Source organism: Allobosea sp., from assembly GCF_017308075.1.
Taxonomy (GTDB): Bacteria; Pseudomonadota; Alphaproteobacteria; order Rhizobiales; family Beijerinckiaceae; genus Allobosea.
On the sequence record NZ_JAFKFX010000046.1, the window covers coordinates 1 to 52,787 of the forward strand.

Here is a 52,787-nt window from a genome sequence, read left to right on the forward strand (position 1 = left end):
GCAGTTCGCACCAGCGACGGCCCGAACCAGCCGAGATACTCGCCGGCGCTCACCGGCATGACGCCGATATCGGCCATGGTCAGGATGTTGAGCCCCACGGCGACGCGCGCCAGCGTGTCCGCGCCGACCTGCGTGAAGACATCCCCGGCCTTGGTGAAGCGCTTCAGGCGGATGGTCGACGCATCTGTGGAATAGAGCGCGAGACCGACGAGATAGCCAGAGGCCGAGACCGCGTCGCCGAAGACGTAGGTGCCGGTGTTGAGGTTCGGGGCCGATGCCGGCGTGCCGGGACAGCCGATGCGCTGCGTCGAGGACAGCAGTTCAAGCGCGGCGCCGGTGACGGACGCCGCCTGTGCGACACGACCGAGCGAGCCACGCTCGGCCGGGGCGCCGACCTCGAATTGCATCTCCAGACGCGCATTCGTGACCAGCGTGCCGGTGAACGACGTCTGATCGCCGGAACCCGGCGTCGCGCTGAGGACCGGCGTCGCAGCGACAGAGCCGGTAGCGTTGGTCGAGCCGAGATAGCGCGCAGATGCATCGCCGGGCAAAATGGCCAGGCAGAGCCCCGCCTGAAGCGGAAAGTAGCCGAGCGCCTTGGCGTCAAGGTCGAACTCGCCGGCCGCCACCGGCACCGGCAGATCAGGTCCGACCTGCGTGAAGGTGTTGCCGACAATGCTGCCCTGTTTGATCCGGACCAGCCCGCCGCCGTTGAGCCCGACGCCGCGGAACCGGCTCAGAGGCCCGTCCTTGCCGATCGGATCCGGGAAGGCGAAGACCGTATGGCTCATCGCAGCCGCGGCCACTGGCGTCGCGGGGTTGCCGACAGGCTGAAAGGTTGCGGTTTCATCGATCGAGGTGATCAAGCCCACATCGATCGTGTGAAAGCGGTCTGTAAGCGACGGCGAGCCCGCCCGTGCAGTCACGACTTCGCTCTCAACCGCTCCCAAGCCCACATCGATCGTGTGAAAGCGGTCTGCAAGCGACGGTGCGCCCGCCCGTGCAGTCACGACTTCGCCCGCAACCGCTCCAAGGACGCCTCCGTCCTCGGCCGGCAGCGCGCCGATGCGGGTCCAACTGCCTGCGCCGCTTGCGCCGGTCTTGAGGTAGACGCCGTTGGACGAGGGGTTGGCCTCGCCATACACACGAGTCTCCACGCCCGCCGGCCAGTTGAGCGTAAGCTCGGAGACGAACGCGACCGGCGGCGCGACCGCGGCCATGAGCAATTGGCGCGCGCTTGCGATTGGCATTCGGCCGGTAGCGCGAGATGGGCCGAGCTCGTAGTTCACAACGAGCTCGATCGCTGACGAAACCGCGGGCAGATTTGTGGAGCGGACGGGATCGGCCATTATTCACCCCTGAGAAAGAGCGTGGAGAGATTGATCAGCCCGCCGGTGCGGTTCTCGACGATGAAGGAGCCGTTGCGGGCTGCGAGATTGAGGACGCCATCGGCGCCGGTCATGCCGCCTAGCGCCGAGGTCGAGAAGTTGACCGTGCCGGTCTTGATGAGATCGGCGATCGCCGGCGAGGAGGCGCAGCGCATCCAGCAGATGCCGCGCGGCGTGCCGGCGACATCGCCGAAATAGACCAGGAATCCGGGTACGGCGGCGCCGAGACTGATCTCGATGGCCGTGTCGTCGGCCAGGGCGACGAGCTGGCGGCGCTGCAGGACGAAGTTTGCCAGTCCCCCAAGATCGGCTGATTTCGGCACATTGCTGCCGCCCTGAAAGACGTCGATCTTGTCTGCGCCCGCAAGCGCCGCCGCGGCTGCAAGGTCGCTGGTGTTGAGGATCGCCATCGCTATCCCGCTCCTCTGATGTTTCTGGCGCCGGCGCCGCGCAGGTTGCCGGCGCCGGCACCGCGGGCGGCCTGGCCGCCGGTGACGGCGACGGGGCCGAACGGCGCCGAGACGTTGCACTCAAAATCCTCGGTGGTGACGCGGTAGTCCCAGGCGCCGAAGACCGTCGCGTGCCGGATCGAGCGTGTGCCGGACGCCTCGCAGAGCCGACTGCCGGCGAGCGTGGCCGCTTCGGTGCCGGCCCAGGGCGCACCGGCCGGCATCTGCCAGAAGCTGATGCGGTAGGTCAGGTCGTCGTCGCCGGCGGTCGCGGTCAGCTGGATCGCGTCAGGGACCGCCTCTGCCGTCAGCGAGACCGGCGGCGCGAGCGCATCCTCATCATCGCCAACGGTCACGGTGATCACCGCGGTCCAGTCGCTCGGAATGCCGGCGCTGGAGATCGAGCGGGCCTGGAGATGGACCACGTCACCGGCTGCATACCCACCGAAGGCGACTGTGCCGGCGCCGGCTAGGCCGCTCGCGGGGCCACTCCATCCTGGCGCGCCGTTGAGGAGATGCTGCACCTCGAAGCGCACGACCGCGATCGCGCTTTCGGCCGCCCGCAGTTGCACCACGATCCGGCCGGGTGTGCCGGTCGTATCGCCGCCGGCACTGACGGCGATGACGATCGGCGCGGGGGGCGGATTGGTGCTCCCGGGCACCTCGGCGCCGACGCGGCCGTCCCAGGCCGGCGGCACCTCGAGATCGGTGAGCTCGTCGATAATCGGCGCTGCCGGCAGCAGCGTCAGCCTTGTCCGCATGCGGCCGGCATTCTCGACCGAATGGACCAGGGCTTCGACGGTGACCTGCGCGAGAGGCCCGATCGCAACATGGTCACGGGCCGAGGGCACCGGCCCGGGGCCGACCAGGCGCAGCGCGCGCGTCGGCCCCGGCGGGGCCGAGATCTCGCGGGTCACCACCTCGCCAAGCGAGCCCTCGGTCTGTCCGGTCCGGAACTGGATTCCGTAAGTCACGTCCGGATCCAGCTCGACGTCGGTATCCAGCATGATCAGCATGTCAGTGACGCTGGAGACGAAAGCTGCGGCGCTGGTGGCGTCCAGCAGCTTGTGGCTCATCGCGACGAGGTCGCCGCGCGTCGCCTGGCGCAGCAGCCCGTCCTGCTCGCGCGTCCAGCGCTCGCGGCGGTAGGTCAGCTCGTATTGGCGCCGGCGCGCCGCGATCCAGACCTGATCCGGATCGACGATGCCGGGGAGCTGCAGTTCCTCCGTCAGGCGGATGGGCCCGGAATGGCCCGGCCAGGGGATGATCCGCTCGGCGCTCTCATAGTCGCGCGATCGGTCGGGGAATTTGACCCTGAAGCCGTCCGGTGGCCGCAGATAGGTGATCTCACCTCTGAAGGCCGAGCTGTTCACCTCGGAGAGGTGGTCGACGATGATGCTCTGCGGCCGGTCGATGATGACGCCGAAGGCGCGGCCGTCGTCGCGAATGGCGGCTCGGCCGGCTGCGGCGACCTCGGCTTCAACCTCACGTATCGCAGCGGCCGTGTCGTGGACGCGATCATAGGCCAGACCTTTCAGCCGACAGAAGTCGTGCCAGGCCTCGTATTCGTGCCAGTGGAACTGTGCGTGGGCCCGTGGCTTGGCCGCGCCCGGGCCTCGCCTGACATAGAGCGCGAGCGAGGCGGGATTGCGCGTCTCGCGGGTGATCCAGGTGCCGGTCCCGGCGTCCCAATCGGGACAGAGGGGCGCGGCGACGCAGTTGATGTTGTCGATGCCGCCGTTCAGCTGGTTCGTGACCTTGATCCGCATCGCGATCGACGCGACGGGCTGGTCGAAGGCGAGCGGATATTCAGGGCGGAAACCGCGCAGCGCGTACCAGACGCATTTGTCGGTCACCAGGCTGGTGGTCGACTCGGAGGTGAGCCGTGCGACCTGGATCTCGTACTGGCCGCGCACCGGGACGTCCCAGGCGACGGTGCGGAAGAACGGATAGGTCTGCTTGGCCCAGATGGTGAGCTGCTCGACGAGTTGCCAAGTGTCTGTGCCGGCAAGCCGCTGCTCGACGCGGACATCGAAATACCAAAGCCGCTCGGTGCCATCAGTCTTTCGCCAGACCATTCCGGCCGGAAAATGCAGGTCGAGCTCGACGCGGGTGATATCGCGCGGCGTTGCGCGGGTTTCTGGCTTGGACGGCCCGGTCAGCACGACGCCGACGCGCTCTTCGACCACCTGGCTGGTAATCAGCGTGTGAGGCAGGTCGCTTTCGAGCCCCTCGCGGATCTCGACCGCAACATCCGAGAACTCTGCGATCGGGGTGTCGCCGATCTTGATGTTGCGAATGGCATGGGGGCCGAGCCCGACGATCAGCAGGAGATAGGCGTACTGATCGTCGCCAATGACCGTTGTGTAAGGCGTCATGGCGAAGGGCGGCGCGAAACGATGCTCGCCCAGCACCATCGGCACGTCGCCATCCGGATTGAGCGAGTTGCGAAACCCCTCGACGGTGTAGTGCGGCTTGGCTCCGGACGCGTCCTTTCGCGAGGGGAAAAGCGCCTGCAGCAGGAGATTGCCGCCGATACCGACGCCAGCGGTGATCAGTGCCCCCGCCACGCCCGCGCTGATCTGAAGCGCACTGGCCAGTGGCAGCGCCCAGTACTGGCCGAGGGCGACGGCCGCGACGGTGACCACCACCGACAGGATCGTGCCGACGTTGCCTTTACCCGGGACAAGTCGGACCACGACGGTCATGCCGGCCGCCGGCCTGACAAGGCGCCAGTTGGCACGCTCGATCACCCAGGCGCCACGCGGGCCGGCGATGCTGACTCGCAGCCGCGCGAGCGCGCTTTCAGGCAGGCCCGGCATGGCGAGATCGACCATCTCGGCCAGGGTCAGGCCCTGCGGGGCCTCGATCGAGACGCGGGCGCTGCCGGGATCGGTCACCGGCTGGGCGATGAGATGGACCGCGGCGTTCATGCGAAGCCTCGGCCGAGCAACTCGCGGTGGCGCCGGATGCCGATCAGCCGCCAGCGCCAGACACCGCTCGACCAGCTCGCGACGACGCTCGATCCGCCTTCGACCATGTGCAGCATGCGCCCAGGCGCGGCCGCGCCGAGCACCAGGCCGAGATGACGATCGGTGCGGCCGCGGCGGAAGACCAGGACGTCGAGAGATCTCGCCTCGCCGAGGGCGACCTCGATCCAGTTCTGCCCGTCGGCCACTGCGTCGACCAGAGCCGCCGTTTCGGCCATCTCGCCGGCACATGGCACCGCGTCATAGGCTGGGAGCTCGATGCCGGCGACGTAGGCGTAGGCGAGCCGGCACAGGCCCCAGCAATCATGGCCGCCGCCATCGCGACCGCCGTCGCGATATGGTATGCCGACAAGGTCATGGCTCCAGTGGCGCGTCATTTGAACAACCCCGGCAGGCGATCGCGGGTCATGCGCTGGGCGGGCCAGTACTCGCCCTCCTCGCTCTCCCGCGAAATGGAGAGGGTGATCTCGGCGGCGTCGTAAGGGACGCTCGCCAGGCTGAAATCCAGCGCCTCGAACTCGACCAGGTCAGGCGCGCTGGCGAGCACGACCGCGATATCGAAGCGCGCCGGCGTCGTGGTGCTGCGCAGCGCCTCGATGATGCGGCTGTCGACGTTGGCGAGCACGATCTCCGCTGCCGGGGGCGCCTCGGCGCGATCATCCGGGATGACGGCGCTCATGATGGCGTAGAGCCAGGGCTCGCCGTTCGGATTGAGCCAGCTCGAGCGCGTACCGTAGACAAGGGGCTCGATCGAGATGCGCTCGGCCGGATCGCTGCAGAGGCGCACGTCGAAGTCCAGATCCTCATGGGTTATCAGGATCAGCACGCACTGGACCTCGTCCGAGACCGGGTCGCCCAGCGCGCGGCGATAATTGAGGGAGACGCGCCGGCTCATGGCAGCACCATCAGGCTGACGGCGCGCTGGTAGCGGATGCCGATGATGCGCTCGCGCGGCGCCGATCGGCCAAACATGCAAAGCCACCAGGCCGCGATCAGGATCGGCCGGCCGCTGGCATCGAGGAGCGGCAGGCCGTCAGCGGTCCCGAGCGGATAGCCGTCCAGCGTGGGATCCTGCATCACGAAGGGCAGTGTGCCGCGCCCGGTCTCCTCGGCCCAGAACCGGTCGAAGCGCGCGGCCTGGTCGCGTGTGAGGTCGAGCACGAGCGCGATCTCCTGCGCCGTAAGCGAGGCAGCGCGCACCGGCTTGGCGACAGCGGCTTCGGTCGGCATCCAGATACGTGCGTCGCCAAGCGCGCGCTCATAGCCGGTCCGCGTCGGCTGCAGCAGCTCTTCGGGAAAGATCGGCACGCTCATCGCCGGATCCGCCGCGATCCGACGCCGAAGCGAGCCCGCAGCGCCTCGCCCGTATGTGAGCCAGGCCGGCCCGCCGCTTCGGCGGTCTGCTCGTCGATCCACAGCCGCATCCGGCGGCCGTCCGGTCCATCCTCCTCTTCGGCGGCCACATCGACCGGCCGGCCATTATTGAAGACCTGGACATTGGTGGTGCGGCGGGAGCTTTCGCCGGCTCCCGGCAGCGCCGTCGAGCTGCGCATGGTGTTGTCGACGACGAGCCTGACCTCCCGCGGCTTCAGCGCTGCCGCCAGGATGCCCTCGGCGTTGTTCATCTGCTCGGGGGTGAAGACACCTTCACCGTCGCGCAGGATGGTGCGCCGCTCGCCGGGAAGCAGGGCGCCGGTGTGCAGCCGCGGCGCGCCGACCCAGTCGGCGATGTTGATCGGTCGCGAAGACGGCGCGGCGGCGCCGACGATGCCGCCGACATGATAGAGCCCGCCGGTACCCGACGAGATCGTCGGCGCGCCGGCACCGAAGAGCGAACTGAGCAATCCGCCACCGCCCTTCAACAGGCCGCCGAGGCCGCCCAGGACCGATTGCAGCACGCTTCCGATCGTCGAGGCGATGCCCGAGACGAGCTTGCCGATGCCGCCGAGCAAGGTCTCGAGGATGCCGCCACCAGAGGAGCCGCCCGCAATCTTTTCGGCTGAGACCTCGATCTTGCCGCCGGCGCCGGCGAGAGCACTCGCCGATCCTGAAAGCGCGCTTGAAACGTCCTTCACGGCGGGCTGCACGGCTTCGAGCGCCTTGCCTGCCGCCTCGCCGCCCTTGGTTACCGCATCGAGCGAGCCGCCCATCGCCTCGAATTTCTGCTTCCAGACGTCGAGGAACTGCGTCGAGGTCATATCGGCCCGGCCGCCATTGCCGGTGATCGCCTGCGCCGCCAGGCCCGGCCGGTCGCGGTAATAGGACAGGCTGTTCAGCGCATCGGTCGCGCGCATATTCGGATTGGCAAAGAGAGCCTTCGCCCCGCCGATTCCCTGCTGGTGCGCGACATAGGTCTCCCAGCCCATGGCGTCGCGGCCGAGCACGGGCCTCAGCGCCGCGGCATTGTCGCGCCAGAGCCGCGCGGCTGCGTCGGCCGAGGCGGACGCGTCGAAACGCGCCGCACCACCGAGCCCGTATTGCAGCCCGGTCGAGGGCGCGAACTGGAAGAGGCCGGCGTGCTTGCCGTTGGTCGCGGCCGGGTTAAAGCCACTTTCAATGCGGGCGAGCGTCGCGAACTGGTTGGGGTCGATGCCGTATTTTCCGGCCGTCGATGCCAGCATTGCCGACATCTCGGATGACGGCCTGATGCCACCGAAGCTCGAGGCGATCTGCTTTGCCGAGCTGCTCACCGACTGCGTCGCCGAGCTGGCGATACTGACCTTGGCGTTTTCGTTGGCCGCTCCCAGGCCCTTGCCGCCGCCAAACAGCCAGCTGAACAGCCCGCCGATCCCTCCGGCCTCGGAAATGGTCGGGTTGTTGGTGCCAAACAGCGCGTTCTTGAGAGGGTTGAGAACCGCGAGCTTCATCAGCGTCGAGAGCAGGTCCTGGGCGACGCTCTTGGCGACCGAGCCCATGTCCTTCCAACCCTCGCGGCCCTGCAGCAGCTTCTCGCCGAGCGTGTCCAGCGCGCGCGAGCCGGCCGATTGCAGCTCGCTGTAGGCGGCCTTCTGCCGCTCCAGGCTGGCCGTGGCTTCCGCCTTCGTGGCCTCATTGGTCCGGTACCGGGCGGCCAGATCGCCGGTCAGCCCCTGCTCGCGGATCTTCTGCTCGGCGGCGACGAGCGCGATCACCTTGCGCTGCGTCTCCGCGCTCTCGCCGACGACGGCGATCTCGGCGCGCAGGCGCTCCAGCTGCTGCTCCTGGTCGGAAACCAGGCGCTGGCCGGCCGCTTCCTTCTCGGCGACGGCAAGGTCGGCATAGCCGCGCTTCAGCGCTTCGATCCGCTCGAGGAGCACGCGCTTCTCCTCGCCCTCGGCCTTCGCGGCGGCGGCCAGCAGCGGACGCAGCTCGAGCTCGAGACGCATCTGGCGCTCGGCATCGGCCTGGCTGGCGCCGCCGGCGACGGCCGCGGTCGCGTTGCGCTGGGCCTTGGCCTGATCGCCGAGGTCGGCAGCACGGGTGCGGGCTGCGCCGATCGCCTCCTGCAGGGCACGCGTCCGGGCCTGCTCGGCGGCCGCCTCGGCCATCGCGCCGGTCACCACTTCGCCCGAGAGCGCGATCTTCTCGCGTTGTGCGGCCAGCTCGGCCCGGGTGACCGGGTCGCGCGTCTGGGCGATCTGGGCGTCGATGCGGTCGAGCGCCTGCTTTTTCTCCGCCTCCGTGCGATACTCCCGCAGGCCGTCGATCGCGCGCTTCGTCGCTTCGATCGAAAATTCGATCTGAGCGATTTCGTGGGGCTCGAGGTTCGGAGCGGCGCGGCCATCCTCCAGCACCTTGAGCTGATCTTTCAACTCGGCGAGGCGCTTGGCCCGCTCGTTGACCGGGGAGCCCTTCGCGAGATCAAACGCCTTGTTGCCGGCGTTGTCGCTGCGCTGGGCCTCAGCATTCGCGGCAGCGCGATCAGCCTCGGCCTTCTCGGCCGCCCGCAATTCTGCCAGCTCGCGTTCCCACCGGGCCTTGTGGCGATCAGGCCCGAATTTCAGGAGGCCCTCGAGGCGTTCAATCTGCTCGCCGCGCGTCGGGCCGGACATGGCGCGGTCGATTGTACGGCCGAGAGCATTCCAGCCGTCGTTGGCGACCTTGCCGGCTGCAGCAACGGCGCGGCCGAACGCCGTCATGCTCTTTTCCGCGCTGGCAAGGCGGTCAGGCAATTTCGCGATCAGAACGAGGCGGGCTTCCTCCTCGCGGTTCTGCGCGACGAGCTGCTGGACATAACGCATCGTCGCCGAATCGATCAGGCGGTAACGGCTGAAGAGCTGCTCGGCGCCCTTGGCCGGATCGGCGAAGATTTCGGCCAAAATCCCCTTGGCCGCATCGACATCGGTGCCGATCGTCGCCGCGAAATTCTTCGACATGCCGATGATGCCGGAGAAGCTCTCGACGCCGATCTTGCCGGTGCGCAGCAGCTCGGTCGACATCGATCGGGCCGAGCTCACCGAGATGTTCGCCGCCGCGGCGCCCTCGGTGGCGATGCGCTCGATCTGGCTGGCGGTGGCGCCAGAACCGCGGCCGATGCCGGCGAGCGCCGTCTCGACCGCCTTGGTCGACTGCAGATAGCTGTTCCAGGCGCTCGCCCCGACGAGCAGTGCAGCCGAGACGCCGCCGAGGCCAAGGCGCAGCGGCGTCAGCACCGCGGTCGCGGCCGAGAGCGTCTGACGGACGCCGCCATAGATCTGGATGATCTGCGGGCCCTGCTGCAGAGCGACCTGCAGCGGCGACAGGCCGAGCGCCAGCGACTGCGCCACGTCGTTGGCCTGGTACATCAGGTTGGCGCGCTGATCGGGCCTCAGCGGTACGACATTGTTGCGCTGCGCCGGCGCGGGAGGTGTCGGGCTGGGCGCAGGCGCCGGCGTAGGGCTAGGCCGCATCGGATTCGGTGTCAGACCAGCGGCGGGCGTCGGCACCTTTCCCAGAGCATCCGTAGCCCGGCGGCCCGCGGCAGCAGCGGCGTCCAGCTTGTTTCCGAGGGCGTCGACCGCGCCGGCGGCCTCGCGGGCCTCCCTACCAAGCGCGTCCACTTCCTTGCGGGCGGCGGCCGCGCCGGAATTCAGCCCCGACGCTTCTGCGCCGGCGCGATCGAGCCCCTTGCCGAGCGCTTCAAGATCGGCAGCGCTGGAACGGGCTTCCTTGCCGACCGCATCGATTTCCTTGCGGGCGGCCGAGGCCTCCTGCCGGAGTGAGGTCGCATCCGCTGTGAGCTTGAGAGCGAGCTGAAGGGTCATGCGCCAGCCCCGTTGAGCACGGGCAGCGCCGCCGCTTCCATCGCCTGCAGATCGGAGAAGGCGACGGCCTCATGGCCGCCGCGGCGGATGATCACGTCGGCATCCGCGTAGCTGAGGCCCTGATAGATCGTGATCATCCGATCGCCGGCCACGACCTCGGCCGTGCGCCAGGCGGTCGCACAGGCGGCGAGAAGGGTCAGAGCTGGCCAATTGCACGACCACACGCGGGTCACATCCTCTTCGGGAGGGAGAGACGCTGCCTCGGCCGGGACACGCACGCCGAGGATCGCTAGCTGGGCCTGGATGGCCGGATCTGAGTCCGATGCCGGACGCCGATAGATCCGGCCGCTGGCGTGGCGCGCCCAGGCTCGCGCCGCGTCCTTCAGTTTCCCAGGCGAGGTTCCGCCGCCATCCCGGCCCGATAGGCCTCGTAGACAGCGCGCTCGAACCAGGCGCGCTTCAGCAGCTGGCGCAGAGCCTGCCCGCTGAAAGGGATCGGCTGCTGGCCCGCGTCGACGATGTCAGCCCAGCCCTTCGCAACCTGGACGAGGAAGTCGTGCTCATGGGCGCGTCGCTCTTCCGGCGAACGTGCCGCCTGCTCATCATCCCAGCGCCGGGCCTCGTCCTGGTCGACCGCCAGAAAGGTCATGCGGAAGCTCTGCTCGACGATCGCGTCGGGTCTCTCGGAGCTCGGCATCTTCACCGTGACGGTGCGTTCGAAGCTGTGCTGGTCGGTGACGACGAACATGGGCTGTAACCTCGTTTTGAAGCGGCTTTGAAAGAGAGGCGGAGGCCGGGCGGCACCGGCCGCCGATCAGGTGAAGGTCAGTGCGAACTCGTCGTCGCCGGTGACCGAGCAGAACATCAGCGGCAGGGTGTTGTTGACGATCTGCTGGGACTGCCCGTAGCTCGGCCTGCCGATCTCGACGGCCGCGGCCGAGAGCGAGACGATGTTGCCGGCCGCAGTTCCCTGCTGGATCGCGACTGCGCCGCGGGTTCGAGCCTGGGCGATCGCGAACCAGTCCTTCGTGGCCAGGCTCTTCGCTTCGAGCACCGCCGAACCCACGCTCTGACGATCGACGATCTCGATCGACTCGTGGTTGATCAGCATGCGCGGCTCCACCTGGTTGCCGAGCGTGAACTGGAAGCTCTCGACCGGCGCCGAGAGGCCGTGGATGGTCGCAACCGGCGTGTTGGCCTTGCTCGCCGGGCGCGGACGCTGGAAGGCGCTGACGTCTGCACCGGTCACGACTGCATCGGCGATCGTGCCGAGCAGGCCGAGGAAGGTGAAGCGCAGGCGCGGGATCTGCGAGGGCGCGATATCGAGCGCGAAGGTTCCGCGCGCGCCGACGAGCGCATGACGGACGCCGGCGAGCACCATGTAGATGTCGACCCATTCCGGCGACGACGAAACCGGCTCATAGGCGACCGAGGTGGCCGGAACGATGGTCTCGGCGAGGCCGCAGGCGCGCAGCAGCACGCCATAAGCCGGCGCGGTTCCGGCTGTGCCCGAGCCGGCAAGCTCGATCGAGAACTCGCACCGAACATGGGTGCCGACGAATTCGACGCCCTGGTGACCGAGGAAGGGCCGCGCCAGATCGCGCTGCACCTCCTGGCCGGCCAGCGGCTCGATGGTGATGTCGACCGTCGCCAGCATCGCGTCGGTCGCCGCGGCGGGCACCGAATCCGTGCCGTACGTCGCCCCCTTCTTCGCCAGGATGACCTGGTCGCGCCACAGCCTCGCCATGGATCACTCCTCGCTCTTCTTCGACTCGCGCGCCCGTGCGCGCGAAGGATTGGTCTCAGCCGCGGTCTCCGCCTGCGGCGACGGGATCTCGGGCTTCGCCGCGACCGGCGCCGGGATGGTCGCCAGTTCGTCTTCGATGCGCCGGCGCTCGCCGGTCGCGGGGTCGACGCGATAGCGCCCGCCCTGTCTCACGCCCATCACAGGCCCTCCGTCAGTTCGTAGGTGGTCTCGAAAGTTTCCTGCCAGACGACGACGCCGCCACGGGCGCGAACGAGCTCGCCGGCGACATGGGTCAGCATCTCGGCCGAGGCCGGCTTCCAGCCGACCAGGCCGCGACGTACCGCCTTCTTGAGGGCGCCGATCTCGGAGGCCGCCGCGGCACCGACATGGTCGGCAACGTTGCGGGTGTAGATGATCACCGCGAGCTGGCAGCCGGTCTGTTGGCCGACCGCATTGCCGAAATAGCGGTTCGGCTCGCTGCGCTCGTCGACGATCGCGACATAGGCTGCCGGCATGGCCAGCGGCGCGTCGGCGATCGCCGCCAGGGCGGCCGCGCCGTCGACGACGGCGAACGGCGAATTCGCCATCGTGCGCAGCCGGGCGATGATCTCGTCGGCGTTCACGGGCTTACTCCCTCAACGCCGGGGATCTCGCGCAGCGCATCGTCGACGATGGCGAGGACCTCGCGGCGATCGTCGTCGTCGAAGCCGAGGAACGGACGGGCCGGGATCCTGATCACATGAGCGCCGACCGCGACCTCTGTCGCGACCGCCTGCTTGCGCTTGCGCTTGATGAACTTCGGGTCGAACTTGCCGGTCTTGGCGTTGAATTTGCGATAGATCGTCTGCGTCCGCGCCGGCCGCTCGATATCGACACCGAGCTGATGCGCGCGGGCCGTTTTCACATTGGTGCCGACTTCGACGGTATCGGCGGTCGCCTCGTAGACCATGCTGTCATAGAGCCGGCCACGATTGCGCAGAAGCTGCGGGGCCGCCCGCCTCGCCGCCGGCATCTTCGCCAGGGTGGATCGCGCATGGCGCTGCCAGGGCACGCCGCCCGGGCCAGCCTGCGCCTCGAAGCGCCGCTGCGTCGAGAAGAGAAGATGGGAGCCGATTTTGTCCATGGGCGGCTCGCCGCCGGCCTGGATGATCCGATCGAGGGCCGAGATCACGGCCGCATCGTCGACGGTGATGCTGACGCCCGCCATCACAGCCCCCGCAGGCTGTCGCGGCTGAAGACACGCTCCGGCCCTTCGGCCCTGATGGAGCCGCCACCGGCCTGGGCTGGCACCGCGCCGCCGACATCGAGCGAGACCAGGCCGCGGCTCACATCCTTCAGCCAGCCGATCGCCTGAAGATAGGCGCGCTCGACGCCACCATCCTTGTCGGCCCGGTGGCCATAGAGGAAATAGCGGGCGAGATCGCAGCCGACCTTGACGAGCACCGGCGGCACTGCGGCGAGCGGCAGCGCATAGACCTTGCCAAGATAGGAGTCGATTGTGGCTGCGGCATCGCCCAGAGAGCGCGCCATGACATCATCGTCGATCGCGACCGGCGGGATCGTGCGATCGGTAAGCTGGATCAGCTCCAGCTCACCGAAACGGTCGATCAGGTCCTGTTTGGTCGCGTAAGCCATGTCATCCTGCTGAAATGAGGTGGCGGCTTCTCACCGCCTCGAAGGGCAAGCAGTCCCTCTCGCTGCGCCGGGTTCGCGCCCGGGACGCCTACTCAGCTCTCCCGACACGGACGGCTCTTCCTGCGGCTTCAGGTCATCCACACCGCATCCGCCCGCCGTTGCCCACGGAGCCTTTCGCTTGGAATCGGTGCTCAGTCGGCCTTCGGCACGATGACGAGGTTCGGCTCGTTACCGAGCTGCAGCAGCTGCTCGTCTGTGAAATCGGCCGTCCGGTGCGAAACCGGCTGGGCGGGATGGGCCAGGCCGGCGCGGCGGAAGCCGTCGACGCGGGAGGTGATGATGATCGTCTCGGGCAAACCGAAGCGAGATATCGTCGGCTGCTCCGGCTGGGGGTCCGCGGCCGGGGCGTCGGCAGGCGCAGTGCGCGATTTCGTCATGGTGATCCTCGAAATGGTGGGGGAGCCGCCCGGCCGCTGCAGCTCCCCTTCGCATCGCGCCTGTCGGCCGGCGCGCTCGGGTATTCAGATGCCTGTCCGGGAGATCCGGATCAGGCGAGCCAGGGCACGACGACGAGTTCGGCCGTGCCCTTCCACTCGTTGGTCTCGCCGTCGGCGGCGTTCTCGCTGTTGAGCAGCTTGCGGGCCGCGCCTTCGAGGCCCGGCGGCACGATGAGATGGGTCGGCATCAGGCCGAGCGGGCGTCCGTAGTCGCCCTTCATGCCGGAGATCGCGGCGCGCGCGATGGCGTAGTTCGCGGCGTTGAGCGTCTGCTTCGAGCCCCAGGCGAACTGCCAGAAGCCGAAGCCGACATTGCCGCGCGCATCCGAGCCGTAGACGAATTCGTTGTTGTCGAAGACGTTGTCGTCGGTCGGGGAGTCCTTCGAGGTGAAGCCGAAATCCTTGCGCGTCTGCAGGATGACCGGCTTCAGCGGGCGATTTCCGCAGATCAGGAACCAGGGCGTGCCTGAGCCGCCATCGGTGTTGGCGACGGACTGCGGGGTGCCGGCCGCGTCGAGCACGGGATGGTCCGTGTCGAAGTAGTACTGGCCGTCGTAGCAGGTCGTGGTGAAGCCGGCCTTGAGCAGGTTGAACACCAGCTGGTCCCAGTGCGAGCCGGTGGACTGGCCCATCTCCTCGAACATCGGCGCATAGATGCCGAGGTTGTCCGTCTCGATGTCGTCCTTGTCGACGGCGACGGTGAGCTCCCACTTCTTCTCCTTGATGGAGTAGTCGTGCTGCTCGAGGTTCTGGACGGCGCGCGGCCCGAGCCATTCCCGGACGTTCGGGATCTTCCCGAGCCAGCCGTATTTCTGCTCCTTGAGGCTGGACGAGACCATGGTGGCGACGATCGCGCGCTGCGATGTCGCCTGGCCGAGCCCACGCTGGAAATTGGCTTTGAAGCCGACGCGAAGGCTCGCGAGATTGGCGGCGTTGACGAGCATCAGTAGGTTCCTGGTTGCGGGCCGGCCGTCTGGCGTCAGACGGGGTTGGCGATGCCTTCGACGAAGATGCGGGTCTTGACCTCGTCGAACTCGACCCAGACGCCCTGGGCGTCGACGTCGCGGACGAAGCCGGCGGGGGAACGGGTGTTGGTCCCGTTCGTCTTGGCGACCTGCTCGTCGTCGACGATGAAGCAGACGTCGCCGATCTCGGCGACGGTGATCGCGTCTGCCGAGGTGCTGTTTTTGAAGCGGTAGATGCCGGGACGGACCCGCAGCTTCTCGTCGCCGGCGTTGGCGCCGCCGGTCTTGCGCTCCTCGGCCCGGCCGACGCCGACCGAGCCGGTGGCGGTGGCGCCCTTGGTCAGGTAGCCGGCGGCATTGCGCATGACGATTGCGCCGGCGAAGACGGCGACCGTAGCTGCGAGCCCCTGCTCGAGTACGTCACCCTGCAGGCGCGGGGTGTTTCGATCGGCAGCCAGCATCACTCGGTCTCCGTCTTCTTCGAGGCCAGCATCTGCTCCTCGGTGAGGCCGAGAGCGCTCATGACGGCGCGATCGCCATCGCTGAGCGAGGTCGCGCCGGGACTTTTCTTCGGCAGGTCCTGCCCGCCGGGCGTGACCACCGTCGCCTGCTTGGCCACAAACTCGGCGAAGGCAGCCGGATCGCTCTTGGCGAGCGCCAGCCCCCACTCTTTCAGCCCCGGCGCCAGCTTCCCGGCCGTCATCGCCGCCTGGACGGCGGTCTCCGCCTTGTCGGTGGCGATGCCGGCCTGCAGTTGCGCGAGCTGGGTCTGCATCGTCGCGACCTGATCGGCCGGGACGAACTTGGCCGGATCCGGCGTCGCCGCCTGGATCGCGGTCACGATCGCGGCAGTCGCGGCGTTCGTGGCGAGACCCGCGGCGGTTGCCACGGCGGCACGATCGCCCTGCAGGGTGGTGACGGCGGCGAGCACCGCCGTCTCGTCGGCGTCCTCGGCCAGGCCGAGCGCCTTCGCGATGGATTTCATGGGGGCTCCGGTGGTGGGGTTGAGAGCAAGCGCGCTCGCGGTGACAACCGCGAGATCGAGGTTCGGCGAGTTGGTGAGCGCGGCGGAGATGATCACGCCGACATCGCCTGTGGCCGCATCGAAACTGTAGACGGGCGAGAGGTAGCGGTACTCGCCGGCGCGAATCTTCGCGGCGGCGGCCGCAGTCCAGGCGACGCTGCCCCAGATGCCGTCGTCGCGCGCCTCGATCTGCTTGATCCAGCCGGCCGCGATCGCCGTGCCGCCGACTTCGGGCCGGGCCGCATAGACGGTCTGATGGTCGTAATCGACGACGATCTCGGTCGCGCCGGCGCGCTTCAGTGTCGCGGCGATGACGGCGGTCATCGCGCCACGATCGGCAAGGCGATGGGCGTTGTAGCGACCGTCGCGGCTCTGGAAGCTACCGATGGGCAGCAGCTGCACCCACGCGCTCGCGCCCTCGGCGCTCTCGACGGAAAGCGTGGCGGCATGGGCTGCAATGGCAAGGGCGGCGCGGGTCATGAGCGGACCATGGCCGCTCGGTGAAGCACCGGAGGGGCTGACATCTGTCAGCCGGAGACATGCGCCCGCGAAGCGCTGCAAACACCGTCAGGCTACGACGACGATGCCATGGCGCGCAATCGTGGCGCACCCCTCCACGCAGGATCGAATTTGAAACACCATTCAAACGCCTGGGCGGCAACGAGCGACACGCCGATGCCCAGACACCGGTTCGAGGCGAACGGCCGCCAGCGGCCATTTATGAGGCTCGGGGTCATCGGCTCGGTCCGGGGCGCTTAAATGGCTCTTCCACCGGGAGCGATCCATCCTGAAGGTCGCTCAGGATGGCGGTCCCAGCGCGGCTCTCAGGGCGGCCTCGCTGGCCGCGAGTTTTTCGGCCGCGATCGTCGCCTGCCAGCCGGCCTTGCCCGGGTTATGCGCCCAGCCCGGATCGATCCCGGCCGGCACCCTGACGACCTCCCCGGTCCGCTTATTGGTCCAGTCGCGATCGACGTCGTCCGGCGGCTCGAATCTGAGCTTCGAACGCATCCGCTCGACGTCGCGGTCCGAGAGCGACTGCAGGGTGCAGCGGCAGCCCCAGCCACAGGGTGGCGCCCAGCGGTTCCAATAAGGATGGTCGACGGGCAGGCAGAGATTGTGCCTGGCTGCATGCTCGGGCCTGGCGCGACCGTCCAGGATCGCGACATAGCGAAGCCAGGGGCGGGCCGCCTTGTTCCGCTCAAAATTAGCCCAGTGCCCGGCTGCGTAGGAGACGCGCATGTTGACGTCAAAGATGGTGCGCAGGCGTCGAACCGAGCCGAGTTCGGCGAGCTCGGTCTCGCCGGTATCCGGGTCGAGCGCGGGCGCCTTGCCCCACCAGCCCTTCGCCTGAAGGATCGGCCGCAGACGCTTCTGGAAATCTGCCTCCAGTTCGCCCTCGGAGAGAGCCGCCTCGATCCCGTCGAAGATATCGGCAAGGATGTCGAAGCCGGCACTCTTCGCGACGGTGGACATCGTCGCGTGGATATCCTGCCAGACGTCCTGCCAGGCGAAGCTGGGCTCCAGCCGCTTCCTGCGCGCCCGCAGCGCCGCGATCGCGTCTCGCGGCGGCAAAGGCTTGAGCGCGATCGTCACCGGCTACAGCCCATCGTCGACCTCGCCTGCGAGGCGGGCGGCGAAGGCGGCCTGGGCGAGCTTGTCCGCCAGGACGCCGACGTCCATCTGCTCGATATGGGCCATCATGATCGCGCGGATCTCGCTCAGATCCTGCGCGCCGGCGAGTTTCATCTCGATATCGGCGACGATCGGGCCGACCAGGCTTTCCCAGCCCTCGTCTGCGAGGATGCTGGCCACGGCGCGATCGATGGCGTCGGTCGCTACCTGCGACTGCTGCGACTGAAGTGCCGTCCGCACCGGCACGGGCGGCCGTGCCGGCGGCAATTCTGGATCGAACGCCGCAGCGGGCTTGCCCAGAAGCTCTTCATCCGCCTCCGGATCCGGCAGGCCGAGCTTGTCGCGCATCGTCGACATGCCGACCTTCAGACCTAGCGGAACCAGCTTGGCGACGTTGGCGACGAGCTTCTCAACGTCGGCCTGGTCGGGCCGACTGATCTTGATCTTCGGATAGGCGCGCCGGGGTCCGAGGTTGAGATCGACCACCGGCCGCGCGAGATCCCGGTTCAGTGTCGCGGCGACCTGACGAGCATCGGCCGTCTCGATATCCTCACGCACGCCATCATGCACACGGGCAGTCGCATAACCACCGGCGGTGGCGTCAGTGGTCTGCGTCTGTCCCAGCACCGCCTTGGAAACCTGCTGGTCCAGCCAGTTCGCGCGCTTCTCGTAGAGCTCATGGCTACCAGAAATCTTGCTCTCGACGATCTCGACCGCCATGCCGGCCGGCACGATCGCGGCATAGTCGACACCGATGTTGGAGACGGCGCGCAGCAGCACCTCCTTATCGGCCTCGGTCGCGCCGCCATCGTATTTGCCGAGCCGCAGCGGCTGGCCGTAGGCCTCGGCGAAGATCGCCCAGTCCTTCACCGTGAAGGCCTTGAACAGGAACGCCCATGCGGCTGCCCGCGCCAGGCCGCCGCGGATCGGCAGGCCTGATTTCGCCTTGGCGACATGGGTGATCCAGCCGAACGGCTTCAGCGGCTGCGGTGGCCCATTCTCGCGCAGGAGCAACGTCTCGCCATCGTTGCGGGCGAACTCGAAGAAGCGCGGATCGCGCCAGCGCAGAGCCGTCGGCCGCCACTGGCCCTCGGAGGTGTCCCAGATGATCTCCGTCGCGGAGAAGCCCTTGCCGATGGCATCCAGGATGTCGATGAGCTCGTCGGCGAAGCAGTCGCGGCCGATGACCTCCCGGACGAGGTCGGCCGCGGCGATGTCTTCGGGCTGGTCACTGGCGGCTTCGACCGAAATATCGAGACCGGCGACCTGGCGCTTCCGGATGCCGAGCACACCGGCATAGTGCAGGTCACGCTCCTCCATATCCTCGGCGAGCTCGAGATAGCGCATCGGGTCGCCGTCGATCGAATCTCGGAGAATGCGCGCCAAGCGGCCCGGCGTGAGGCCCGCGGCCGGATGTCCGCCGGAATAGGGCTGGCGCACGCTGGTGACGGAGGGCGCACCCTGCTCGCGCTTCAGCGCCGAGGTGTCGATGGGCCGGCCGGAGGCATCCAGGAGCGTTGCCATCAGAAGATTCCTCTCCGCCGCCGGGCCGAGCTCAAGCGATAAGGCGCCTCGTCATCGCCGGCGGCGCGCTCGTCGAAGCGGGATGCTGCGATCGGAACGGGCTTGTAGCCGTATTCGACAGGGCCGCCGGCCGCGTTGATGCCGAGAAACGCCGCCCAGGTCCGGTCGGCATGGTCGTCGTCGCGCTCGGCGACGAAACGCGGCGCGCCGGTGGCCGAGGCGACCTTGCGCAGCTTGTGCAGATCCGAGCGCAAAGCCGGGTCGCCTTCCTTGATCCGCACGGTGCGGTCCTCGAAGCGTTCCTTGCCGGCCGTCGCCATGATCAGTTTGTTCGGGCCGGTGAACAGCACGCCCTCGATGCGTCCGCCATAGCGGCGCTGGGCGTCCTCTACCGGCTTTTCGCCCATGCCGGTCTGGTCGATGCAGGCCCGCGCGACCCGGTAGGTGCGCATGATCCGGTCGAACTCTTCGTCCATGTCGGCGAAGGTCGCGCGCTTCTGCTCGACGCGCTCGCGCTCCCACAGGACGTCGCCGACCTGCTCCCAGACGAAGATGACGTGAAGGTCGTTGCGCCGACCGATGTCGCGGCCGACGAAGCACGGACCGCCCTGGTAGCCGGACGGATCGCCGGCGCCGGGATCCTCGCAGGAGGTGATCAGCTCATAGGAGAGCCAGGCGCTGGCCTCGTCGAGATATTTGAGCTCGTATTCCTGCGCCCAGGCGTCCTCGTCGGCAATACCGGCGCGCAGTTCGTCGATATTGCGCGGGAGCCCGTCCGCCACGGCCTGGTAGATGTCGACGACGTGGCGGGACCAGAGCTCATCCTTGCCCGTGTCGAGCTCGTAGAACTTCCCGGATTTCCCGTTCGGCGTCGAGGTGACGCGCAGTTTCCACCCGGCAGAGATGACCGGGAACAGCGCCTTCCAGATCTCGCCCGAGTCCTTATGGAAGGCGAACTCGTCCAGGAAGACATTGGCCGAGAAGCCGCGCGCCGTGTCCGGGTTCGCGGGCAGCGCCGTGATGCGGGATCCATGCGGGAGGTCGATCTCCATCGCCCGAAATGCCGGGCCGGCTTCGCTCTTCCAGTCGAAGTCGTTTTCGGTGAAGACGAGCCCATAGGCCTTGGCATGCAGTTTGATGCCTTCGTTCATGGCCTCTTTGGCCTGGCGCTCGCCGCGCGAAAGAATAACCCAGCGCGTGCGGCGGCCTTCGATCGCAGCTGCGAAGGCATCGTCCACGACCTCCAGCGTGGTCGTGAAGGTCTTGCCGGTCTGGCGAGCGAACTTACCGATCTTGAACCTGGCGGGATCGGAGATCCAGCGACGCTGGTATGCGTAGAGGAGCGGCGCGACCTTCATGTCATGCCGTAGGATTCGCGGATGAGGCGCAGGATCTCCGAGCCATCGACGGCGCGGCCGCTCTTTTCGACGGCTCCAATCGCATCCTCGGCCGCTTTCACCAGCTTCTCGCGCTCGGCATCCTGTGTCCGCCGGCGATGGTCGGCCGACGCGCGCTGCGCCATCACGGTTTCCCTATGCGCCCGCGACAGCTCGAGCGCCTGCTTCGGCGTGATGTCCGGGGCGTCCAGCAGCTCGTCGATCAGGGTCTTCAGGAACTCGGCAAGGATGATGTCGTGCTGGCCGATCTCCTCCGGCGTCAGCTTCTCGGCGAGACCGGCATACATGGTGCGCCGCTCGTCGAGCTGCATGGCACGCTTGCGCAGCCGCACACTCGCCCGCGAGAACGCACTCGCCGAGATTGGATCGACCCCTTTCGTGCCGAGCCTGTCGTTGAGCTCGAACAGGATGTCGGCCTGCGTCCGCTGGCGCTGGTTCATCTCGCCCATCGCCCAGACGATGTCGTCACGGGCGTGGTCGGGAACGAGATCGAGAGAGTTGAGGCGCCTGCGCTCGGCCATGATCAGGCCTCCACGCGCGACGGCCGCTTCACGCCCTCGATCACCAGGCGGCGCTGGACATGATCTGAGCCCTTCGAGGTTAGCGTGGCCACCCGAACCGTGTTGGCCGTGATGATCGCGACCGCGCCCATGCTGGCCAGCCAGTTGAGCTCGTCATGGACCCAGTCACGCGAGCGCGTGATGCCAAAGTGCTCCAGGGCTTGGCGCAGCAGCTCGGAATTGAGCCGGCCGTCGCTCTCCTGCTCAAGTGCGCGCAGGATGATGAGGCGAGCTTCCTGGCGGATAAGGGCATCCATGCTCATCGCTTCGCCTGTTCCAGCAAAAATTCCTGAAGGCGATCTGAGATCGCGGCGACCGGCTTCAACTGCTCGCCCATGGCGCGCAGCTCGCCCTTCAGGTCCGACAGAGAGAGTTCGATGCCATGCACGCTCCGGCGATCCGGCAAGTGACGAAACTCGCTTTCGAGTTTCGCAACGCGGTCCTCGGCGGCGTCCACCTTCTCAGCCAGCACCTTGATGCGCCCGTCGCGCTCGACCAGCGAAGCCGCATGAGCGTCTCGAGTGACGAACTTGCTCGCCAGCACCAGGACGACGATGTTGCCGACCAGCGCCAACGCGGCGCCGTATTGCTGCAGGAAGGTCAACATGTCACCCACGAGACGCCCTCCGATCAGCGCTTAGGCTGCGCTGGCGCCTCGAGCACCAGGGCCGGACGGCCCGCCAGCTCCAGCTGCGTGGCCTTGGCCCTGACCATGTCGAGCAGAAGCCCGTCAGCCGGTTTCAGTGCCTTCAGCGCATCGGGTACGGACTCACGGACATAGTCGACGCCGGACTCGAGTGCCGCGGCACGGGCATCGGCCGGGGTCAGCCCCTGGGCGACGAATTCAGCAACCATGGAGAGGGCAAGGCTCGCGCCCGTCAAAAGCGCCGAATGCAGCGCATCGCGGTGACGTGCCTCCATGGTGACGCCGAACAGACGCTTGAGACCAGCCGCGACGAAGCCGGCCACGGCCGTGGCGATGGCCGCCGCCGCCCAGTCGATGACGGAGGAGAGCCCGAGCGAGAGCGCGGAAGGCTCGGCCGCGACTGCCGGCGCCGCGACGGCCGCGAGCATGAGGGTGATAGCGAATAGGAAAGGAGGCATCGGAGACCTTTCAGGACTGCGGGATGAGTGCCGACCAGCTCTTCGGGCCGACGATGCCGTCCGCGACCAGCCCGGCGGACGCCTGGAAAGCCTTGACGGCGAGCTCCGTCGCCGCGCCGAAATCGCTGTCGAGCGTCAGCGGATAGCCGTGCAGGCGCAGGCGGACCTGCAATGTCTCGACCGCGTCGACCTTCGAGCCGCGGCGCAGCACCGGATAGTGCCTGGCATCGATCGGCACGATCGCGGCCGCGGCGAGGCCCGCGATCTCGCGCTTGGCGCTGCCGAGATAGCGGCGACGGTCGTCAAGACCATTCAGGCCGCCATTGATCGCGCGGGTGACGCGCAGCAGATCGTCATCATCGGCCATCGGCCCGATCTTTCGATCGCGCCAGTAGAGACAGGCGATCCGCAGCGAGACCACCGGGTCGGACGCGAGCTCGGGATTGCCTTCCAGGTCGAGACCAAGAAGGCCGCCGATGCGCCGGTAGTTGGCCCGTCCGGTCAGCTGAAAGATGCCGCGGCCGTGGTAGCGCGCGCCATCGCCGGGCTTGGTGTTGCCGAGATCGGCACGGCCGTCATAGCGGGCGAAGTAGCTGGCGCCGCCGAGCTCCTCGGTTGTGCTGAAGCCAGCGGATTCATGAGCGGCCTGAGCGAGGAAATGCTCGATCCGGCGGGGCGTCACGATCTCGAATTCCGGCAGCACGACCGGCAGCGCCGGGCCGAGCGCGGCGATGATCGCGGTCTGCCGCGCCCGCTTGCTGACGGGAACTGCGGGCGCCATGGCGCGCAGCACCGAGGCATCGAGACGTGATACGAGGCTGGCGGACATTGCGCACTCCGGCTGTAAGCCGAAGATGCGCGGAGGGCGCGGACCTGATGGGGCTGGCAGCTGTCAGCCCAGGGGCCTCATGGCGGTTGCCGCGCGTCGACGACGATGCAGCAATCCGGCCTGCGCGTCTAGAAGAGCTCGCCCTGGTCGCCGGCGAGGCGCCGCCGCAGCCGGAATACCGTGCGCTCGTGCAGACCGGCCGCCCGCGCTGCTGCACGCGCGCTCTGGCCAGCTTCCAGCGCATCGATGGCGTTCCGGCGGGCGACGGACATCACGCCCATAGGACCGCGCGGGATGACCTCGTGGCGCACGCCCCGCCGCGATCCATCCGCATCCTCGATTGTCAGGCCGGAGCAGATGCTGTCGGCGCGCTCGCGGCCGACCAGGGCGACCAGCCAATGCCCGTCCGGCGCCGCTCGCGGGATGTCGACGCGCGTACCGCCGACCGCCCGCGCCACGATCAGCGCGGTGTCGATATCGGTCGCGTCGGCAATCTCGCCGAGCAGGCCGGGCAGATCGGCGCGCTGGATCATCGCTCCGGCTTCCGCTCGTCGAGCAGGCGCTTCTGCCAGGCCTTGAGCTGCTCGATCGCCTCGCGCGCCTGCGCCGGCTTCAGGAACTCGGGCGCCGAGACGGCAAAGCGACCGCGTACCCAGCTGCGCAGCGCAGCGCGGTCGAGCGGCCCGGAATGCAGCGCGCCCCACATCGCGTAGATCTTGCGGATCTCGGCGCGCTCGGACGGCGCCCTGGTCGAAGCTTTCGGCTGCCAGCCCAGGCGCTTGAATTCGGCGATGACGGCCGCGGCGCGCGCATCGGTCAGCTCGCGCGAGCTCTCGACGCCGGCGACGCGGCGCAGCAGGCCGCGATAGGCGTCTTCGTCGAGCGCCAGTTCCTTCCTGGCGATGTGGATCTTGGCCAGCATGGCGGGATGGCTCATCGGCTGCACCTCGCGATCGCGATCCGCAGCTCCAGCGCCTTGCGGGTGAGCTGCTTCAAACGGCCTTCAATGATGGTGGAACGGCGCGGCGCGATGCTGGCGATCACCGCCATGAGCCGGCGACGCTGCGCCTCGATCTCCGCGAGCTCGCTCGACGCCAGGAGCGCCATGAGGGGCGCGGCGTCAGAGGGAGCGGGACGGGCGGCGAGGAAGCGGGCCATGGTCATGCGGCCCTTCCGGAGAAGGGCCGCGGCCGGATCAGCCGGTGCGCAGGGCGAGGAAGTCCGCGTACAGGCTCTCGGCCTGGCGCGCCGGGATGTCGATCAGAGCTGCGAGGCGGTCCCGCCTGATGTCGATGAACTCGTCGTCCCGCGTCACCGGCATGGTGATCGTCGCGAGCCCGTCGAGCAGCATGTGCAGGCGGCGCAGCTTCTCTTCGAAGTCGAGCCAGTTCGGGGGGGCCGGCATGGCTCAGACCTGTTGCGTGAACAAGTCCGGCTGAAGGGCTGGCGTGCCAGCCGGAAGTGCCTCGATCAGGCCGCGCGCCTCGCACAAGCGCAGCTCCAAAGCGAGCTTCTCCCGCGAATAGCTGGTGCCAGCCCAGATCGCGTGGAAGCTCAATCCCTCGCGCGTGCCCGCGACCGCCAGCGCCGTGATCGGCCTGGCTCGCGTCGCATCCGTGCGCAGCCTGGCGAGCAGGAAGCGCGTCTCCGCCATGGCCCGCTTCTCCAGCGCCGCGAAGGCGCGGTGGATGATTACTGAGACCTCGGCTGCCACCGGCGTCTTGAGAACCCCCGAAAGCGCCAGCGCGCCGGCATGGGTGAAGACCAGCGGAAGAGCGCGGTTTGCCTTGGTTGATACCGCATTTTGCGGTTTCAAAACCTTCAGCTCCGCTTCCGTGAGCCGGAAGGCGAAGTCGTCCGGAAAACGATCCGGATTGCGGCGGACCTGCTCGGTCACACGATCGGTCTGTGTTCCGTAAGCTTCCGCCAGATCGGCGGCGAGCATGAAAGGCTCGCGTCCCGACGCCTCGAAGATGCGCGCGGATAGGCCGGTGATGGAATGAAGGGTCTGCATGCGTGTCTCCACTGGTTTCCGAAGCCTGCGACGGCTCCGGGAGTTCGAAACGGCCGCCAGTGGACGGCTGTCCGCATGCCTTTAGGCTCACGCCCTGGACATACGCATGCGGCTCCCGGATGATCTCGTCTGTGAAGACGCGCTCTCGGTGCGTGGCCGCCACTGGTCTGGTCGATCGGATCACGGGTTCGAAGCCGCTCACCGACGCGTTAACCATGGGGCGCTTCGCGCCGTTTGTCAAAAAGGACTCCACGACTCGCGCGCAAGCTGTCACCGTCGTTGTGGCGGCGAGTGCGGTGGAGGTGGATATGCAGGACCTCGGCAAGGAGCTCTGGGCCATCTTCCTGGATGCCGCCTGCCCGCTGCAATCGGCGAGGCCCAAACTGGACTTTGCGAGCGCCGAGGAGGTATCGAGGCTCTTCTTCGAGAACGCGGCCCTTGCGGAGGCGCCTGCGAAGGAGACCGGCCATCGCTGGGCGCCGTCCGGCATAGTCGAGGTTGACTTCGCGCTGCGACGCCTGGCCGAGTCGGGCCGCCCCGACCTAGAACTGAAGCTCTCGCCCGCAGGCGCCGAAGAGTTCTGGCGCCGATGGCAATACGCCATCATCGCGGCGCAGCTGGAGCATGCAGCAGGCAACGAATTCAGCATCCCCTACCCCCGACACGCGCCACCGATAGTGCAAGGGACAGCGGTGCTCCTGTCGATCCTGGCCGGAGCGGCCCGCGACTATCGGCGCGAGGTTTTTGAACATCGCGAGCAAGCACGAGGAGATCGGCGACCGACGCGCTAGCCGCGCAACTGAACGTTGCCATGAACTCGGCGTGCTGCGACCATGATTGCGCATCGGAACGATCGCCCTTCACCGAACCGGCCCTCCGGCCTTGGCGATCGCCTCGCGCTTCGCAGCTTCCAGGCACGTCTGGCCCATGGTCTCGCCGTGGCGCAGAACCGCCTCGCGAGCCTCGGCCGGCAGCTTCAGGAAGGCCCTGATCTGCTCGGCATCGTCCTTCAGCACGGTGAGCGAGCGGGCGGCCGCGTTGAGCGCCTCCAGGTCGCGCTGGGCGAATTGCCGCGCGCGAAGTTCCTTGATGGTCCTGCCGTCGGCCAGGCTGCGCTGGCGCGTCTCGGCGAAGCGCACGGCCTCGATCTGCTCGGCGAGGGAGACCTTCGGGGCGGTCATCGCCGACCTCCGCACCAATGCGCATCGCGCTCGGCCTTCCGGCCGGGGACGTAGGGCAGCGCCAGGCGCTCCGTCAGCAGGATCTCGCCGACGTCGCCGTCCTCGGTGAACAGCCGGCCGAGCGTGCGCTTGAAACGATCACGGCCGCTGCGCTCGATCGTGACGTCCTGGTCGCGTAGAAGCTGCCTCAGCCGCTCCTTTGCCTTCAGGCCGGCGACAAGCTCGGCTTCGCAGGACGAGCGGAAGCTCTCCGGCGCGTCGATATCGAGCAGACGAAGGCGCTCGCCGACAGGAAGCGCGACCGTGTCGCCGTCGATGATCACGATGCGCGAGCCGGGGATGGTCTCAGCCGCGGCTGGGGTAGCGGCGAGCAGAGCTGCGATGAGGAAGGTGCGGTGCAGGGAGCTCATCCGAAGATCTCCGTCAGGTCGCGGTGGTGGGTTTCGGGCTCGGGCGGCCGCCGCAGGAGCGTGAATTCGAGGGGCGGCTTGTGTGCCGTCTGCGAGCGCTCGTAGACGACGAGGCGATGGCCGATGCAGTAGCTGGTCGGCTGGGAGACTGGCGCGCCGCAGACACGCCGCCCGCCGAACAGGTCGCGGCTGCCCTCGACGGCATCGCAAACGATCCAAAGGCACTGGCCCGATTTGGCCTTGGAGAAGAGGATGCTCACCGGGCTTCCTCCTCGATCAGCCGGCAGTCCGCCGCCGGCACGATGAAGATCAGGCCGTCATCGGCCCGGACCCGCAGATGCGAGGCGCTGGACGGCCCGACGACGCGGGCCCTGAAGGCGAGCTCGCCCTGTTCGTGGTCGAAGGTCTCGACCTGGACGAGGGCCTCGCGAGGGAAGTCGGAGGGCACCATGTCATGCCCCCTTCGCGAACAGAGGCAGCCGTGGTGCACGGCGCTTCCGGTCGATCAGGGCCTTGAAGCGCTCGTACGCTTCGAGGGCGGCGACATCGTTCTCTGCCTCCGGAATGCCGGGCACGAGCAGCACGCCGGCCTGATAGGCTCGGCGGGCCAGCGGCTCGACCCGGCCGCGCACGGAGCGCTCTGTGCCACGGTCGATCGGCAGCGCGCCGTTGGGAATGCGGGGGCCGAACTCGATCACCCCACCGCGCCAGCAATAGGCTCGATACAGTGTCATCTCGCACCTCACGCCGCTGCGAGGTCGATGGTGACAGTCGACCAGGCGCCCTGGTCGTCACGGACGCGGAAGCGCAGATAGGCTTTGGTGCCGATCACGCGGATGGAGTCGCGGATCGCCTCCATGGCACTCTGCCAGCGCGGATCGCTGTGCTCGATCGCGAGCAGGGTGAACAGATCGCCGCGGTTGATCTGGCCCTCTTTCTCGACGCTGAAGATGCGGTTCACGAGCGAACGGATCATCTCGTGACTGTCGGCGCCCCATTCCTTCAGGCACTCGTCGACCAGGCGCTTGGCTGCCTGCAATTCGGGGCCGAAGGTGATCTGGTCGGCGATCTTCACCTCGACGCGCATGCTGTCGTCGAAGGTGGTGTAGGAGCAGTTGCCCTTACCGGTGCTGGGCGGGACCTTGTACTGCTGCTCGAGCAGCGACTGGAAGGCCGCCAGGTCGGCGAAGGTGTGCCCCTTGAAGCGCCGCACCTGGTCGGAGAGCTCGCGGGCAAAGTACATCACCTTGCGGACCATCTCGTCCTCGAGGAGACGCTGCGGCTTGATCTGGCCAAGGCCAATCAGATTGCCCCTGGCATCGCGCATGAACTTGCCGCCACTGAATTCGACAGTGCCAGCGAGCGCCGCATCGTTCGCCGCTACGACACTGGCGACGTGGGAGCGGAAGGGGCTAAAGCCAGCGGCGGATACAGTAGCGGCAGCGATCGCGGACCACGTAGAGCGCGCGTCGTCGCTGAGCGAGTCCCAGTTCTCGACGGCGAAGAGCGCGCCGGACTCGGGTCTGGCAGCGGCGGCTTCGAAAGCAACCCTGCCGAGATTGGCGCCGTGGTTCACATCAGACTGCATCTTCAAGCTCCTTTGGGGACGGCGTGGGTTCGTCATCGGGCCCGTGCAGAGCGACGAGCTCGCGGGCCATGGCGATGATCTCGGCGGTGGAGACGCGCACCGCCTCGCGCTCCGGCCGGGCGAGCACCCGGCGGGCGGTGGCAATCGGGTCGGTCGCCACGGCGATGCGGATATGACCGGCGCGGTCGGCGGCCTGCAGGATCAGCAGCATGGCGTCGGTGGTCGCGCGAAAGTCGAGATCGGAGGCGCGCAGCTCCTCGCAGCGCGATATCCCGTGGTGGACCGATGAATGGTCCCGGCCCAATCGGTGGCCGATCTCTGCCAGGCTGAACCGGGTGAGCTGACTGGCCAGCCAGTAGATGGCGAACCGAGCGCGGACATGCTCGGAATCCCTGCGATCGGCGAGGATCGCCCGGCGCGACAGGCCGGTCGTGGCCTCGACCACCGAGATGATCATGTCGAGCCTGACGAGGCGGTCGCTCATCGCAGCCCCGCCGCGTCGGCCGCGAGATCGCGCAGCGCATAGCTGAGATGGCGCATGAAACGACGATCGGTCGCCTGATCGACATCGAGGGCGAGCTGGCGCTCGACCTGGCCGGAGAGGTGGCGCAGATCGTCGCTGAGGCCGAGCCCGCGCGGCTGCTCGACGGCGATCGACAGCATCTCGGCCTCGACCGCGTCGCGAATCTTGCGATCCGTCGCGAGCGGAATCGGGACAAGATCGCCCAGGTGGACGGGGTGACGCGAGACTGAAGCTACGTCCACCTGGGCATCGAGCGCGGCCTGCAGGGTGCGCTGATCGGCTTTCAATTCGGCTTGAAGGACCATGTCAGCGCCCTCCCGCTGCGTCGGCGACGCAGAGAAGAGCTAAGGCGGTGACGCCGCTGCCGATGACAAAGATGGCGATCTCGACGCTGAGGCTGGTGGCATGGGCCGCGAGCGCGCCGGACGAATAAGCCGACGCCCAGGCCGCGAGCATGCTGGCATAGAGGTAGACGCGAGTGATCATCAGGCGACGTCCTTCTGCTGGCGGTGGGGGCAGGTCTTGCAGCGGTGGAACATCCGCACGCGCGTCGAATTCGTCGCAGCGAAGGGCGTAACCTGCCAGTTGAGGCAGGTATCCCGCGTCATCTCGCCGAGCTCCGGGCAATCGACTGTTTCCCCGAGATAGGCTCCTCGGACTTTGGCGAAGAGCTTCGGAAGGTCGCCCGGATAGCGGTTTGCCAGCACATAGCTGATCACCGCGTCCGAATAGCCCAGGCGCTTTGCGACGGCGCGCGAGGTCTCTGCCCGGCAGGCAGTTGCGAGGGCCAGCACCTCAGCTGGGATGGCCTCGCCCCACGCGGCCCTAGCCTTCGCGACCTGGTCAAGCGGAGCACGTGCCATCACGAGTGCTCCGAGTCGTTAAGGTTAACGGCCTGCCGCAAATTGCGATCGACGCCGGTGCCGCTGTTGCGATGGAAGGATGGAGCAAGCGGCCCGGTCATGCGGGTGGGATTGACGCGATATCGCTTTGGCTGGCGGTCCTGCTCGATCCAGAGATAGCCTGCACCGGTCAACCGGGTGCAGTACTGGCACGCCATCGGCAGCGAGACCCGCACGCTATCCGTCGATGCCGTAATTGCCAGTTCTTTGGCCGTGAAGCTCTTAAGCGCCCGGACGGCGTTCCATAGCTGCTGCTGACGACGGCCTCGGTCACTTTCGACATGGAAGGTCGGAGCCGTCAGGCGCCGCGTGTCCGCCATGCGATAGACAGGCATGGGACGGCCTTTCTGGGATGTCTTCTCGCCGACGCGGTCGCAATAGCCCGCCTCGGCGCAGGCGCGGACATAGCGGATGACGGCACCGCGGCTGCCGCCATTGCTCCGGCCATGCACGTCCGCGGCCGTGAAGCTCCCGAGCTCGCGCATAACCTTCCAGTAGTGGGCCGGCCCGTGCGGCCGATCGTCGATGCGAAGCGCCGGCATCAGGCGACCCTCCGGACCGGCTTGGCGAGGGCGCGCGCGGCCGGCTCGCCATTGGCAAGGGCCTCGTTGAACGCGTCGAGCTCCTTGACGCCGTGAACGCGACACCATTCGGTCATCCGCTCAAGGTTGACCGAGATCAGGCGGTGCTTGCTCTGGCTGTCGCGGCGGACGCGCTCCAGCGCCGCATCCGAGATGGTGTAGCCGGCGGGCACCCAGGTATCGGCCAGGAGCCGTGCATCCTCGGCATCGCAGGGCTGGGCGGCGACCCAGTCGAGGACGCGGTTATGGGTGCGCTCCGAAACCTTCAGCTTCGATGGCAGCCGCTCTTCGCCGACCAGCAGGATCGGGACCTTCGTCGCCTCATGGATTTGCCGGATCGTCTCGACGAAGCCCTTCGACATGACCTGGTCGGCCTCGTCGATGATGAGCGGCGGGTGGCCGGGCTGCGCGAGATGCCCGATGGCGTCCTCGATAAGGCGCCAGCGTGGCCCTTTCGGCTCCGGAACGCCGATTTCCTTCATCAGCGCGACCGCGAAAGTCGTCGGCGTCCACCAGTCGCCGATCTCCAGGCGGATGGCGCCGGTCTTGTTCTGCACCCAGGTTGCCGCCTGGGTCTTGCCGTAGCCGGAGGGGCCGTTGAACACGCCGATGCCGGGCAGATGGCTCGGGCGATGGATCAGGCGCTGCGCCAACGTCATCAGCGCCGCGACGTTCTTGAGGGGAGCAATTCCGCCTTTCGGCTTGATTTCGGGGCTGTTCGTCATCATTATCACCTCGATTTCAACTTTGATGCCCCGGTTCGCCGGGGCTTCTTTTTTGGGTGGGCGTCAACGCAACGCCGCCTCCCCGAAATCCTCGAACATGGCCTTGCGGCCGAGGTATTCAGCGCTGGCCCGGTAGCTGCCGAGCCAGAGCGCATCGTCGGTTTCGAGCGGTTCACCGCGTGCCAGGGCCTCTTCGAGAGCAAGCGCGCGGCGGAAGCGGATGCCGGGTGTTTCGACCGGGTGCAGGACCGCTACGTTCTCGGCAGCAGGAGCGACCGGTTCCGACTGGATCAGCCGGTGCATTGCGGCGACGGCCTCCGAGAGCGGGGCCGGCTCCGGTGCATCGCCGCGCCGAATGGCCGCGACCTCGATCCCGGCGTCCAGCGCCGGCGTGGTGTGGATCTCGGAGCGCGGCGGGAATGCGACGAGGTTACCGGCCTCCTCGGCCGCGCGCTGGCGGCGCAAGTCGAGCACTGTTCGCTCGCCAATATCCTTCCGCGAGGCTTTGACGGCCGCCATCTTCTCGTCGATATCCTGCTGTTGCAGGGCGCGCACTTCGGCAACCAGAGCGGCGCGATCGATGCCTTCGCGCTCGCTGTTGACGCCACGCGCCAGCAGGCGGTCGGTTTCCGGATCGAATAGCCAGATGACGCCGGCGTCGTGAGGATCGAGCCGGACGAAGACGCTCTGGCCGACGACAAGCCCCGGCGCGAGGTAGTGGAAGTTGCCGACGCGGACGCCATTCTTGCCTACGGTGCGCAAGCCCTCCTTGTCCGGGGCCTGCATCAGCAGCATGGCGATGGCATCCGGATCGACGGCGCGGATCGTGCGCGTCGACGAAGCCGCCCGAGCGAATGGGGTCATCTTGCCGATGCCGCTATGCGGACGCATCGCGTAGAACTGGTCGGCCCAGACATCGCATTCGGCCTGCAGCTCGGCCCCGGTCAGCGTGACCCTGAATGCATCGTTCTCGTCCTGGCCGAGCCGCGCCGCGAAAGCCTTGCGGCCTTCGATCCGCTTGCGCTGGGCGACGTTGTGGCCGACGAAACCCGGAAGAGTGCGGGCGCAATCGGTCTGGAAGGTGCGGATATGACGCTCGACATAGCCCTTCTGCCAGGGTGCGAACGGATCGGAGCGGATCGCCTCTATCTGCAGCTTGGCAAAGAGCCGGACCGTGGCGCGGGCGACGAAATCCGAGCCGTTGTCGGTTTTCACAGCATCCGGCACGCCCCAGGCGAGGATTGCCTTGCGCATCAGTAACTGCACGGCCTCGGAGCGCGGCGTCTTCGAAACGAAGAGGATCAGCCGGCGCGACCATACGTCGATGCAAACATAGATGGAGTGGCGGCCGTCCTCGCAGAGCGCATCGACCGGCGAGGCGTCGATCTGCCAGAGCGCGTTGAGGTGCGGGGCCATATAGGCGTAGCTGCCGGAAACCCGCATCTTGTTGCGGAAAGCGTCCGGGTCGATCATCTGCAGCAGCCCGGCCGAGAACTCCTGCTTCCAGGCGTTGAACCGGATTTCAAAGGCCCGCTGGCCGGGCAATGTAAGGCCGACCTCCGCTAGGCGCGCGCCGAATTTGCCCTCGATCGCCTCGTGGAGCTGGCGTGCCGTGTAGAGATCGTTGAAGCTATGCAGTGCGAGCGTAAAATGCTTGATCTCGCCGTCAAAGGCCGCATCGAGCACCCCCTGACCTCGCCGTGAGGCGCCGCGGTCAACGGCAAGGCGCTGGGTTTCGCCCTTCCGGGAGTCCGAAAGCCAGGACAGCACCGTGCGCATAGCCAACCGCGGCAGAATCCGCGCCACCCAGCCTGGTACATCGATCTTGCCGAGATTGTAGAGATCAACGAAACAACTGATCGCGACCGTCTGCTTCATCTCGGAGGCGCGAATGAAGGCCTCCATGGCCGCGAGCACGGCAAGGCGCGCGTCAAGCTGCTGAATTGCCTTGCTGGTTGTGCCCGGCGACGGCTCTGGCGCCGCCTGCAGCGCGGCCCCCGCGGTCGGCGCCGGAGCCGCGGCACCGAAATAGGCGACGCGAGCAACCACCGGCAGCAGGTTGACGTGATACTCCAGACCGCCGCCGCGGCCGGAGCGCTGGCGGCAGAGCGCCGAGAAGCGCGTCCAATCCTCGCGCTCGGCGAGCATGCGGATGCCGCGATCGGTCTCCGGTATGCCCGGCAGCGCGAGATCGGCGATTTCGGACGAGGTCAGCCAGAGCTTCACCGGCAGGCCTCCGCGGCTTGCTTCTCACGGCACCAACGCTGGACCTCCAGGGCATGAGCATTCAGCAGCTTGATACGACGCTTCCACTCGGCATCATCGAGAGCCTCGAGCCGCATCGGCGCGTCGAACATGACCATGCCGACGGTAGCGCTCACCCTCCGCAGCCTGGCCATCGCCCGGTCGTGCCGCCGCGTGCCTGTGCGAGCGTCGAGCATCTCCTGGACCGCATCGCTCAGCAGGCACAGCGCCGTGAAAATCTCGATGTCCCCGCCCTGTTTCACCGGCAGCCTCCGCAGGCGCGACGCGCGGCGAGATCGGGGGGATTGACCCCGCCGCGCGTGCCTCCTCCATGATGGGCGTTGCGACTCGACCCACAGGAGGAAACTGAAATGGCCAGGAAGACGCCAGCCGAGAGGGTGGCCCGAATTGAGGCCGGCCGCACCCGCCGAACCGACCGCGCCGGGGACGCAATGTGGCCGAACGCCCTGGCGCGCGTGACCGTGGAGGTCTTCGCCCGTTTGGAGACGGTTTCGCGGGACGATCTGATCCGCGCGCTCGAGATCTGGGCGGAAAACCGGCACGAATTGCAGAAGGCAGGCTCAGCCGAGGCCATCGCGCGCCTCCGCGAGGCTTTTGCGAAAGGTGTAGGCAGTATGGATGAGGGCGACTAAGGCGCGGTCAGGAGGTAAGACCTCAGCGACGGCGGTGAGAAGCAGCCGGTCGACATCCGTGTCGACGTCGAAGTCCTCGATCGCGATCCAGCGTTCAAAGGCCGCTTGCAGATCGGCCTCCAAGCCGAGATGGGCCAGCACGACATCGAGCCGGACCTTCAGGATATCAGGCGAAAGCGTGCTCATGCCGCATCCCCCGACACGAGCCGGAGAGGCACTTCGGGCATGTCAACCACAACGGAGGACAGACGACAGTCATCGTCATCCTCCTGGCTTGCCCGCCAGGTCCAATATTCGCGCGCCCGATGGAGGAGGCTGTAGCGACGCTGATCGTCAGGGCGCTGATCCTTGTAATGAACACCAGATTGGATCCACAGCGCCTTCGCGACACAGACCTTCCGGTCCAGTTCGAAGCTGACGAGATTGAGCGCGTGTTCGTCCTTGGGGGCGCACGTCAGGACCTCTTCTGCGGCCACGAACAGGTCGTGGAGGGCCAACATCGCGTCGTAGTAGCGCTCGCTCATGCTGTTTTTCCCTTCGTTGCGCGGGCGGGCTTCTGCGCAGCCTCGGCGGCGACGATTTTCGCCTCGATCATCGCATTCGCGGCACGCAGCTGATCGAGCGACCATTGCCGCCCGAGCAGCGCCTCCAGCTTGGCCAGGAGCTGCTCCGCCTCGCGGACGACACCGCCTTCCGGCACGAAGCCTGCGACGATGCGGGCTTTGGCGATGTTGCCGGCGCCCTCTGCGATGGCTTTCGCGACCGCGACCTGCCGCTCCGGCTCCATCTCTGCCAGCGCCTGCAGCTGCACCTGGTTGTCAGCGACCTTCGTGCCGCGGATCAGCGCCACGGCGTCGGGTGAGAGCTTGCCGAAAAGCTCGCGGGTGCGGTCAATCGAGCGGGTCGACAGGCCGGTGCGACGGGCCGCGTCCTTCGAGAAGCTCGACCAGTTCGCCAAGTTGGCGAACTGATTTTTCTGGCGCCATTTCTTCGACTTGCGGTCGCCGCCATTCTGCGCGCCGGCGTTTTCCGCGGCGAAGATATCAGCAAGGCGGCCGACGAAGACCGTGCGATCGAGCGCGGTGAGCTCATTGCGGATCAGGTTGGCATGGATCTCGTGCTTCTCGCGCTCCTCGCGCGTCAGCTCACGGATGCGGGCCGGGATCGTTGCGCGGCCGAGAAGCTTGTAGGCCTCCAGCCGGTTCTCGCCGTCGACGAGCACATAGCGGTTACTTGCGCCTGGCGTCGTCGCGACCGCGATCGGCTGGTGCAGATAGGTCTCGGAGATCGAGGCTGCGATCATCTCGACATAGGCACGATCGACGAGGCGGAGGCGGTTGACGACGTCGATGGCCTCGATCTCGACCTCGATTTCATGCTCGGGCAGCGCCGGAGCCGACGACAAGGACAGCACGTCGCGCATCAGGCGGCCCTCGACGCGCCGATCAGGCCGATGCGATTGCCCTGCTTGTCGTAGAACTGCGGCCAGATCTGCTGGCGCGGTACGCCGAGGGCCTCGGAAATGAGGCTCTGGACCTTCGGGGCCGGCCGCTCCATCCCGCTGTAGATCGTGAAGCGGCTGAGATCGTTCTGCCTCGCCAGTCCGGCAGCGGTGATGCCCTTCTCGCGTAGCGCGAAAATGATGGCCTGCTTGGTCCAATTGCTTGCCATGAGTGTCCTGTCTCGCAATGCCGGATTTGGCGTGTTAACCACACATCTGGACGGCACTTGTGCGATAAGTCCACATATGTGAGCTGTCGTCAAGTCAGATTTTGGCAAACTTTGAAAATATGATCCCGAAAGATCACATATGAGCTGGCTCCCAACGCCCGGATGGGGTGAGCGACTTGAGGCGGCCGTTATCAAAAGCGGCGGCACCAAGGCAGTATCCGATGGGTCGTCCGTGCCGGAAAGCACGATAAAGCGCTATTTCAAGGCCGATAATGAGCCTGGCGCTTACAAACTCGCCGCTATCGCGCGCTTCTGCGGAATTTCCGTGGAACAGATTCTCTATGGAGAACAGGTGCGCCCAGATATGTCAGCCCAGATCGAAAGGCCGACATATCTGGGCGAGTCGGATTTGGCTGACGATGAAGAGGCCCTTTCGGAGGTCGTATTCATACCGCGGCTGGCGGTTGTCGCCAGCGCGGGACCGGGTATCGAGAACCCATTTCCGGAGACAATCGGCCACCTGCCATTCCCAAAGGCCTGGTTGTACGAATTGGGAGTACCGGAAACCTTCGCGCGGCTGCTCGAGCTCGGCGGCGACAGCATGGAGCCAACCATCCGCGACGGCTCGATCTGCCTGCTCGATACTCGATCGCAGGTGCCTCGGGTCGAAGGTGTCTACGCGCTAATTGACGGCAGGGATGTCCGCATCAAGCGGATTGGCCGAGGCTGGGAGGGCAAGATCGTGCTCATCAGCGATAATGAGCGCTATGAATCCGAGACGCTGGCGGCGCCGGATGCTGAGGCGCTGCGGATCGCTGGTAAGATCGTCTGGGCAGGAGGGAAAATATAATGTTGTGGCTTACCGTATCTCTTTTCATCTTGCAGCCCATCTTTATAGGCTTTATTGCACAACGTAAAAAACATAGAATAGGTGCGGTTTGGTTTGTCGTTGCATTTGCAGTCAATATTGCGTTCGCGCTTTTTATGGATAGCGCACAGAGGTCGAGACCTGATTTTCATACACCTGAGTACCAAGCATTACATGCAAAGCCGGCGTATGAAATAGCATTCGCTCTGTCCATATTTATTCCGTCCACAATCGCGCTCTTGATTGCGATCTTCACTCTTCCTAAACGGAGGGTCGAAGGAAATTCAGACGATCAGCCCGTTACCGCCGGTGCACTGAAAGTCTGCCCGGACTGCGCCGAGCAGGTTAAGCTAGAGGCAAGAAAATGTCGCTTCTGCGGGCACCCGTTCAATGATGCGCGCCTGAGTGATCCGGCTCCGCTATAGCGGGGCCGGAAGTCTTCAAGCGACCTTCAAATCGCCTTCACCGAGGTCCCAGCTATCGGCCTCGAGCTCGGTTTCGTCGACGAGCCCATCAACCTCGGCCGGAAGGCGGCCGTGTCGGGCGATGATCACCGCATCTTCGAACTCTCCGGTCGCAGGCGATCCCGTGCGCCGAAAGGCGACAATCCCGGCCCTGCCTGGTTTGAGACGCTCGAAGAGCGCCATCGCATGGTTGTGATCGCGCGCCTCGCGCGGGTCCTCGGCGGAAATACCACCCCTCATCCCCTTCACGGCCTTGTAGGCCTGAACAACGAAATACGTGAGGTGTGCGGCGGTCTCCCGCTTGGCTTTACTCATGGCTCTCTCCTGTTGCCGCCCCAGTCTTCCGCTGGGGCAGCCCTATCGAAGGGCGTTCTTATTTTGTTCTCAAGCCCATTGCATGACACGGCGAGTCAGGAGCGCCGGACGCAGTGAACAGCGGGGATAACCTGTCGCGCAAGGTGGCCGAGCGGCCGAAGGTGCTACGCTGCTATTAGCCGAAACCGCTTCCGAGTTCGAGAATGGGCGTGCCCCCCATTCTTCAGGCGCAACGCTTTGGGAACGCAGCGTTTTTTGGAACTCGGAAGCAGGGTTGTTGCACTGCGGATTTGTTCCGGGTTTGCCGGAGCCGCCTGACAGCTTTTCAAAGGGTTAGCGGCAGGCCCGATTTCTGGCTTTCTGGCATTCGGGGTTTCTGGCCGCGAAATCGACGAACAATCAAATGGCAATAACTGCCGCTCCGGCTGCCGCCTAAGCCCTTGCATCGCCGCCGCTTTTTACCGCCAACCGCGTAATTCCACGGCCACCCGCCTAACCCCGCCTCATTGCCATGTGATTGTTCGTTACACAGGCGCGTGACTGTCTCTGCTTCGAGGATTCGCAGAACGGCCTGCGCGCCGCCATCGGCGCGGGGCAGCCGACCATCGTCACGCCGAGCCTCTACAGTGCCGGCGAGGATTTCAGCGGCGCGGCCCTGGTCATCGAGACGCTCGAGGCATTCTGGCGCCGGCCGGAATTCCACGCCGATCAGGAGCAGCGAGAGCGTCGAGCGGCCGGAGGATAGTCCGGCAGGCCGGACCGGGTTCGCGCACCGGCGAAATTTGCCTTGTCGCAAGCGAGCCTGACATTCGGCCTCGCGCCGGAGATCACCAACGCGGCAACGCCCTGCCGATGATGGCCGGCGGCTCGGATCACGGACGCCGGCCATCCCATTCACGCGGCCGGTCCAGGCAAGTTCCGGCCCCGAAAGCCAGCATCGCGGGGGCGTGCAGGAGGCGGACGGGCGCCACCCGCGCAAAAAAACGCATGCCTCGGGCTCGCGCCGGAGGCATGCAACACTCGAGCTTCGCGGTGCGAAGCCGATTTCGCCTCAGCGGAACAGCGCGAGCGATTTCGACAGGGTGATCCAGACACCCCAGATGATCGGGATGCCGACCACGGCCCAGGCGAGCAGGGCGGCCGTGTCGAAACCGCCCTTGCCGATGCCGAAGGAGCCGTATTGCGCCGTGGCACCGGCCTTGGCGGTCTTGGCCTGGAGCGCCGCGACCTCGGCATCCTTCATGAACCATTTGGTCGCGACGGGGCGGACGAGCAGGTTGCAGATGAAGCCGAGCACCAGGAAGCCGGCGAGGATGTACATCGTCCGGTCATAGACCTGGGCGCGCGGCACGCCGGCGGCGATCTGCGCCTCGCGGATATAGTTCACCACCACCGGGCCGACGATACCGGCCGTCGACCAGGCGGTCAGCAGGCGGCCATGGATCGCGCCGACGAATTGCGTTCCGAACATGTCGGCGAGATAGGCCGGCACGGTCGCGAAGCCGCCGCCATACATCGACAGGATGATGCAGAAGAAGGCCACGAACAGCGCCAGCGACCCGGCATGCGCCGCCCAGGGCGAGAGCGCATACAGCACAATGCCGAGGACGAAGAAGGTGGCGTAGGTCAGCTTGCGCCCGAGCTTGTCCGACAGCGAGGCCCAGAAGAAGCGGCCGCCGATATTGAACAGCGAGAGCAGGCCGACGAAGGCTGCCGCGATGGTAGCGACCTGCACCTTCTGCTGGGCATCGAGTGCCGCGAAGCCGATCTCCGACTTGCCGATCAGCGAGCCCGCGAAGATCTCCTGCAGCATCGGCGAGGCCATGCCGAGCACGCCGATGCCGGCCGAGACATTGAGCGTCAACACCGACCAGATCAGCCAGAATTGCGGGGTCTTGTGCGCATCCTTGAGATGGACGTGGCCGGAGGTGATCATCGCATTCTGCGTCGTCGGCGGGGTCCAGCCGTCGGGGCGCCAATTAGCCGGCGGGATGCGGTAGCCGAAGGTGCCCGCCATCATGAAGACGAAATAGATCCCCGCCATCACCACGAAGGTCTGCCAGACGCCGACCGATTCCGGTGTCCTGAAATAGTTCATCAGCATGTCGGCGAGCGGCGAGCCGATCATCGCACCGCCACCGAAGCCCATGATCGCCATGCCGGTCGCCATGCCGCGCCGGTCCGGGAACCACTTCACCAGGGTCGAGACCGGCGAGATGTAGCCGAGACCGAGGCCGATGCCGCCGATCACGCCAGAGCCGAGCCACATCAGCCAGAGCTGGTGGGTGTAAATGCCGAAGGCCGAGATCAGCAAGCCGCCGCACCAGCACATCGTCGAGACGAAGGCTGCCCGGCGCGGACCGACCCGCTCGAGCCAGCCGCCCCAGATCGCGGCGGAGGAGCCGAGCAGCACGAAGAACAGCGTGTAGATCCAGCCGAGATCGGCGATCTTCCAATCGCAGCTCGTGGTGAACAGCGAGCCGATCAGGCCGACATCGGCCCCGCAGGCGACAGGCTTGCTGACGCCGATGGCCTGGCTCAGCGGCAGCCAGAACACGCTGAAGCCATAGGCCATGCCGATACACAAATGGATGCAGAGCGCAGCCGGCGGCACCAGCCAGCGGTTGAAGCCTGCTTTCGCGATGGTGCGCTCGCGATCGAGAATCCCGGCGCCCGCCCGGCCCTCGTCAAAGGTTCCTGTCGCAGTGGACATGAATCGTTCCTCCTCGCCGCCGATACCGGCGGTCCCTCAGTTTCTGGTTATGGTTGCTTTGATTGGCCGTCGCGCTCAGGCGCCGGCCTTGTCATCGCCGGCCCGATGGCCGTCTCGGCGAAACGCCCGTGCGGTCCCCCCTATCGCTCGATCGATCTTGTCGATCACAGCGCAAAGCTCATGCCGAGAGCGGGAACCGAATATTTTCAAATAGTTAGAATTCTAAAGCAGGCGGACTTCGGACAAATTGTCCAAGCTGCCGGACAAAATGTTCGGGCTAAAGAGCCTGCGGCAGCCAGATCAGGAAACGCGTGCCCCTGCCCTGCTCGCTTTCGGCGCTGATCGCCCCGCCCTGGCGTAGGATCAGCTTCTGGCTGATCGAGAGGCCGAGCCCCGTGCCTTCCCGGCTCTTGGTGGTGAAGAACGGATCGAAGATGCGCGCCAGCGTCTCGGCATCCATGCCGGTGCCGGTATCGGCGATCTCGATCACGATGCCCGGCGTGCCCTGCCGTTCTTCGTCGAAGTCGCGGAGTGTCACAGTGCCGCCCGACGGCATCGCATGGATCGCGTTGACGATGAGGTTGACCAGCACCTGCAGGAGCTCGGTGCGGTTCATCAGGACGAGGCCCGTGGCGCGATGATCCTCGACGATGTCGATCTCGGCCCGGTTGAGCAGATGCTGCACCAGCGGCAGGCAATGCTCGATCACGTCGCGCGGCGCATGGCGCTCGAGATAGCCGGCAAATTCCTCCGGCCGGGCGAATTGCAGCAGCCGGGTGACGATGTCCTCGATGCGGCGGATCTGCTCGTCGATCAGGCGGAACTCGGTGCTGGCAAGCTGGACCTGGTTGCCGAGCACCTGGCGGACCACGTCGAGATTGCCCTGGATCACCGCCACCGGATTATTGATCTCATGGGCGACGCCGGCGGTGATCTCGCCGATCGCGGCGAGCTTTTCCGACATGACGAGCTGCTTGGTGGTGAGCTCCAGCTCCTTGTTGGCGGCTTCCAGCTCGCGCGTCCGCTCGGCGACGCGCTTGTTCAGCTCCTCGTTCCAGCTGCGCAATTGCCGGTCGCGCGCCTGCAGACGGTCGAGCAACTCGTCGAGATGCGTCGCAACGCGGCCGATCTCATCGCGCGCGGCGGGCAGGCTGGTACGGGCGTCGAGATCGCCGCCCTCGACCTTCGAGATCGTGTCGGTCATCTGCTCGAGCGGCTTGAAGATCGCCCGCGCCCAGCGCAGGAAGATCGGCACGCTGAGCGCCGTGACGAGCAGAAAGGCACCGATGATCGTCGCCAGCGTGATCAGCTTCTCGTGGCGGAACGGTGTCTCGAGAAAGCCGACATAGAGCATGCCGACGCGCTTGCCATGGCTGTCGCTGATCGGCTCATAGGCCGAAATGTACCAGTCGTTGACGACGAAGGCGGAGTCGAGCCAGGTCCGGCCCTCGCCGAGAACGGCCTGGCGCACGGCCGCCGAGACGCGCGTTCCCAGCGCCCGCCGACCCTCGAACAGGCGGACATTGGTGCTGATGCGGACATCGTCGAGGAAGAGCGTCGCCGTGCCCTGGCTGCCCTCCGGCAAGCTGGCCTGGCGATAGACCAGATCGTTGATCGTATCGATGAAGACGAGATTCTGGTTGAGCAGGAGGCCGCCGACCAGCACGGCCCTGCGCCCATCGGCGAGCTGAACCGGGCTCGCCGAGTGCACGACCATGCCGCGCGTCTCCGCCGCCCTGTCAGTCGGCGCAGCATTCTCGGTGGGAACCAGCTCGACCCTGGCACGCTCCGCTATCGCCGGCGAGATCGCGGCCAGCTCTTCCGCGCTGAAGATGTCGACCGCAGTCGATGGCGTCCCAGCCATAGCTGAAACGATCACCGGCCAATCCCTGCGGGTACGCGTTTCGCCCGTCTGCGGCGCCGTGGCGAGCAGGCTGCCATCGCCTTCGAGGAGGTTCAGGAAGTCGAGGCCGAGTTCCTTGCGGCTCGCCTCCAGCCAGTCTGCCAGCTTCGGCCCGCTATCCGCGTCGGCAATGGTCCGGAACGCTGCGGAGTCGCCGAGCGCGCGGATATGGTCGCTGGTATTGTCGAGGATACGGGCGAAATACTGATGCGCGATGGTGAGATCGCCATTGACCTTGGTGATCAGCAGCGCGTCGAATTTGGTGTTGAGGCGGCCGATGACGAGCGCCAGCAGCAGCGGGACCACGACCAGGAACGGCAGCAGCGCGATCGCCAGCAATCTGTAGCGGACCGAGCGTCCGCGCCGCGCCGGCGCCTGGACCGTGGCGTCAGACATTCCAGGCCGCGCACTTCCTGTCGATGGTCTTGCGCGAAACGCCGAGCCGTCGCGCCGCTTCGTTGCGGTCCCCTGCCGTCTCCTGCAGCATGGCCAGGATGTGCCGGCGCTCGATCTCTTCCAGGCTTTCGTCTGCGGCGCCGGATTGCGGCGCCAGGCGGTCGCCGAAATCCTCGGGGAACTTGCCGAGGATCAATGCACGCTCGACCAGATTGCGCAGTTCGCGCACATTGCCCGGCCAGCGATAGCGCGCCAGCGCGGCGCGTATGCCGGCTTCGATCGGCACCTGCGGCATCGCCAGCTGCTGGGACAGCCTGCGCATGAACAGCGTCGCGAGCTCCTGCACGTCGTCACCACGATCGCGCAGAGGTGGGAGCTGAAGCTGCATCACGTTGATGCGGTAGAACAGGTCCGCCCGGAAACGCCCGCGCCTGACATCGGCTTCGAGGTCGGCATTGGTCGCGAAGACGAAGCGCAGGTCGATCGGCACCTCGCGCTCGGAGCCGAGCGGCCGGACACGCCTGTCTTCGAGCACGCGCAGCAGCTTGCTCTGCGTCGCAGCCGGCATTTCGCCGATCTCGTCGAGGAATAGCGTGCCGCCGCGCGCATGCAGGAAAAGCCCTTCGCGCGAGGCGTTGGCGCCGGTGAAGGAGCCTTTCAGATGGCCGAACAGCTCGCTCTCGAGCATGTCGGCCGGGATCGCGGCACAGTTCACCGGCACGAAGGGCTTGTCGGCGCGGTCGGACAAGGCGTGCAGCGAGCGCGCCGCGACCTCCTTTCCGGTGCCGGACTCGCCGGTGATCAGCACCGAGGATGGCAGCGGCGCGACGCGCGCGATCGTCTCCCGGACGCGCGCGATGACCTCCGAGTTCCCGATCAGCCTGTCGCGCAGCAGGATATGGTCGGAACTTGAGCGCAGCTCGTGCCTGAGCACGATGTTCTCGCGCTGGAGCCGGACCCGGTCGAGGCAGCGCGCGACGGCGTTGAGGATCTGGTTCGAGCGAAACGGCTTCAGGACGAAATCGACGACGCCGGCCCGCAACGCCTGGATCGCCGTATCGAGATCGGCATAGGCGGTGATCAGGATGACATCGGAGAAGAAGCCGGTGGCACGCTGCTCGGCCAGCCAGTCGACGCCGTTCTTGCGCGGCATGATGTTGTCGAGGATGACGACGTCGAAATGCTGGGCATCGAGCTTGCGCGCCGCCTCCTCGACATCGGCCGCCTCCTCGATGCGCTTGCAGCGCGGCCCGAGGATACGCAGCAGGAAGTTGCGCATCCCCGGCTCGTCGTCGACGACGAGAATCGTGGCCTGCGCCAGCCATGGGCCGAATTCCGGATCCTGCAGGGCCGGAGCAGGCGCCCTCTCAACGTCGATCGTCACGTTTCCCGACCTGAAGTCCGTTTTTATCTTGCGTTGCGGCGCCGCCGGAGCAGGCCGAAGCGGCGATCATCAAACCGGATGCGTGCCGATGCAACCAGCTGCCCATTCAGCCTGGGGAAGGCACGTCCAGATCGTGCGAATTGACGTGCCCCCGCGCAGCTCGCGACGCAAGCGTCTCAGGGGAGCGGCGCGTTCCAAGAGCCGCTTGTCTTGGTTGAATGACGAGCGGCGGCAGAAGATCGAGCCGCCGATGTCGCGCCATGGCGGTCCGCCGCAAGGCGACGATCGGCCGATTCTCGGTGGGATCGTTCCTGTGCCCGGATGCGGCCGGCGCTGCTACGACCGCCCGGCCGAATATGCGCCCTATCCGACGGTCAAAGATTGCTTCGATCACAGAGCGTGAGCGGCATCCTCGCCCTGCCGGCGCCGGGCAGGACGACGGACCGCGCCGCAACCGCCGGCATAGCCCGTCCTCGCCTCGATCTCCTCGAACAGCCGCATCGGCGTAAGCCGTGCGCGACGCGACTCTCCGCTTTCGCGGCAAACAGTTCCCCCAGCCCCGTACGCGTCGTTCCGACGCGCTGCTCGCCTGCGATCCGAATTTCTCGCGCAGAGCCGATTGACATCGGACACGATCCCAGCCTTTTTAGTAAAACCTTTTACTAAGGCGCTTTGACATGTCTCACAAAGAACTTCTCGACGCGATCGACCGCGACCAGGATCAGCTCGTCGATTTTCTCCGCCGCCTTATCCGGGCGCCCTCGCCCAATCCGCCGGGCGACACCCGCGAAGCTGCGGGCCTCGTTTCGGCCTTTCTGGAGCAAAGAGGCATCGGGTCGGCGATCATCGCGCCCCAGGCGACGATGCCGAACGTCGTCAGCGAGTTCGACGGCGGCAGCACCGGCGAGCGGCTCGTGATGAACGGCCATCTCGACGTCTTTCCGGTCGGAGACGGTGCGGGCTGGGACCGCGATCCCTGGTCGGGCGATCTCGAGGACGGCTACATTCATGGCCGCGGCACGACGGACATGAAGACGGGGACCGCCGCCTCCATCATCGCCTTCAGCTACCTGCATCGCTATCGCAGCAAGCTGCGCGGAAGCCTCGGCCTGACCGCCGTGTCGGATGAGGAAACGGGCGGCAAATACGGCAGCCGCTGGCTCCTGGAAAACGATACCCGCTGGCAGGGCGACTGCATGATCAACGCGGAGCCGGGCAGCCTCCACGCGATCCGCTTCGCGGAAAAGGGAACGTTGCGGATCACCTTCATCGTGCGGACGGCCGGCGCCCATGGCGCCTATGTGCACAGGACCGAGAGTGCGAGCCGCGTCGCGGCAGCCCTGATCGCCCGCCTTGCAATCGTCGAGACGATGACGCCGGATCTGCCGCCGGATCTGGCGGCCCACATGGCGAAAGCCGACGTGCGCGACGCCATGGATGCCGCGATGGGCCCCGGCGCCGCGGACGTCGCGACCCGGACGACACTGAACATCGGCGTGGTACAGGCCGGCCTCAAGGTCAACATGATCCCTGACCACTGCCGCGTCGAGGCGGATATCCGGCTGCCCATGGGTCTGAAGGCCGAGCAGGTCCTGGCGGTCATTGCCGGGATTCTCGAGGACTTTCCCCAGACCGAGATGTCGGTGCAGGAAGCCGCCAGCAATCCGGCCGCCTATTGCGCCCACGATCACCGCATGGTCGGCCTGCTTGCCAGAAACGCCGAAACCGTCACGGGGATCAGGCCGGTCGCTGTGCCTTCGCTCGGCGCGACCGACTGCAAGTTCTGGCGCTACCGCAACGTGCCCGCCTATGTCTACGGCCCGGCGCCGGGCCGTATGGCGATGACCAATGAGAGCGTGCCGGTCTCCGAGTTCCTCGCAGTCGTCAAGACACACACCCTCGCCGCCTGGGACTTCCTCGGCGGCGAAGGCTGAAGTTCACATCAAAATCGAAAACATTGGGGGAAACATTGATGCCCGGCTTCTTCACCGTCTCGCGTGCCTGTCTCATCGTCGCCGCGCTCGGAGGCCTGATCGGCTCCGCGGCGGCGGCCGATCTGAAGGTCGCATTGAGCACCAACCTCAACACCCTCGATCCCGCCACCGCGACCTTCGGGGAGGAATATGTCTATAGCGGCCTGGTCTTCAGCGCGCTGATGGGGACGGACGCTGACGGCAAGGTCTATCCGGACCTTGCCGTCAGCTCGCAGGCCTCCGCGGACCTGAAGTCCTGGGATTTCAAGCTGCGTCCCGGCGTGCGTTTCCAGCATGGCAAGCCCCTGACGTCCGAAGACGTCGTCTTCACCTTCCGCCGCATCCTGGAGCCGGGGACCGGCTCCGGCGCGAGGTCCGATCTCGGCCTAGTCGAAAGCGTCGAGGCGGTCGACGACATGACGGTTCGCTTCAAGCTCAGCGTGCCCTATGCGAGCTTTCCGGAACTGCTGACCGGCCGCCATATGCGCATCCTCGCATCCGACCGCGCCGACAGCATCAAGACCAGCCCGAGCGGCACGGGTCCGTTCCGCTTCGTCAAGTACACGCCCGGCGATTCCGTCGAGCTGGAGCGCAATCCCGACTATTACGGCGCCGACAGGATCAAGCTCGACAAGGTCGTGCTGCGCATCATCCCGGAAGCGGCCTCTCGCGTCGCCGCCTTGCGGGCCGGCGACATCGACATGATCTGGAACGCGCCGCTGGAGACGATTCCCGATCTCAAGCGCAATCCCGACGTCGCGGTCGATGCCAGGCCGAGCGGCACCTGGGACGGTTTCGTCCTGAACAACACCAAGCCGCCCTTCAACGACGTCCGCGTACGCAGAGCCGTCTATCTGACGCTCGACAAGCGCGCGCTCGTGCAGTTCGCGCTCGACGGCCAGGGCGAGCCGACCCATTCCCCGATCGCGCCGACCGACCCGGCCTTCAACAAGGCGATCGGCTTCCAACCCAACATAGCCGAGGCCAAGCGCCTGATGGCCGAAGCCGGGCACCCGAACGGCTTCAAGCTGGATATCACCGTCCCCGTCGGCCGCCCGGCTCGCGAGCGCCTGGGCGTAGTGGCCCAGCAGCTTCTGCGGCAGATCGGCATTCAGGTTGCCGTCCAGCGGGTGCCCTACAACCGGTACAGCACCGAGATCGCAGGCATCGCCCCGATGTATGTCGACGGCTTCTTCGCGAGAACCGTCATCGATGCCGCGGTCTATCCCTGGTTCCACAGCAAGGGCGCCTGGAACGGCCGGATGTGGCGCTACAGCAGCCCGCGCATGGACGCGGTCCTGGACGAGGCGCGTCGCACGCCGGCCGTGGACAAGCAGCGCGATCTCTACCGGCAGTATCAGCAGATCATGGTCGACGAGGTTCCCGGCATCATCGCCTACGTCTCGAACGTCGCCACAGCCTACCGGACCTCGGTCAAGAACTATCGGACGAACCCCTTCCTGTGGCTCGACCTCGCTGATGTCGAGAACGTCAAGGCTCCGTGATGGCAGGATACCTCACCCGCCGGCTCGGCCAGATCGTCTTCACGATCCTGGCCATGTCGGTCGTCATCTTCGGGATCACGCAGGTCCTGCCCGGCAACGTCGCCTATGTCATCGCCGGGCAGTTCGCCACGCCCGATCAGATCGCGGCCATCGAGACTAGGCTCGGCCTGAACGACCCGATGTGGCAGCAATTCCTCCGCTGGGCCGGCGCGGCGCTGCAAGGCGATCTGGGGACCTCCATGGTGATGAGCCGGCCCGTCGGCCCGCTCGTCGCCGAGGCCCTGGGCCGGTCGGCTCAACTGGCCGGCGTCTCCTTCCTGCTGGTCGCGCTGATCGGCGTGGTCGTCGGCGTGGTGTCCGGCGTAAGGGCCGGCGGCTGGTTCGATCGCGTCGCGCTCGTCGTGACCTGGCTGTCGGTGGCCATGCCGCAGTTCTTCATCGCGATCGTCCTCGTGCTCCTGTTCTCCGGGCATCTCGGCTGGCTCCCGGCGACCGGCTACACGCCGATCAGCGGGGGCGTGCTGAACTGGCTCTCCCACCTGATCCTGCCGGTCGCGACGCTGGTCGTCGGCCTGTTCGCACATGTCGCGAGCCTCCAGCGCGCGAGCATGATCGAAACCCTGGGCGCCTCCTATGTCAGGGCTGCCAGAGCAAAGGGTCTGAGCGAGCGCAAGGTCATCACGCGCCACGCCCTGCGCAACGCCCTGATCCCGACGGTCACCGTGCTGACCCTCGATCTCGGCATCCTCATGGGCGGCATCGTCGTGGTCGAGACCGTGTTCTCCTATCCGGGCCTGGGTCGGCTGATGATCACGGCCGTCGAACAGAAGGACCTGCCCGTGCTGCAGGCGAGCGTCCTCACGGTGACCGTGATCTACGCCTTCGCGAACCTGATCGCCGACCTCTGCTATCTCGCTCTCGATCCACGTCTGAGGACCGGTCATGCTGGCGTCCGCTGAACTCCGCGCGCGGCCGCGGCTGCCCCTTCCACTCGTGATCGGCAGCAGCCTGCTGCTCGCGATCCTGATGGCGTCCCTCGCAGCGCCTTTCATCACCGCCTTCGATTTCGACGCGATGGATGTGACCGCGCGCATGAAGGCGCCCGACGCAGTCCATTTGCTCGGCACCGACGAATTCGGCCGCGACGTCCTCAGCAGGACCTTGCACGGCGCCTCGACCTCGATCGGCCTCGGCGTCGCCGCGACGGCGTTCGCTTTCGCGATCGGGGTGCCGCTGGGCCTGCTCGGAGGCTATATGCGGGGCCGCCTGGACGATGCCATCATGCGCACCGTCGACATCCTCGTCTCGATACCTCCGGTCATGCTGGGGCTGCTGATCCTGGCTTCGACCAGCCCGGGCGTCTGGAAGGCCGCGCTCGCCGTGGGGATCATCTACATCCCGATCCTCATCCGGCTTTCACGCAGCGTCGCGCTGTCCCTAGCCCAGGAGGAGTTCATCCTGGCGGCGCGCACCCGCGGCGAGGGGCTGGGCTGGATCCTGTTCCGCGAGATCCTGCCGAATGCGCTGCCGCCGCTGGTGGTGGAGACATCGCTGCGGATCAGCTTCGCGATCCTGCTGGGGGCGGTGTTCAGCTTCCTCGGCCTGGGCACGCAGCCGCCTTCCTCCGACTGGGGGCTGATGATCGCGGAAGCACGCCCCTATCTCGAACAGGCCCCCTGGATCGCATTGGCGCCTGGCGTCGCGCTCTGCGTGACCGTGATCTCGATCAACCTCGTCGGGGAAGGCCTGCGCCAGTTCCTGGACGTCCGCAGCCAGCCGGGGGCGTAACCATGTCGGCGATCCTAGAAATCAAAGACCTGCAACTCGTCTACGGCGCCGGGTCGCAGCCCACGCTTCACGGCGTCGACCTCGAGATCGCGACCGGCCAGGCCGTCGGCGTGGTCGGAGAGAGCGGCTCGGGCAAGAGCACCGTCGCATGGACCGTGATGGGGCTGTTGCCACCCGGTGCCCGCGTCACCCGAGGCTCGGTATCCTTCGAAGGAAACGAGCTTCTCGCCATGTCTGCCGAAGAGCGCAGGCGACTGCGCGGCAAGTCCATCGCCATGGTGTTCCAGGACCCCTTCACGACCTTGAACCCTTGCCTGACAGTCGGGCAGCAGCTCACCGAGGTCCTCGTGGAGCGCGGTCTCGTCGACGCCGGCGCGGCACGGTGCGAAGGCTTGCGGCTGATGGACGAGGTCAAGCTGCCCCGCGCCTCGGAGCTTTACGATGCCTATCCGCACCAGCTCTCAGGCGGCATGAAACAGCGGATCGTGATCGCCTCGGCCCTCGCCTGCTCGCCGAAATTGCTGGTTCTTGATGAACCGACGACCGCGCTCGACGTGACGGTCGAGGCGCATATCCTGCGGCTCCTGGCCGAGTTGCAGAAGACACGCGGCCTGAGCATGCTGTTCATCAGCCACAATCTCGGCATCGTCGAGCAGCTCTGCTCTTCCGTCACCGTGATGCAGTCCGGCCGCGTCGTCGAAGCCGGCGCTGCGGAACAGGTGCTCCGGCGCCCGAACCATGCCTATACGCAAAAGCTCCTCGGCTCCCTCCCACGCCTCCTGAAACCCGCGACTCCGGCTCCAGGCCCGGCGAACGAGGAAGCGCCGCAAGCCGAGGTGATCGAGGCTCGCGACGTCTCGCTGAGCTTCGGCGGGCGCCCGGGCCTGATCTCCCGACTCCTCGGCGCCGAGGGCAACGCCGTCCAGGCGTTGGCGAACGTCTCCTTGTCCCTGCGAAAGGCCGAGATCGTCGGCCTCGTGGGGGAGAGCGGCTCGGGGAAATCGACTCTCGGGCGCTGCCTGGTCGGGATCTATGCGCCGCAATCCGGCGAGATCCGCCTCGACGGCCGAGCGACCAACCCGCGGGCCGACCGGTCTGACCGACGCATCCAGATGGTCTTCCAGAACCCCGACTCCTCGCTCAATCCCCGGCACCGGATCGGCGAGATCCTCGGCCGGCCGCTCCGGCTGGTCGGAAAATCGAAGCGCGAGGCCGACCAGCGGGTCAAGGAGCTTCTGGCCCTGGTGCGTCTGCCCGAGACCTATGTCAGCCGCTATCCCCACCAGCTCAGCGGCGGCGAGAAGCAGCGGATCGGCATCGCCCGGGCGCTGGCGCTCGAACCCGAGATCCTGATCTGCGACGAAGTCACCTCGGCGCTCGACGTGTCGGTGCAGGCCTCGATCCTGGATCTGATCAAGGACCTGCGCGATCGCCTCAATGTCGCGATCCTGTTCGTCTCTCACGACCTCGCCGTGATCTCGCAGATCTCCGACCGCGTCGTCGTCATGCGGGGTGGGCGCATCGTCGAGGAAGGCAGTGTCGGGCAGGTGATCGCCGCTCCCCGGGAGGCCTATACGCGGGAACTTCTGGCATCCGTACCGCCCTTCATTTCCGAGGGCCTTTCGACTGCACGCGCCATGGCCGGGGCCTGACGCGACGTTCCCGGCGATAACTCCTGGAGAACGCGATGCCGCACGCACAGCCCGCGCCGGAGGACGGGCTGCCCGCCCGGGAGCGTGTTCGGTGCAGGGCGGGTATCGATCCGCGGGAGGAAGATGCGATAGAATAAGGGCCTGGCGCATTTGCACGCTTCGAAGGAACGCGGAGATGCGCCAGGATCTGCGCGACCATTCCGCTTCGCCCGAGCGCGAAGCCGGTTGCATTGCGGCCGCGACCGTCGAGACCATCTGCCGGTCGCTTTGCGGCGGCCGACCGGCTGAACTGGACGAAGGCCCGGCATTTCGTCAAAGAAGGCGTCGGCGAACAGGCAAATTCGTAGGATCATGTCATCCAGGCGCGCAACCATCTCCGACGTCGCCAATGCGGTCGGCATATCGATCGGCGCCGTTTCCCGGATCCTCAACAAGGATCCCTCGCTCAACGTCCGCGAGGAGACCCGGGAGGCGGTGCTGCGCAAGATCGCCGAGCTCGGATATTCTCCCAATCCGCATGCGCGCAGCCTGAGAACCGCGCGCACCGGCAGTCTGGCGATGATCCTTCCCGAGATCCACAGTCCAGCTTTCGCCGCCATGATCCAGGGCGCGCAAAAGGCCGCGCATGAGCGTGGCTATTCCATGCTGCTCGGCGGCGTCGGCCCGGACGGCGACGACCCCGAGCTCCCTGCACGATTGCTCGAGAAGAACCGGGTCGACGGCTTCCTCATAACCGCCGGGCGCCGGGAAACCGAGGCTTTTGCCGCCCTGCGCGACCTCGACGCTCCTTACGTCCTGCTGAACCGCTACCGCGACGAGGAGCAGCCTCATGTCGTTCTCGACGATACGGGTGGCGTCCTGGCGGTCGTCCGGCATCTGACGGATCTCGGGCACCGGCGCATCGGCTTCCTGGGTCCTTCCGAGCGTTTTCTCGGCATTCGGCGTCTGGCCGGTTACAAGGCGGCGCTAGAGGAAGTCTGCGTGGCCCTCGACCCCGCCCTGATCGTCGATACAGGCTATTTTCGCGAAGGCGGCGAGACCGGCCTGGAACAGTTGCTTCGCCTGCCCTCCCCGCCAACGGCCGTCTTCGCGACCAACCACCTGGTGGCGGCCGGCGCCATCGTCGCGGCGGGCCGTCATGGCCTGTCCGTGCCAGCAGATCTTTCGATCGCCAGCTTCTATGATGGGCCGGTCGCAGAATTGCTGCAGCCGCCGCTCACCGCGGTCCGCTATCCCCTCGAAGAGCTCGGGTACCGCGCCACCAGCATCCTGATCGATCTGGTCGAGGGGCGCAGCGTCACGGAAACCAATGTCGTCCTGCCCTATGAAGCGGTCGTGATCCGCGGCTCTACGGGTCCCGTACGAGCTTCCCGGTAGCCGGCAACGCTGATGTCGGCCATTGCCTCGCCCTGGCCATCCCGGCTCGCCCGTGCGTCATCTGTACAAATGCGCAGCCCGGTGGTCTGCTGCTTGGGCTGCAGCGACGCGGACGCCTTTGCCTGTGGTCGCGAAACGGAAGGAGTGGTGGGCCGTGTCTGACGCCATGACAACTCTAGACGAACGGATCGCGCTTCTCCGGCGAACCATTTCAGACCTGATGGAGCAGGCAACGGCTGCTTCGGGCTCCGCCACCGAAGAGAGCATCGCGGCGAGGCTTGACGATCTTCAGCAGCGTCTCAACACGCTGCTGAAGGAACGCGAAGCGCTGGGCGGCAAGACGGGTTGAGGCATGGCGCCGGCCCGGCGGGGCGCCGCTATTTCGCCGGCGCACCGGCGAGCCAGGCCTTGATCGTCCCGGCGTCAGCGTCGGCAAGCGCGTGGCCGGCATCGATCCGGGCCAGTGCGACATGCCCGCCGGCCTTGCGAAGCTGCTCCGCCAGTGCCGCTGCGCCGGGCGCATAGGGATCGGATGCGCCGGCGACGATCAGCGTCGCGCTGTCCGAGAGATCGGCCTGAGGCTGCTCCTCCAGCACGTCGATCGCCCGCAGCAGCACGGCTTTGCGGATGAGGCCGGGATGGAGCCGCATCGCCGCGGCGAGGAAATTCGCGCCGTTGGAATAGCCGAGCCAGGTCGTCCGATCCGGATCGAGCCCGTACGCCTTGACGGCCTCCTCGACGAAGGCGGCGAACGCCTCCGCTTCGGTGCGGATATCGGCCTGGTCGAACCTGCCTTCACCGAGGCGGCGAAACCAGCGTGCCGTCCCCTCCTCGGTGCTGCGCCCGCGCAGGCCGAGCAGTCCGGCGCGCGGCGCGGCGCGGCGGGCAAGCGGCATCAGGTCCGCCTCGCTGCCGCCGGTGCCGTGCAGGAGCACGATCGTGCTGCCGTCATCCTGCTCCGGCACATGGAAACGATGGACGAAGGGCAGGTCGC

65 protein-coding genes and 1 pseudogene (1 of these 66 running past the window's edge) are annotated in these 52,787 nt (G+C 66.8%); 12 read left to right on the top strand and 54 right to left on the bottom strand.

Going from position 1 to position 52,787, the window contains the following annotated elements; all coding sequences use genetic code 11:
- From J0J10_RS23170 to J0J10_RS23320, 31 genes and pseudogenes are all read right to left on the bottom strand, one after another.
- Positions 1–1,349 (bottom strand): annotated as a pseudogene (locus J0J10_RS23170) (hypothetical protein); the annotation flags it as partial.
- Positions 1,349–1,798: a hypothetical protein gene (locus J0J10_RS23175; RefSeq protein ID WP_291649542.1), complete on the bottom strand. Its 450-nt coding sequence runs from the start codon at positions 1,796–1,798 to the stop codon at positions 1,349–1,351. The pseudogene J0J10_RS23170 and the gene J0J10_RS23175, both read right to left, overlap by 1 nt.
- Positions 1,799–1,800: 2 nt before the next feature.
- Positions 1,801–4,770, bottom strand: coding sequence for a TipJ family phage tail tip protein (gene gpJ / locus J0J10_RS23180; RefSeq protein ID WP_291649544.1), 2,970 nt, complete (start codon positions 4,768–4,770; stop codon positions 1,801–1,803).
- Complete coding sequence (locus J0J10_RS23185) at positions 4,767–5,204, bottom strand: NlpC/P60 family protein (protein ID WP_291649546.1); 438 nt, start codon at positions 5,202–5,204, stop codon at positions 4,767–4,769. The genes gpJ and J0J10_RS23185 overlap by 4 nt, the downstream gene beginning before the upstream one ends.
- Complete coding sequence (locus J0J10_RS23190) at positions 5,201–5,722, bottom strand: hypothetical protein (RefSeq protein WP_291649547.1); 522 nt, start codon at positions 5,720–5,722, stop codon at positions 5,201–5,203. The genes J0J10_RS23185 and J0J10_RS23190 overlap by 4 nt, the downstream gene beginning before the upstream one ends.
- Positions 5,719–6,141: a hypothetical protein gene (locus J0J10_RS23195; RefSeq protein ID WP_291649548.1), complete on the bottom strand. Its 423-nt coding sequence runs from the start codon at positions 6,139–6,141 to the stop codon at positions 5,719–5,721. Before J0J10_RS23195 ends, J0J10_RS23190 begins: the two co-directional genes overlap by 4 nt.
- On the bottom strand, positions 6,138–10,049 hold the full coding sequence (locus tag J0J10_RS23200; RefSeq protein ID WP_291649549.1) for a phage tail length tape measure family protein: 3,912 nt from the start codon (positions 10,047–10,049) through the stop codon (positions 6,138–6,140). The genes J0J10_RS23195 and J0J10_RS23200 overlap by 4 nt, the downstream gene beginning before the upstream one ends.
- On the bottom strand, positions 10,046–10,273 hold the full coding sequence (locus tag J0J10_RS23205; RefSeq protein WP_366826084.1) for a hypothetical protein: 228 nt from the start codon (positions 10,271–10,273) through the stop codon (positions 10,046–10,048). The genes J0J10_RS23200 and J0J10_RS23205 overlap by 4 nt, the downstream gene beginning before the upstream one ends.
- A gap of 158 nt (positions 10,274–10,431) precedes the next feature.
- Complete coding sequence (locus tag J0J10_RS23210; protein ID WP_291649553.1) at positions 10,432–10,797, bottom strand: hypothetical protein; 366 nt, start codon at positions 10,795–10,797, stop codon at positions 10,432–10,434.
- A 66-nt stretch (positions 10,798–10,863) separates the two neighbouring features.
- Positions 10,864–11,796: a phage tail tube protein gene (locus J0J10_RS23215; protein WP_291649555.1), complete on the bottom strand. Its 933-nt coding sequence runs from the start codon at positions 11,794–11,796 to the stop codon at positions 10,864–10,866.
- Positions 11,797–11,799: 3 nt separating this feature from the next.
- Entirely contained in the window at positions 11,800–11,994 is a 195-nt protein-coding gene (locus J0J10_RS23220) for a hypothetical protein (protein WP_291649557.1), read from the bottom strand.
- Positions 11,994–12,419: a phage tail terminator protein gene (locus J0J10_RS23225; protein WP_291649562.1), complete on the bottom strand. Its 426-nt coding sequence runs from the start codon at positions 12,417–12,419 to the stop codon at positions 11,994–11,996. Before J0J10_RS23225 ends, J0J10_RS23220 begins: the two co-directional genes overlap by 1 nt.
- Positions 12,416–13,003 (bottom strand): phage virion morphogenesis protein, encoded by a 588-nt coding sequence (locus J0J10_RS23230; RefSeq protein WP_291649565.1) that lies wholly within the window; start codon positions 13,001–13,003, stop codon positions 12,416–12,418. Before J0J10_RS23230 ends, J0J10_RS23225 begins: the two co-directional genes overlap by 4 nt.
- Positions 13,003–13,431: a gp436 family protein gene (locus tag J0J10_RS23235; RefSeq protein WP_291649567.1), complete on the bottom strand. Its 429-nt coding sequence runs from the start codon at positions 13,429–13,431 to the stop codon at positions 13,003–13,005. The genes J0J10_RS23230 and J0J10_RS23235 overlap by 1 nt, the downstream gene beginning before the upstream one ends.
- A 191-nt stretch (positions 13,432–13,622) precedes the next feature.
- Positions 13,623–13,868, bottom strand: a complete 246-nt coding sequence (locus tag J0J10_RS23240) for an HI1506-related protein (protein WP_291649570.1) — start codon at positions 13,866–13,868, stop codon at positions 13,623–13,625.
- 110 nt (positions 13,869–13,978) lie between these two features.
- Complete coding sequence (locus J0J10_RS23245; RefSeq protein WP_291649571.1) at positions 13,979–14,872, bottom strand: Mu-like prophage major head subunit gpT family protein; 894 nt, start codon at positions 14,870–14,872, stop codon at positions 13,979–13,981.
- A 35-nt stretch (positions 14,873–14,907) separates the two neighbouring features.
- Positions 14,908–15,354: a hypothetical protein gene (locus J0J10_RS23250; protein ID WP_291649573.1), complete on the bottom strand. Its 447-nt coding sequence runs from the start codon at positions 15,352–15,354 to the stop codon at positions 14,908–14,910.
- Positions 15,354–16,397: a phage protease gene (locus tag J0J10_RS23255; protein WP_291649574.1), complete on the bottom strand. Its 1,044-nt coding sequence runs from the start codon at positions 16,395–16,397 to the stop codon at positions 15,354–15,356. The genes J0J10_RS23250 and J0J10_RS23255 overlap by 1 nt, the downstream gene beginning before the upstream one ends.
- A gap of 318 nt (positions 16,398–16,715) precedes the next feature.
- Positions 16,716–17,510: a phage head morphogenesis protein gene (locus tag J0J10_RS23260; protein ID WP_291649575.1), complete on the bottom strand. Its 795-nt coding sequence runs from the start codon at positions 17,508–17,510 to the stop codon at positions 16,716–16,718.
- Between the two features lie 3 nt (positions 17,511–17,513).
- On the bottom strand, positions 17,514–19,073 hold the full coding sequence (locus tag J0J10_RS23265; RefSeq protein ID WP_291649576.1) for a DUF935 domain-containing protein: 1,560 nt from the start codon (positions 19,071–19,073) through the stop codon (positions 17,514–17,516).
- On the bottom strand, positions 19,073–20,431 hold the full coding sequence (locus tag J0J10_RS23270) for a terminase large subunit domain-containing protein (RefSeq protein ID WP_291649578.1): 1,359 nt from the start codon (positions 20,429–20,431) through the stop codon (positions 19,073–19,075). The genes J0J10_RS23265 and J0J10_RS23270 overlap by 1 nt, the downstream gene beginning before the upstream one ends.
- Entirely contained in the window at positions 20,428–20,991 is a 564-nt protein-coding gene (locus tag J0J10_RS23275) for a phage protein Gp27 family protein (RefSeq protein WP_291649581.1), read from the bottom strand. Before J0J10_RS23275 ends, J0J10_RS23270 begins: the two co-directional genes overlap by 4 nt.
- A 2-nt stretch (positions 20,992–20,993) precedes the next feature.
- Positions 20,994–21,287 (bottom strand): VpaChn25_0724 family phage protein, encoded by a 294-nt coding sequence (locus J0J10_RS23280; protein WP_291649583.1) that lies wholly within the window; start codon positions 21,285–21,287, stop codon positions 20,994–20,996.
- Positions 21,288–21,289: 2 nt separating this feature from the next.
- Positions 21,290–21,637, bottom strand: coding sequence for a DUF2730 family protein (locus J0J10_RS23285; RefSeq protein WP_291649670.1), 348 nt, complete (start codon positions 21,635–21,637; stop codon positions 21,290–21,292).
- Positions 21,638–21,660: 23 nt separating this feature from the next.
- On the bottom strand, positions 21,661–22,134 hold the full coding sequence (locus J0J10_RS23290; RefSeq protein ID WP_291649585.1) for a hypothetical protein: 474 nt from the start codon (positions 22,132–22,134) through the stop codon (positions 21,661–21,663).
- A gap of 10 nt (positions 22,135–22,144) precedes the next feature.
- Positions 22,145–22,963, bottom strand: coding sequence for a peptidoglycan-binding protein (locus J0J10_RS23295; protein ID WP_291649587.1), 819 nt, complete (start codon positions 22,961–22,963; stop codon positions 22,145–22,147).
- A 128-nt stretch (positions 22,964–23,091) separates the two neighbouring features.
- Positions 23,092–23,496: a hypothetical protein gene (locus J0J10_RS23300; RefSeq protein WP_291649589.1), complete on the bottom strand. Its 405-nt coding sequence runs from the start codon at positions 23,494–23,496 to the stop codon at positions 23,092–23,094.
- Positions 23,493–23,900 (bottom strand): regulatory protein GemA, encoded by a 408-nt coding sequence (locus J0J10_RS23305; protein ID WP_291649591.1) that lies wholly within the window; start codon positions 23,898–23,900, stop codon positions 23,493–23,495. Before J0J10_RS23305 ends, J0J10_RS23300 begins: the two co-directional genes overlap by 4 nt.
- Positions 23,897–24,127, bottom strand: a complete 231-nt coding sequence (locus tag J0J10_RS23310) for a hypothetical protein (protein WP_291649593.1) — start codon at positions 24,125–24,127, stop codon at positions 23,897–23,899. Before J0J10_RS23310 ends, J0J10_RS23305 begins: the two co-directional genes overlap by 4 nt.
- A gap of 31 nt (positions 24,128–24,158) precedes the next feature.
- Entirely contained in the window at positions 24,159–24,368 is a 210-nt protein-coding gene (locus tag J0J10_RS23315; protein ID WP_291649595.1) for a hypothetical protein, read from the bottom strand.
- Positions 24,369–24,371: 3 nt separating this feature from the next.
- The gene (locus J0J10_RS23320) at positions 24,372–24,977 is read right to left on the bottom strand and encodes an ORF6N domain-containing protein (protein WP_291649597.1); all 606 of its coding nucleotides are present in this window, start codon (positions 24,975–24,977) and stop codon (positions 24,372–24,374) included.
- Positions 24,978–25,129: 152 nt separating this feature from the next.
- On the opposite strand from J0J10_RS23320, the gene J0J10_RS23325 reads away from it, so the two are divergent.
- On the top strand, positions 25,130–25,768 hold the full coding sequence (locus J0J10_RS23325) for a hypothetical protein (protein ID WP_291649598.1): 639 nt from the start codon (positions 25,130–25,132) through the stop codon (positions 25,766–25,768).
- A 69-nt stretch (positions 25,769–25,837) separates the two neighbouring features.
- Here the strand turns inward: J0J10_RS23325 and J0J10_RS23330 are convergent, their stop codons facing one another.
- The 18 genes from J0J10_RS23330 to J0J10_RS23415 all read right to left on the bottom strand — a co-directional run bounded on the left by J0J10_RS23330 (position 25,838) and on the right by J0J10_RS23415 (position 35,455).
- On the bottom strand, positions 25,838–26,158 hold the full coding sequence (locus J0J10_RS23330; protein WP_291649600.1) for a hypothetical protein: 321 nt from the start codon (positions 26,156–26,158) through the stop codon (positions 25,838–25,840).
- Positions 26,155–26,568: a thermonuclease family protein gene (locus J0J10_RS23335; RefSeq protein ID WP_291649602.1), complete on the bottom strand. Its 414-nt coding sequence runs from the start codon at positions 26,566–26,568 to the stop codon at positions 26,155–26,157. Before J0J10_RS23335 ends, J0J10_RS23330 begins: the two co-directional genes overlap by 4 nt.
- Entirely contained in the window at positions 26,565–26,828 is a 264-nt protein-coding gene (locus J0J10_RS23340) for a hypothetical protein (RefSeq protein WP_291649604.1), read from the bottom strand. Before J0J10_RS23340 ends, J0J10_RS23335 begins: the two co-directional genes overlap by 4 nt.
- A complete protein-coding gene (locus tag J0J10_RS23345) occupies positions 26,825–27,019 on the bottom strand; it encodes a hypothetical protein (RefSeq protein ID WP_291649605.1) in 195 nt (64 codons plus the stop codon). The genes J0J10_RS23340 and J0J10_RS23345 overlap by 4 nt, the downstream gene beginning before the upstream one ends.
- A 1-nt stretch (position 27,020) precedes the next feature.
- Entirely contained in the window at positions 27,021–27,302 is a 282-nt protein-coding gene (locus tag J0J10_RS23350; protein ID WP_291649606.1) for a host nuclease inhibitor protein, read from the bottom strand.
- 8 nt (positions 27,303–27,310) lie between these two features.
- The gene (locus J0J10_RS23355) at positions 27,311–28,156 is read right to left on the bottom strand and encodes a DUF3164 family protein (RefSeq protein WP_291649607.1); all 846 of its coding nucleotides are present in this window, start codon (positions 28,154–28,156) and stop codon (positions 27,311–27,313) included.
- Complete coding sequence (locus tag J0J10_RS23360) at positions 28,146–28,613, bottom strand: helix-turn-helix domain-containing protein (protein WP_291649609.1); 468 nt, start codon at positions 28,611–28,613, stop codon at positions 28,146–28,148. Before J0J10_RS23360 ends, J0J10_RS23355 begins: the two co-directional genes overlap by 11 nt.
- 23 nt (positions 28,614–28,636) lie before the next feature.
- Positions 28,637–28,966 carry a hypothetical protein gene (locus tag J0J10_RS23365; protein ID WP_291649611.1) on the bottom strand — a complete coding sequence of 110 codons (330 nt, stop codon included), beginning with the start codon at positions 28,964–28,966 and terminating at the stop codon, positions 28,637–28,639.
- Positions 28,967–28,985: 19 nt separating this feature from the next.
- A complete protein-coding gene (locus J0J10_RS23370; RefSeq protein ID WP_291649612.1) occupies positions 28,986–29,165 on the bottom strand; it encodes a hypothetical protein in 180 nt (59 codons plus the stop codon).
- Positions 29,165–29,542 carry a transcriptional regulator gene (locus J0J10_RS23375; protein WP_291649614.1) on the bottom strand — a complete coding sequence of 126 codons (378 nt, stop codon included), beginning with the start codon at positions 29,540–29,542 and terminating at the stop codon, positions 29,165–29,167. Before J0J10_RS23375 ends, J0J10_RS23370 begins: the two co-directional genes overlap by 1 nt.
- Positions 29,542–30,123, bottom strand: coding sequence for a hypothetical protein (locus tag J0J10_RS23380; protein ID WP_291649615.1), 582 nt, complete (start codon positions 30,121–30,123; stop codon positions 29,542–29,544). The genes J0J10_RS23375 and J0J10_RS23380 overlap by 1 nt, the downstream gene beginning before the upstream one ends.
- Positions 30,123–30,887: an AAA family ATPase gene (locus J0J10_RS23385; RefSeq protein ID WP_291649617.1), complete on the bottom strand. Its 765-nt coding sequence runs from the start codon at positions 30,885–30,887 to the stop codon at positions 30,123–30,125. The genes J0J10_RS23380 and J0J10_RS23385 overlap by 1 nt, the downstream gene beginning before the upstream one ends.
- Positions 30,888–30,950: 63 nt before the next feature.
- On the bottom strand, positions 30,951–33,113 hold the full coding sequence (locus J0J10_RS23390) for a Mu transposase C-terminal domain-containing protein (RefSeq protein ID WP_291649619.1): 2,163 nt from the start codon (positions 33,111–33,113) through the stop codon (positions 30,951–30,953).
- Entirely contained in the window at positions 33,110–33,394 is a 285-nt protein-coding gene (locus J0J10_RS23395) for a hypothetical protein (RefSeq protein ID WP_291649621.1), read from the bottom strand. Before J0J10_RS23395 ends, J0J10_RS23390 begins: the two co-directional genes overlap by 4 nt.
- A gap of 318 nt (positions 33,395–33,712) precedes the next feature.
- On the bottom strand, positions 33,713–33,970 hold the full coding sequence (locus J0J10_RS23400) for a hypothetical protein (RefSeq protein ID WP_291649623.1): 258 nt from the start codon (positions 33,968–33,970) through the stop codon (positions 33,713–33,715).
- Complete coding sequence (locus J0J10_RS23405) at positions 33,967–34,308, bottom strand: hypothetical protein (protein WP_291649626.1); 342 nt, start codon at positions 34,306–34,308, stop codon at positions 33,967–33,969. Before J0J10_RS23405 ends, J0J10_RS23400 begins: the two co-directional genes overlap by 4 nt.
- Positions 34,305–35,207, bottom strand: coding sequence for a ParB/RepB/Spo0J family partition protein (locus J0J10_RS23410; protein WP_291649628.1), 903 nt, complete (start codon positions 35,205–35,207; stop codon positions 34,305–34,307). Before J0J10_RS23410 ends, J0J10_RS23405 begins: the two co-directional genes overlap by 4 nt.
- Positions 35,207–35,455, bottom strand: coding sequence for a helix-turn-helix domain-containing protein (locus tag J0J10_RS23415; RefSeq protein ID WP_291649630.1), 249 nt, complete (start codon positions 35,453–35,455; stop codon positions 35,207–35,209). Before J0J10_RS23415 ends, J0J10_RS23410 begins: the two co-directional genes overlap by 1 nt.
- A 139-nt stretch (positions 35,456–35,594) precedes the next feature.
- On the opposite strand from J0J10_RS23415, the gene J0J10_RS23420 reads away from it, so the two are divergent.
- Together J0J10_RS23420 and J0J10_RS23425 are read left to right on the top strand one after the other, a co-directional pair.
- Positions 35,595–36,305: a LexA family transcriptional regulator gene (locus J0J10_RS23420; protein WP_291649632.1), complete on the top strand. Its 711-nt coding sequence runs from the start codon at positions 35,595–35,597 to the stop codon at positions 36,303–36,305.
- The gene (locus J0J10_RS23425; RefSeq protein ID WP_291649634.1) at positions 36,305–36,748 is read left to right on the top strand and encodes a zinc ribbon domain-containing protein; all 444 of its coding nucleotides are present in this window, start codon (positions 36,305–36,307) and stop codon (positions 36,746–36,748) included. Before J0J10_RS23420 ends, J0J10_RS23425 begins: the two co-directional genes overlap by 1 nt.
- A gap of 15 nt (positions 36,749–36,763) precedes the next feature.
- On the opposite strand, the gene J0J10_RS23430 is transcribed toward J0J10_RS23425, so the two are convergent.
- Entirely contained in the window at positions 36,764–37,102 is a 339-nt protein-coding gene (locus J0J10_RS23430) for a hypothetical protein (RefSeq protein WP_291649636.1), read from the bottom strand.
- A gap of 517 nt (positions 37,103–37,619) precedes the next feature.
- Here J0J10_RS23430 and J0J10_RS23435 point away from each other — a divergent pair.
- The gene (locus J0J10_RS23435) at positions 37,620–37,847 is read left to right on the top strand and encodes an HAD family hydrolase (protein ID WP_291649638.1); all 228 of its coding nucleotides are present in this window, start codon (positions 37,620–37,622) and stop codon (positions 37,845–37,847) included.
- Between the two features lie 306 nt (positions 37,848–38,153).
- On the opposite strand, the gene J0J10_RS23440 is transcribed toward J0J10_RS23435, so the two are convergent.
- The 3 genes from J0J10_RS23440 to J0J10_RS23450 form a co-directional block, all read right to left on the bottom strand.
- Entirely contained in the window at positions 38,154–39,815 is a 1,662-nt protein-coding gene (locus J0J10_RS23440) for an OFA family MFS transporter (RefSeq protein WP_291649642.1), read from the bottom strand.
- A 277-nt stretch (positions 39,816–40,092) separates the two neighbouring features.
- On the bottom strand, positions 40,093–42,114 hold the full coding sequence (locus tag J0J10_RS23445; RefSeq protein WP_291649643.1) for a sensor histidine kinase: 2,022 nt from the start codon (positions 42,112–42,114) through the stop codon (positions 40,093–40,095).
- Positions 42,107–43,498, bottom strand: a complete 1,392-nt coding sequence (locus J0J10_RS23450; RefSeq protein ID WP_465247247.1) for a sigma-54-dependent transcriptional regulator — start codon at positions 43,496–43,498, stop codon at positions 42,107–42,109. The genes J0J10_RS23445 and J0J10_RS23450 overlap by 8 nt, the downstream gene beginning before the upstream one ends.
- Before the next feature lie 88 nt (positions 43,499–43,586).
- Here J0J10_RS23450 and J0J10_RS23455 point away from each other — a divergent pair, with 88 nt between their 5' ends.
- From J0J10_RS23455 to J0J10_RS23490, 8 genes are all read left to right on the top strand, one after another.
- Positions 43,587–43,901 carry a hypothetical protein gene (locus J0J10_RS23455; RefSeq protein WP_291649645.1) on the top strand — a complete coding sequence of 105 codons (315 nt, stop codon included), beginning with the start codon at positions 43,587–43,589 and terminating at the stop codon, positions 43,899–43,901.
- A 274-nt stretch (positions 43,902–44,175) separates the two neighbouring features.
- A complete protein-coding gene (locus tag J0J10_RS23460; protein ID WP_291649647.1) occupies positions 44,176–45,432 on the top strand; it encodes a M20/M25/M40 family metallo-hydrolase in 1,257 nt (418 codons plus the stop codon).
- Between the two features lie 38 nt (positions 45,433–45,470).
- Positions 45,471–46,976 carry an ABC transporter substrate-binding protein gene (locus J0J10_RS23465; protein WP_291633140.1) on the top strand — a complete coding sequence of 502 codons (1,506 nt, stop codon included), beginning with the start codon at positions 45,471–45,473 and terminating at the stop codon, positions 46,974–46,976.
- Positions 46,976–47,935, top strand: coding sequence for an ABC transporter permease (locus J0J10_RS23470; RefSeq protein ID WP_291649649.1), 960 nt, complete (start codon positions 46,976–46,978; stop codon positions 47,933–47,935). Before J0J10_RS23465 ends, J0J10_RS23470 begins: the two co-directional genes overlap by 1 nt.
- Positions 47,919–48,764, top strand: coding sequence for an ABC transporter permease (locus J0J10_RS23475; protein ID WP_291633136.1), 846 nt, complete (start codon positions 47,919–47,921; stop codon positions 48,762–48,764). Before J0J10_RS23470 ends, J0J10_RS23475 begins: the two co-directional genes overlap by 17 nt.
- 2 nt (positions 48,765–48,766) lie before the next feature.
- The gene (locus tag J0J10_RS23480; protein WP_291649651.1) at positions 48,767–50,416 is read left to right on the top strand and encodes a dipeptide ABC transporter ATP-binding protein; all 1,650 of its coding nucleotides are present in this window, start codon (positions 48,767–48,769) and stop codon (positions 50,414–50,416) included.
- 351 nt (positions 50,417–50,767) lie between these two features.
- The gene (locus J0J10_RS23485) at positions 50,768–51,793 is read left to right on the top strand and encodes a LacI family DNA-binding transcriptional regulator (RefSeq protein ID WP_291649653.1); all 1,026 of its coding nucleotides are present in this window, start codon (positions 50,768–50,770) and stop codon (positions 51,791–51,793) included.
- Between the two features lie 154 nt (positions 51,794–51,947).
- The gene (locus J0J10_RS23490) at positions 51,948–52,142 is read left to right on the top strand and encodes a hypothetical protein (RefSeq protein ID WP_291633130.1); all 195 of its coding nucleotides are present in this window, start codon (positions 51,948–51,950) and stop codon (positions 52,140–52,142) included.
- 28 nt (positions 52,143–52,170) lie between these two features.
- On the opposite strand, the gene J0J10_RS23495 is transcribed toward J0J10_RS23490, so the two are convergent.
- A protein-coding gene (locus tag J0J10_RS23495; RefSeq protein ID WP_291649655.1) for a VOC family protein crosses the window boundary here: on the bottom strand, positions 52,171–52,787 show its 3' portion. It continues 937 nt past the right edge of the window; 617 of the gene's 1,554 nt are visible here — the last part of the coding sequence; the start codon falls outside the window, past its right edge — the gene reads right to left on this strand; it ends in the stop codon at positions 52,171–52,173.

What these genes read in the sequence shown, in the direction of transcription:
- J0J10_RS23175 (WP_291649542.1), bottom strand. Translation starts at nt 1,798, where the DNA reads ATGGCGATCCTCAACACCAGCGACCTTGCAGCCGCGGCGGCGCTTGCG.
- gpJ (WP_291649544.1), bottom strand. Translation starts at nt 4,770, where the DNA reads ATGAACGCCGCGGTCCATCTCATCGCCCAGCCGGTGACCGATCCCGGC.
- J0J10_RS23185 (WP_291649546.1), bottom strand. Translation starts at nt 5,204, where the DNA reads ATGACGCGCCACTGGAGCCATGACCTTGTCGGCATACCATATCGCGAC.
- J0J10_RS23190 (WP_291649547.1), bottom strand. Translation starts at nt 5,722, where the DNA reads ATGAGCCGGCGCGTCTCCCTCAATTATCGCCGCGCGCTGGGCGACCCG.
- J0J10_RS23195 (WP_291649548.1), bottom strand. Translation starts at nt 6,141, where the DNA reads ATGAGCGTGCCGATCTTTCCCGAAGAGCTGCTGCAGCCGACGCGGACC.
- J0J10_RS23200 (WP_291649549.1), bottom strand. Translation starts at nt 10,049, where the DNA reads ATGACCCTTCAGCTCGCTCTCAAGCTCACAGCGGATGCGACCTCACTC.
- J0J10_RS23210 (WP_291649553.1), bottom strand. Translation starts at nt 10,797, where the DNA reads ATGTTCGTCGTCACCGACCAGCACAGCTTCGAACGCACCGTCACGGTG.
- J0J10_RS23215 (WP_291649555.1), bottom strand. Translation starts at nt 11,796, where the DNA reads ATGGCGAGGCTGTGGCGCGACCAGGTCATCCTGGCGAAGAAGGGGGCG.
- J0J10_RS23220 (WP_291649557.1), bottom strand. Translation starts at nt 11,994, where the DNA reads ATGGGCGTGAGACAGGGCGGGCGCTATCGCGTCGACCCCGCGACCGGC.
- J0J10_RS23230 (WP_291649565.1), bottom strand. Translation starts at nt 13,003, where the DNA reads ATGGCGGGCGTCAGCATCACCGTCGACGATGCGGCCGTGATCTCGGCC.
- J0J10_RS23235 (WP_291649567.1), bottom strand. Translation starts at nt 13,431, where the DNA reads ATGGCTTACGCGACCAAACAGGACCTGATCGACCGTTTCGGTGAGCTG.
- J0J10_RS23240 (WP_291649570.1), bottom strand. Translation starts at nt 13,868, where the DNA reads ATGACGAAATCGCGCACTGCGCCTGCCGACGCCCCGGCCGCGGACCCC.
- J0J10_RS23245 (WP_291649571.1), bottom strand. Translation starts at nt 14,872, where the DNA reads ATGCTCGTCAACGCCGCCAATCTCGCGAGCCTTCGCGTCGGCTTCAAA.
- J0J10_RS23250 (WP_291649573.1), bottom strand. Translation starts at nt 15,354, where the DNA reads ATGCTGGCTGCCGATCGAAACACCCCGCGCCTGCAGGGTGACGTACTC.
- J0J10_RS23255 (WP_291649574.1), bottom strand. Translation starts at nt 16,397, where the DNA reads ATGACCCGCGCCGCCCTTGCCATTGCAGCCCATGCCGCCACGCTTTCC.
- J0J10_RS23265 (WP_291649576.1), bottom strand. Translation starts at nt 19,073, where the DNA reads ATGGCAACGCTCCTGGATGCCTCCGGCCGGCCCATCGACACCTCGGCG.
- J0J10_RS23270 (WP_291649578.1), bottom strand. Translation starts at nt 20,431, where the DNA reads ATGAAGGTCGCGCCGCTCCTCTACGCATACCAGCGTCGCTGGATCTCC.
- J0J10_RS23275 (WP_291649581.1), bottom strand. Translation starts at nt 20,991, where the DNA reads ATGGCCGAGCGCAGGCGCCTCAACTCTCTCGATCTCGTTCCCGACCAC.
- J0J10_RS23280 (WP_291649583.1), bottom strand. Translation starts at nt 21,287, where the DNA reads ATGGATGCCCTTATCCGCCAGGAAGCTCGCCTCATCATCCTGCGCGCA.
- J0J10_RS23285 (WP_291649670.1), bottom strand. Translation starts at nt 21,637, where the DNA reads ATGTTGACCTTCCTGCAGCAATACGGCGCCGCGTTGGCGCTGGTCGGC.
- J0J10_RS23290 (WP_291649585.1), bottom strand. Translation starts at nt 22,134, where the DNA reads ATGCCTCCTTTCCTATTCGCTATCACCCTCATGCTCGCGGCCGTCGCG.
- J0J10_RS23295 (WP_291649587.1), bottom strand. Translation starts at nt 22,963, where the DNA reads ATGTCCGCCAGCCTCGTATCACGTCTCGATGCCTCGGTGCTGCGCGCC.
- J0J10_RS23300 (WP_291649589.1), bottom strand. Translation starts at nt 23,496, where the DNA reads ATGATCCAGCGCGCCGATCTGCCCGGCCTGCTCGGCGAGATTGCCGAC.
- J0J10_RS23305 (WP_291649591.1), bottom strand. Translation starts at nt 23,900, where the DNA reads ATGAGCCATCCCGCCATGCTGGCCAAGATCCACATCGCCAGGAAGGAA.
- J0J10_RS23310 (WP_291649593.1), bottom strand. Translation starts at nt 24,127, where the DNA reads ATGACCATGGCCCGCTTCCTCGCCGCCCGTCCCGCTCCCTCTGACGCC.
- J0J10_RS23315 (WP_291649595.1), bottom strand. Translation starts at nt 24,368, where the DNA reads ATGCCGGCCCCCCCGAACTGGCTCGACTTCGAAGAGAAGCTGCGCCGC.
- J0J10_RS23320 (WP_291649597.1), bottom strand. Translation starts at nt 24,977, where the DNA reads ATGCAGACCCTTCATTCCATCACCGGCCTATCCGCGCGCATCTTCGAG.
- J0J10_RS23330 (WP_291649600.1), bottom strand. Translation starts at nt 26,158, where the DNA reads ATGACCGCCCCGAAGGTCTCCCTCGCCGAGCAGATCGAGGCCGTGCGC.
- J0J10_RS23335 (WP_291649602.1), bottom strand. Translation starts at nt 26,568, where the DNA reads ATGAGCTCCCTGCACCGCACCTTCCTCATCGCAGCTCTGCTCGCCGCT.
- J0J10_RS23345 (WP_291649605.1), bottom strand. Translation starts at nt 27,019, where the DNA reads ATGGTGCCCTCCGACTTCCCTCGCGAGGCCCTCGTCCAGGTCGAGACC.
- J0J10_RS23350 (WP_291649606.1), bottom strand. Translation starts at nt 27,302, where the DNA reads ATGACACTGTATCGAGCCTATTGCTGGCGCGGTGGGGTGATCGAGTTC.
- J0J10_RS23355 (WP_291649607.1), bottom strand. Translation starts at nt 28,156, where the DNA reads ATGCAGTCTGATGTGAACCACGGCGCCAATCTCGGCAGGGTTGCTTTC.
- J0J10_RS23360 (WP_291649609.1), bottom strand. Translation starts at nt 28,613, where the DNA reads ATGATCATCTCGGTGGTCGAGGCCACGACCGGCCTGTCGCGCCGGGCG.
- J0J10_RS23370 (WP_291649612.1), bottom strand. Translation starts at nt 29,165, where the DNA reads ATGATCACTCGCGTCTACCTCTATGCCAGCATGCTCGCGGCCTGGGCG.
- J0J10_RS23375 (WP_291649614.1), bottom strand. Translation starts at nt 29,542, where the DNA reads ATGGCACGTGCTCCGCTTGACCAGGTCGCGAAGGCTAGGGCCGCGTGG.
- J0J10_RS23380 (WP_291649615.1), bottom strand. Translation starts at nt 30,123, where the DNA reads ATGCCGGCGCTTCGCATCGACGATCGGCCGCACGGGCCGGCCCACTAC.
- J0J10_RS23385 (WP_291649617.1), bottom strand. Translation starts at nt 30,887, where the DNA reads ATGACGAACAGCCCCGAAATCAAGCCGAAAGGCGGAATTGCTCCCCTC.
- J0J10_RS23400 (WP_291649623.1), bottom strand. Translation starts at nt 33,970, where the DNA reads ATGAGCACGCTTTCGCCTGATATCCTGAAGGTCCGGCTCGATGTCGTG.
- J0J10_RS23405 (WP_291649626.1), bottom strand. Translation starts at nt 34,308, where the DNA reads ATGAGCGAGCGCTACTACGACGCGATGTTGGCCCTCCACGACCTGTTC.
- J0J10_RS23410 (WP_291649628.1), bottom strand. Translation starts at nt 35,207, where the DNA reads ATGCGCGACGTGCTGTCCTTGTCGTCGGCTCCGGCGCTGCCCGAGCAT.
- J0J10_RS23415 (WP_291649630.1), bottom strand. Translation starts at nt 35,455, where the DNA reads ATGGCAAGCAATTGGACCAAGCAGGCCATCATTTTCGCGCTACGCGAG.
- J0J10_RS23420 (WP_291649632.1), top strand. Translation starts at nt 35,595, where the DNA reads ATGAGCTGGCTCCCAACGCCCGGATGGGGTGAGCGACTTGAGGCGGCC.
- J0J10_RS23425 (WP_291649634.1), top strand. Translation starts at nt 36,305, where the DNA reads ATGTTGTGGCTTACCGTATCTCTTTTCATCTTGCAGCCCATCTTTATA.
- J0J10_RS23430 (WP_291649636.1), bottom strand. Translation starts at nt 37,102, where the DNA reads ATGAGTAAAGCCAAGCGGGAGACCGCCGCACACCTCACGTATTTCGTT.
- J0J10_RS23440 (WP_291649642.1), bottom strand. Translation starts at nt 39,815, where the DNA reads ATGTCCACTGCGACAGGAACCTTTGACGAGGGCCGGGCGGGCGCCGGG.
- J0J10_RS23445 (WP_291649643.1), bottom strand. Translation starts at nt 42,114, where the DNA reads ATGTCTGACGCCACGGTCCAGGCGCCGGCGCGGCGCGGACGCTCGGTC.
- J0J10_RS23455 (WP_291649645.1), top strand. Translation starts at nt 43,587, where the DNA reads ATGCAACCAGCTGCCCATTCAGCCTGGGGAAGGCACGTCCAGATCGTG.
- J0J10_RS23460 (WP_291649647.1), top strand. Translation starts at nt 44,176, where the DNA reads ATGTCTCACAAAGAACTTCTCGACGCGATCGACCGCGACCAGGATCAG.
- J0J10_RS23465 (WP_291633140.1), top strand. Translation starts at nt 45,471, where the DNA reads ATGCCCGGCTTCTTCACCGTCTCGCGTGCCTGTCTCATCGTCGCCGCG.
- J0J10_RS23470 (WP_291649649.1), top strand. Translation starts at nt 46,976, where the DNA reads ATGGCAGGATACCTCACCCGCCGGCTCGGCCAGATCGTCTTCACGATC.
- J0J10_RS23475 (WP_291633136.1), top strand. Translation starts at nt 47,919, where the DNA reads ATGCTGGCGTCCGCTGAACTCCGCGCGCGGCCGCGGCTGCCCCTTCCA.
- J0J10_RS23480 (WP_291649651.1), top strand. Translation starts at nt 48,767, where the DNA reads ATGTCGGCGATCCTAGAAATCAAAGACCTGCAACTCGTCTACGGCGCC.
- J0J10_RS23485 (WP_291649653.1), top strand. Translation starts at nt 50,768, where the DNA reads ATGTCATCCAGGCGCGCAACCATCTCCGACGTCGCCAATGCGGTCGGC.